Origin of the sequence: Kushneria aurantia DSM 21353 (assembly GCF_000382245.1) — a bacterium.
GTDB lineage: Bacteria > Pseudomonadota > Gammaproteobacteria > Pseudomonadales > Halomonadaceae > Kushneria > Kushneria aurantia.
Genome location: NZ_KB907872.1, coordinates 56,354 through 113,709, shown reverse-complemented (window position 1 = coordinate 113,709; position 57,356 = coordinate 56,354). Strand labels below are relative to the sequence as shown.

Annotated in this window: 51 protein-coding genes and 3 pseudogenes (1 of these 54 cut by a window edge); 16 read left to right on the top strand and 38 right to left on the bottom strand. The window is 64.4% G+C overall.

What is annotated here, in order from left to right:
- A pseudogene (locus tag H146_RS22145) lies at window positions 1–280 on the top strand (hypothetical protein); the annotation flags it as partial.
- On the opposite strand, the pseudogene miaE reads toward H146_RS22145, so the two are convergent.
- Window positions 267–677 (bottom strand): annotated as a pseudogene (gene miaE / locus H146_RS19015) (tRNA isopentenyl-2-thiomethyl-A-37 hydroxylase MiaE); the annotation flags it as partial. The pseudogenes H146_RS22145 and miaE sit on opposite strands and share 14 nt — an antisense overlap.
- A gap of 281 nt (window positions 678–958) precedes the next feature.
- Here miaE and H146_RS0109725 point away from each other — a divergent pair.
- Complete coding sequence (locus H146_RS0109725; protein ID WP_019951690.1) at window positions 959–1,537, top strand: outer membrane beta-barrel protein; 579 nt, start codon at window positions 959–961, stop codon at window positions 1,535–1,537.
- Window positions 1,538–1,836: 299 nt separating this feature from the next.
- On the opposite strand, the gene H146_RS0109720 is transcribed toward H146_RS0109725, so the two are convergent.
- A complete protein-coding gene (locus H146_RS0109720) occupies window positions 1,837–2,019 on the bottom strand; it encodes a hypothetical protein (RefSeq protein ID WP_019951689.1) in 183 nt (60 codons plus the stop codon).
- Between the two features lie 174 nt (window positions 2,020–2,193).
- On the opposite strand from H146_RS0109720, the gene H146_RS0109715 reads away from it, so the two are divergent.
- Together H146_RS0109715 and H146_RS0109710 are read left to right on the top strand one after the other, a co-directional pair.
- Entirely contained in the window at window positions 2,194–3,900 is a 1,707-nt protein-coding gene (locus H146_RS0109715) for a proline--tRNA ligase (RefSeq protein WP_019951688.1), read from the top strand.
- On the top strand, window positions 3,872–4,474 hold the full coding sequence (locus H146_RS0109710; protein ID WP_019951687.1) for a lytic transglycosylase domain-containing protein: 603 nt from the start codon (window positions 3,872–3,874) through the stop codon (window positions 4,472–4,474). The genes H146_RS0109715 and H146_RS0109710 overlap by 29 nt, the downstream gene beginning before the upstream one ends.
- 5 nt (window positions 4,475–4,479) lie before the next feature.
- Here the strand turns inward: H146_RS0109710 and rfaH are convergent, their stop codons facing one another.
- A complete protein-coding gene (gene rfaH / locus H146_RS0109705; RefSeq protein ID WP_019951686.1) occupies window positions 4,480–4,998 on the bottom strand; it encodes a transcription/translation regulatory transformer protein RfaH in 519 nt (172 codons plus the stop codon).
- 121 nt (window positions 4,999–5,119) lie between these two features.
- Between rfaH and H146_RS0109700 the strand changes: the two genes are divergently transcribed.
- Together H146_RS0109700 and mltA are read left to right on the top strand one after the other, a co-directional pair.
- The gene (locus H146_RS0109700; protein WP_019951685.1) at window positions 5,120–6,358 is read left to right on the top strand and encodes an AmpG family muropeptide MFS transporter; all 1,239 of its coding nucleotides are present in this window, start codon (window positions 5,120–5,122) and stop codon (window positions 6,356–6,358) included.
- A 65-nt stretch (window positions 6,359–6,423) separates the two neighbouring features.
- Complete coding sequence (gene mltA / locus H146_RS0109695) at window positions 6,424–7,539, top strand: murein transglycosylase A (protein ID WP_019951684.1); 1,116 nt, start codon at window positions 6,424–6,426, stop codon at window positions 7,537–7,539.
- Window positions 7,540–7,546: 7 nt separating this feature from the next.
- Here mltA and H146_RS0109690 read toward each other — a convergent pair whose 3' ends face one another.
- Entirely contained in the window at window positions 7,547–9,382 is a 1,836-nt protein-coding gene (locus H146_RS0109690; protein ID WP_019951683.1) for an SEC-C domain-containing protein, read from the bottom strand.
- Between the two features lie 228 nt (window positions 9,383–9,610).
- Between H146_RS0109690 and H146_RS0109685 the strand changes: the two genes are divergently transcribed.
- The 3 genes from H146_RS0109685 (at window position 9,611) to H146_RS0109675 (ending at window position 13,993) form a co-directional block, all read left to right on the top strand.
- Window positions 9,611–11,503 carry a hypothetical protein gene (locus H146_RS0109685; protein ID WP_019951682.1) on the top strand — a complete coding sequence of 631 codons (1,893 nt, stop codon included), beginning with the start codon at window positions 9,611–9,613 and terminating at the stop codon, window positions 11,501–11,503.
- Window positions 11,504–11,613: 110 nt separating this feature from the next.
- Window positions 11,614–12,042, top strand: coding sequence for a DUF2951 family protein (locus H146_RS0109680; RefSeq protein ID WP_019951681.1), 429 nt, complete (start codon window positions 11,614–11,616; stop codon window positions 12,040–12,042).
- A gap of 22 nt (window positions 12,043–12,064) precedes the next feature.
- Complete coding sequence (locus H146_RS0109675; RefSeq protein ID WP_019951680.1) at window positions 12,065–13,993, top strand: DNA topoisomerase III; 1,929 nt, start codon at window positions 12,065–12,067, stop codon at window positions 13,991–13,993.
- Window positions 13,994–14,055: 62 nt separating this feature from the next.
- On the opposite strand, the gene H146_RS0109670 is transcribed toward H146_RS0109675, so the two are convergent.
- The 17 genes from H146_RS0109670 to H146_RS21355 all read right to left on the bottom strand — a co-directional run bounded on the left by H146_RS0109670 (window position 14,056) and on the right by H146_RS21355 (window position 33,970).
- A complete protein-coding gene (locus H146_RS0109670) occupies window positions 14,056–14,688 on the bottom strand; it encodes a superoxide dismutase (RefSeq protein ID WP_019951679.1) in 633 nt (210 codons plus the stop codon).
- Between the two features lie 227 nt (window positions 14,689–14,915).
- Window positions 14,916–17,618, bottom strand: coding sequence for a phosphoenolpyruvate carboxylase (gene ppc / locus H146_RS0109665; RefSeq protein WP_019951678.1), 2,703 nt, complete (start codon window positions 17,616–17,618; stop codon window positions 14,916–14,918).
- Window positions 17,619–17,726: 108 nt separating this feature from the next.
- Window positions 17,727–18,560 carry a nucleoside triphosphate pyrophosphohydrolase gene (gene mazG, locus H146_RS0109660; RefSeq protein WP_019951677.1) on the bottom strand — a complete coding sequence of 278 codons (834 nt, stop codon included), beginning with the start codon at window positions 18,558–18,560 and terminating at the stop codon, window positions 17,727–17,729.
- Window positions 18,561–18,575: 15 nt separating this feature from the next.
- A complete protein-coding gene (relA, locus tag H146_RS0109655; protein ID WP_019951676.1) occupies window positions 18,576–20,831 on the bottom strand; it encodes a GTP diphosphokinase in 2,256 nt (751 codons plus the stop codon).
- 216 nt (window positions 20,832–21,047) lie between these two features.
- A complete protein-coding gene (locus H146_RS0109650; protein WP_019951675.1) occupies window positions 21,048–22,496 on the bottom strand; it encodes a TRAM domain-containing protein in 1,449 nt (482 codons plus the stop codon).
- 1 nt (window position 22,497) lies between these two features.
- Window positions 22,498–23,394 (bottom strand): cysteine synthase CysM, encoded by an 897-nt coding sequence (gene cysM / locus H146_RS0109645; protein WP_019951674.1) that lies wholly within the window; start codon window positions 23,392–23,394, stop codon window positions 22,498–22,500.
- A 65-nt stretch (window positions 23,395–23,459) separates the two neighbouring features.
- Window positions 23,460–24,332 carry a pyridoxine 5'-phosphate synthase gene (pdxJ, locus tag H146_RS19010; RefSeq protein ID WP_019951673.1) on the bottom strand — a complete coding sequence of 291 codons (873 nt, stop codon included), beginning with the start codon at window positions 24,330–24,332 and terminating at the stop codon, window positions 23,460–23,462.
- Window positions 24,333–24,371: 39 nt separating this feature from the next.
- Complete coding sequence (gene recO / locus H146_RS0109635; RefSeq protein WP_026351885.1) at window positions 24,372–25,085, bottom strand: DNA repair protein RecO; 714 nt, start codon at window positions 25,083–25,085, stop codon at window positions 24,372–24,374.
- A gap of 57 nt (window positions 25,086–25,142) precedes the next feature.
- The gene (era, locus tag H146_RS0109630; RefSeq protein ID WP_019951671.1) at window positions 25,143–26,075 is read right to left on the bottom strand and encodes a GTPase Era; all 933 of its coding nucleotides are present in this window, start codon (window positions 26,073–26,075) and stop codon (window positions 25,143–25,145) included.
- A gap of 30 nt (window positions 26,076–26,105) precedes the next feature.
- Entirely contained in the window at window positions 26,106–26,789 is a 684-nt protein-coding gene (gene rnc, locus H146_RS0109625; RefSeq protein WP_019951670.1) for a ribonuclease III, read from the bottom strand.
- 73 nt (window positions 26,790–26,862) lie between these two features.
- Window positions 26,863–27,657, bottom strand: a complete 795-nt coding sequence (lepB, locus tag H146_RS0109620; protein ID WP_019951669.1) for a signal peptidase I — start codon at window positions 27,655–27,657, stop codon at window positions 26,863–26,865.
- 39 nt (window positions 27,658–27,696) lie between these two features.
- A complete protein-coding gene (gene lepA, locus H146_RS0109615) occupies window positions 27,697–29,517 on the bottom strand; it encodes a translation elongation factor 4 (protein WP_019951668.1) in 1,821 nt (606 codons plus the stop codon).
- Between the two features lie 174 nt (window positions 29,518–29,691).
- The gene (locus H146_RS0109610; RefSeq protein ID WP_019951667.1) at window positions 29,692–31,176 is read right to left on the bottom strand and encodes a DegQ family serine endoprotease; all 1,485 of its coding nucleotides are present in this window, start codon (window positions 31,174–31,176) and stop codon (window positions 29,692–29,694) included.
- 167 nt (window positions 31,177–31,343) lie between these two features.
- Complete coding sequence (locus H146_RS0109605) at window positions 31,344–32,330, bottom strand: MucB/RseB C-terminal domain-containing protein (RefSeq protein ID WP_026351883.1); 987 nt, start codon at window positions 32,328–32,330, stop codon at window positions 31,344–31,346.
- The gene (locus H146_RS19005; RefSeq protein ID WP_083920832.1) at window positions 32,330–33,022 is read right to left on the bottom strand and encodes a sigma-E factor negative regulatory protein; all 693 of its coding nucleotides are present in this window, start codon (window positions 33,020–33,022) and stop codon (window positions 32,330–32,332) included. The genes H146_RS0109605 and H146_RS19005 overlap by 1 nt, the downstream gene beginning before the upstream one ends.
- A 108-nt stretch (window positions 33,023–33,130) precedes the next feature.
- Window positions 33,131–33,739, bottom strand: a complete 609-nt coding sequence (gene rpoE / locus H146_RS0109595) for an RNA polymerase sigma factor RpoE (RefSeq protein WP_019951665.1) — start codon at window positions 33,737–33,739, stop codon at window positions 33,131–33,133.
- Window positions 33,740–33,970, bottom strand: coding sequence for a hypothetical protein (locus H146_RS21355; protein WP_156826766.1), 231 nt, complete (start codon window positions 33,968–33,970; stop codon window positions 33,740–33,742).
- 80 nt (window positions 33,971–34,050) lie between these two features.
- Here H146_RS21355 and H146_RS0109590 point away from each other — a divergent pair, with 80 nt between their 5' ends.
- Window positions 34,051–35,130: a 3-deoxy-7-phosphoheptulonate synthase gene (locus H146_RS0109590; protein ID WP_019951664.1), complete on the top strand. Its 1,080-nt coding sequence runs from the start codon at window positions 34,051–34,053 to the stop codon at window positions 35,128–35,130.
- Window positions 35,131–35,246: 116 nt separating this feature from the next.
- On the opposite strand, the gene dinG is transcribed toward H146_RS0109590, so the two are convergent.
- The gene (gene dinG, locus H146_RS0109585) at window positions 35,247–37,385 is read right to left on the bottom strand and encodes an ATP-dependent DNA helicase DinG (RefSeq protein ID WP_019951663.1); all 2,139 of its coding nucleotides are present in this window, start codon (window positions 37,383–37,385) and stop codon (window positions 35,247–35,249) included.
- A 49-nt stretch (window positions 37,386–37,434) separates the two neighbouring features.
- Window positions 37,435–38,751, bottom strand: coding sequence for a DEAD/DEAH box helicase (locus H146_RS0109580; RefSeq protein ID WP_026351882.1), 1,317 nt, complete (start codon window positions 38,749–38,751; stop codon window positions 37,435–37,437).
- Between the two features lie 259 nt (window positions 38,752–39,010).
- Between H146_RS0109580 and H146_RS0109575 the strand changes: the two genes are divergently transcribed.
- Together H146_RS0109575 and xthA are read left to right on the top strand one after the other, a co-directional pair.
- Complete coding sequence (locus H146_RS0109575; protein ID WP_019951661.1) at window positions 39,011–39,244, top strand: hypothetical protein; 234 nt, start codon at window positions 39,011–39,013, stop codon at window positions 39,242–39,244.
- An 18-nt stretch (window positions 39,245–39,262) separates the two neighbouring features.
- On the top strand, window positions 39,263–40,078 hold the full coding sequence (gene xthA / locus H146_RS0109570) for an exodeoxyribonuclease III (RefSeq protein ID WP_019951660.1): 816 nt from the start codon (window positions 39,263–39,265) through the stop codon (window positions 40,076–40,078).
- 36 nt (window positions 40,079–40,114) lie between these two features.
- Here the strand turns inward: xthA and H146_RS0109565 are convergent, their stop codons facing one another.
- From H146_RS0109565 to H146_RS18995, 6 genes are read right to left on the bottom strand one after another with little or no spacing between them, the layout of a single operon-like run.
- Window positions 40,115–41,371 (bottom strand): hypothetical protein, encoded by a 1,257-nt coding sequence (locus tag H146_RS0109565; RefSeq protein ID WP_169433471.1) that lies wholly within the window; start codon window positions 41,369–41,371, stop codon window positions 40,115–40,117.
- Window positions 41,372–41,391: 20 nt separating this feature from the next.
- Entirely contained in the window at window positions 41,392–42,198 is an 807-nt protein-coding gene (locus H146_RS0109560) for an energy transducer TonB (protein WP_026351880.1), read from the bottom strand.
- Window positions 42,195–42,602, bottom strand: coding sequence for an ExbD/TolR family protein (locus H146_RS0109555; RefSeq protein ID WP_026351879.1), 408 nt, complete (start codon window positions 42,600–42,602; stop codon window positions 42,195–42,197). Before H146_RS0109555 ends, H146_RS0109560 begins: the two co-directional genes overlap by 4 nt.
- Complete coding sequence (locus H146_RS0109550) at window positions 42,595–43,131, bottom strand: MotA/TolQ/ExbB proton channel family protein (protein WP_019951656.1); 537 nt, start codon at window positions 43,129–43,131, stop codon at window positions 42,595–42,597. Before H146_RS0109550 ends, H146_RS0109555 begins: the two co-directional genes overlap by 8 nt.
- A complete protein-coding gene (locus H146_RS19000) occupies window positions 43,128–44,519 on the bottom strand; it encodes a MotA/TolQ/ExbB proton channel family protein (protein WP_019951655.1) in 1,392 nt (463 codons plus the stop codon). The genes H146_RS0109550 and H146_RS19000 overlap by 4 nt, the downstream gene beginning before the upstream one ends.
- Complete coding sequence (locus H146_RS18995) at window positions 44,516–45,283, bottom strand: DUF3450 domain-containing protein (RefSeq protein WP_019951654.1); 768 nt, start codon at window positions 45,281–45,283, stop codon at window positions 44,516–44,518. Before H146_RS18995 ends, H146_RS19000 begins: the two co-directional genes overlap by 4 nt.
- 187 nt (window positions 45,284–45,470) lie before the next feature.
- Between H146_RS18995 and H146_RS22445 the strand changes: the two are divergent.
- Both H146_RS22445 and brnA read left to right on the top strand, forming a co-directional pair.
- Window positions 45,471–45,605: pseudogene (locus H146_RS22445) on the top strand (BrnT family toxin); the annotation flags it as partial.
- The gene (gene brnA / locus H146_RS0109535) at window positions 45,592–45,807 is read left to right on the top strand and encodes a type II toxin-antitoxin system BrnA family antitoxin (RefSeq protein WP_019951653.1); all 216 of its coding nucleotides are present in this window, start codon (window positions 45,592–45,594) and stop codon (window positions 45,805–45,807) included. The pseudogene H146_RS22445 and the gene brnA, both read left to right, overlap by 14 nt.
- Before the next feature lie 90 nt (window positions 45,808–45,897).
- On the opposite strand, the gene H146_RS0109530 is transcribed toward brnA, so the two are convergent.
- Window positions 45,898–46,833 (bottom strand): electron transfer flavoprotein subunit alpha/FixB family protein, encoded by a 936-nt coding sequence (locus H146_RS0109530; protein ID WP_019951652.1) that lies wholly within the window; start codon window positions 46,831–46,833, stop codon window positions 45,898–45,900.
- A complete protein-coding gene (locus tag H146_RS0109525; RefSeq protein WP_019951651.1) occupies window positions 46,830–47,582 on the bottom strand; it encodes an electron transfer flavoprotein subunit beta/FixA family protein in 753 nt (250 codons plus the stop codon). Before H146_RS0109525 ends, H146_RS0109530 begins: the two co-directional genes overlap by 4 nt.
- A gap of 234 nt (window positions 47,583–47,816) precedes the next feature.
- On the opposite strand from H146_RS0109525, the gene H146_RS0109520 reads away from it, so the two are divergent.
- Entirely contained in the window at window positions 47,817–49,460 is a 1,644-nt protein-coding gene (locus H146_RS0109520) for an electron transfer flavoprotein-ubiquinone oxidoreductase (RefSeq protein WP_026351878.1), read from the top strand.
- Between the two features lie 57 nt (window positions 49,461–49,517).
- Here the strand turns inward: H146_RS0109520 and H146_RS0109515 are convergent, their stop codons facing one another.
- From H146_RS0109515 to H146_RS0109500, 4 genes are all read right to left on the bottom strand, one after another.
- On the bottom strand, window positions 49,518–50,348 hold the full coding sequence (locus H146_RS0109515; protein WP_019951649.1) for a sulfurtransferase: 831 nt from the start codon (window positions 50,346–50,348) through the stop codon (window positions 49,518–49,520).
- A gap of 15 nt (window positions 50,349–50,363) precedes the next feature.
- Complete coding sequence (locus tag H146_RS0109510; protein WP_019951648.1) at window positions 50,364–52,544, bottom strand: ATP-dependent helicase; 2,181 nt, start codon at window positions 52,542–52,544, stop codon at window positions 50,364–50,366.
- 53 nt (window positions 52,545–52,597) lie between these two features.
- Entirely contained in the window at window positions 52,598–53,446 is an 849-nt protein-coding gene (locus H146_RS0109505; RefSeq protein WP_019951647.1) for a TatD family hydrolase, read from the bottom strand.
- Window positions 53,447–53,631: 185 nt separating this feature from the next.
- Entirely contained in the window at window positions 53,632–53,964 is a 333-nt protein-coding gene (locus H146_RS0109500; RefSeq protein ID WP_019951646.1) for a PilZ domain-containing protein, read from the bottom strand.
- 318 nt (window positions 53,965–54,282) lie between these two features.
- On the opposite strand from H146_RS0109500, the gene H146_RS0109495 reads away from it, so the two are divergent.
- Complete coding sequence (locus H146_RS0109495; protein WP_019951645.1) at window positions 54,283–55,329, top strand: GGDEF domain-containing protein; 1,047 nt, start codon at window positions 54,283–54,285, stop codon at window positions 55,327–55,329.
- Window positions 55,330–55,365: 36 nt separating this feature from the next.
- Here H146_RS0109495 and H146_RS0109490 read toward each other — a convergent pair whose 3' ends face one another.
- The 3 genes in view from H146_RS0109490 to mltG are tightly spaced (at most 1 nt apart) and all read right to left on the bottom strand, a layout consistent with a single transcriptional unit that may run on beyond the window.
- Window positions 55,366–56,349, bottom strand: coding sequence for a DNA polymerase III subunit delta' (locus H146_RS0109490; RefSeq protein ID WP_019951644.1), 984 nt, complete (start codon window positions 56,347–56,349; stop codon window positions 55,366–55,368).
- Window position 56,350: 1 nt separating this feature from the next.
- Window positions 56,351–56,995: a dTMP kinase gene (gene tmk, locus H146_RS0109485; protein ID WP_019951643.1), complete on the bottom strand. Its 645-nt coding sequence runs from the start codon at window positions 56,993–56,995 to the stop codon at window positions 56,351–56,353.
- Window positions 56,992–57,356, bottom strand: partial view of an endolytic transglycosylase MltG gene (gene mltG / locus H146_RS0109480; RefSeq protein WP_019951642.1) — the final stretch only. The gene runs 649 nt beyond the window's last position; the window shows 365 of its 1,014 coding nt (coding positions 650–1,014); the start codon falls outside the window, past its right edge; the stop codon is at window positions 56,992–56,994. The genes tmk and mltG overlap by 4 nt, the downstream gene beginning before the upstream one ends.

Genomic DNA, 57,356 nt, shown 5'->3' with positions numbered 1-57,356 from the left:
TATAGAACCCATCATCGGTCACATGAAAAGCGAAGGATTGCTGTCACGCTGTTATCTGAAAGGGCGCAAGGGCGATCGGATTCATGCGCTGCTGTGTGGTGTCGGCATGAATTTGAGGAAAGTCATGAAGAAGCTCAGGGAGCTTCTTTTTGTCTGTTACTTTTTCCGCTTTTCAGGTCTATTTTGGCGTTATGTCCGGTCAATGATCTTCAATTTTTTGTGCTCATTGGCCAGTATAAGGAGAGCCGAATTCGACTCCCCGGAAAAAATCGGGGTTTAGCAGGGGCGACGATATAGGCACCGATGATGAGCACATCGATCAGCCGACCCGGCTCCTGCTCACGGACGTGCTCGCGTAGCCCACCGGCATAGCGTGAAGCGCTCAGATGCTGGTAGTCGATGCCCCTTTCACGCATCAGGTTGACCACCTGCTCGAAATGCAAAAGCTCCTCCCGTGCCAGCTGCGACATTTTGGTCAGCAGCTCGCTGTGCCCGGTGTAGCGATACATCAGGCTCATGGCGGTGGAAGCGGCCTTCTTTTCGCACTGGGCGTGGTCAATCATCAGCAGGCGCTCGTTGCCCAGCGCCGCATCGATCCACGCCTGCGGCGTGCGACAGGGAAGAAAGGCGAGCAGTTCGTCGGGCATGAGGGTGTCAAACGACTGGGTAGCAGACATGTCGGTACTCACGGTTGGGCAAATCACGGGCACGGATTGTAGCGCTGCCACTACCGTCACCCCAGTCCCCACCTGCCATTAACCCGGTGACGTCATCCAACTGTAAAATTTTGCAATCGCAGTCGATAGAAAATGCAATCTGCGCCATGATTTACGGGACGCAAAAGGCGTGCTAAAAGTTGTTCAGAAACACCGTTCCGTAACCGGGATATCGATCCCGACTTTGCTTGACCGGGAGCAGGAAGCTCCCGCCAATGCAGGACTCATGCAAGGAGATCATGATGAAAGGATTTACTCTGGTTGTTGCACCGCTGTTCGCCTCTGCCGTGGCCATGGCACCGCTGGCGATGGCTGATACCTCCAACGGCATCTACTCCGGCGTCGGCGTGGGTAACACCATCGTTCACGACGCCAACGTTTCAGGTTTCAGCGACAACGCTACCCTGACCAACAGCCGCGTCAGCGACAACAACGATACCGCCCAGAGCGCCTTCGTGGGCTACAAGTTCAACGACTGGTTCTCCACCGAGATCAACTACGCCGATCTGGGCGAGATCGACTACACCAGTGACCAGGGCAGCGGTAACTACAAGACCAAAACCTACAGCCTCAGCGCCATCGGCGAACTGCCGCTGTTCTACGGCGTCTCCGGCTACGCTCGCGTGGGTGCCGCCTACTGGGATGCCGATGCCGAAGGTCCGGCCAGCAACCAGTACGGCACCGATCCGGTTTACGGTCTGGGCCTCAAGTACCAGTTCGAGACCGTGCCGGTCTTCGCCCGCGCCGAATACCGTCGCTACGACATGGACAGCGACTACCGGCTCGACGCCACCATGGCATCGGTCGGCGTCCAGTTCTGATCAGCGCTTATCCCTCCGCTACTGTCAACGGCACCCTTGGGGGTGCCGTTGAGCCTGCTGACAAAGTTGCTGTCGGATCGGAAAAGCCTTTCACGAGGGCGCTATAAATCCTTCCATGGACGCTAAATTCGCCATCCCTGGCGAATAACCCTCGTTGCAGGCTGTTTCCGACCCTCTCCGCAAGGTCTTCACAAGGCTTTTACGGGCTTTGTCATCAATCCGAACGGCCCCTTCGGGGTGCCGTTTTGCTTCCAGCAGCATGACGCTGCTGCAAGGGGCATTTATCTCTCGACTGACGCTCAGTAGTTGCAGCTACTGGGACCATCCGGGTCGGGCATGCAGGCGCGCTGCCCCGAACTGGTGCCCTGATCGTTGACCGTTGGCGACTCGAAAACGAACTCGGTATCGTCACGGCTGGCACAGCCACCCAGCACTGCCAGCGCCATCAAAATCGTCATTGCCGCTGCGGTCAGCCTCATCATAAGCGCTCCTCTCTTTTTACATACCGGTTCGCAAGAGTATAGGCCGCTCAACCCGATAACGGTATATCGTCGACCGCAAGCGCCACGCTCGCCGCGGCGGCGTTTTGCCGACGCCTGCCACTTGACCGTACAATTGCCCTCACTTTCACCTGTACCGAGGGACAACCGGGACTCATGCGCGCCAGTCAACTGCTACTCTCGACACTCAAGGAAACGCCCGCCGACGCTGATATCGTCAGCCATCAGCTGATGCTGCGCGCCGGCATGATTCGCAAGCTGGGTGCAGGGCTCTACACCTGGTTGCCACTGGGGCTGCGTACCCTGCGCAAGGTAGAGCGGGTGGTGCGCGAGGAGATGGACCGCGCCGGCGCCCAGGAGGTGCTGATGCCGGCCGTGCAGCCTGCCGAACTGTGGCAGGAGTCGGGCCGCTGGGATCAGTACGGCAACCTGCTGCTGCGCATTCGCGACCGTCACCAACGCGACTACTGTTACGGCCCCACTCATGAGGAAGTGATCACCGATCTGGTGCGCAACGAAATTCGTTCGTGGCGCCAGCTGCCCAGCAATTTCTATCAGATCCAGACCAAGTTTCGTGACGAAATTCGCCCGCGCTTCGGTGTCATGCGCGCGCGTGAATTCATCATGAAAGACGCCTACTCCTTCGACCTCGACACAGCATCGATGGCGCAGTCCTATCAGCGCATGTTCGATGCCTATGTACGTATCTTCACCCGCCTGAGGCTCGATTTTCGCGCCGTTCAGGCCGATAACGGCGAGATCGGTGGCAGCGGCTCGCATGAGTTTCACGTGCTGGCCGATTCCGGCGAGGACGCCGTTATCTTCTCCAGCGAATCGGACTACGCCGCCAACATCGAAAAGGCCGAGGCGGTACCCGAGCGCCGCGAGCGCCCGGCGCCGAGCGAAGCGCTGCGCCGTGTCGACACGCCCGGCGTGCGCACCATCGCCGCACTGGTGAAAGAGCACGGGCTGAACATCGAACAGACCGTCAAGACGCTGATGGTGCACGGCAGCAAAGGCGGCCTGGTGGCGCTGATGGTACGCGGCGACCACCAGCTCAACGAGATCAAGGCGGAGAAACTCGAAGCGGTCGCTACCCCCCTGAGCATGGCAAGCGAAGCGGAGATTCGCACTGCGGTGGGCGCCGGGCCGGGCTCGCTGGGGCCGATCGGCCTCGACATGCCGCTGGTGATCGACCGCAGCGTGGCGATGATGAGCGACTTCGGCGCCGGCGCCAACAGCGACGACGAGCACTTTTTCGGCATCAACTGGGAGCGCGACCTGCCGCTGCCGCTCGTTGCCGATCTGCGCAACGTCGAAGCCGGCGATCTCTCGCCAGACGGCCGAGGCACGCTCTCCATCGCCCGCGGTATCGAGGTGGGCCACGTCTTCCAGCTGGGCAGCAAATACTCCGAGGCGCTGGGCGCCACGGTGCTCGACAGCAGCGGACAGGCCGTACCGCTCCAGATGGGCTGTTACGGCATTGGCGTCTCCCGCGTGGTGGCGGCCGCCATCGAACAGCATCACGACGAGCGCGGTATGACCCTGCCGGCGACGCTGGCGCCCTATCAGCTGGCGCTGGTGCCGATGAACATGCACAAGTCGCAGGCCGTGCGTGACGCGGCCGAAAACCTCTACCGTGCATTCAGCGACGCCGGCATCGAGGTGCTGCTCGACGACCGCGACGAACGCCCGGGAGTCAAGTTTGCCGATCTCGAACTGATCGGCATTCCCCATCGGCTGGTGATCGGCGATCGCGGCCTCGACAAGGGCGAGCTGGAGTACAAGGGACGCCGTGACGCGGATATCACCATGGTGGCGCAGGACGAAGCGCTTGACTTCATTCGCCGGCAACTGGCCTGAGCGGACCGCTGTGGCGCTGTTTTGCGCCACACTGTTGTTCTCCGCAGGTGTAAACGGCGCGGCACAGTCGCAACCGGTCGCCCCGGCGCTGATTCAGCGCCTCGCCGGTGCGCTCGCCACCACCACGGCCCATGAGGGCGACCGCTTCGATACCACGGTGTGGCTGACCGACATGAGCGCCCGCCTGCGCCCCTGGCTTGAAAGCCGTGATGAGCGGCTGGCGCTGCTGGAGAAGATTCACCGCGAAGCGGCGCGGGCCGGTCTCGACCGCCAGCTGGTGCTGGCGGTGATCGATGTCGAAAGCCGTTTCGATCGCGAGGCCCTGTCTTCAGCCGGGGCGCGCGGTCTGATGCAGGTCATGCCGTTCTGGAAGACGGAAATAGGCCGCCGTGAAGACAATCTTTTCGATCCCGCCACCAATCTACGTTATGGCTGCACCATCCTCGCCTTCTACCTCGAACGCGAGGATGGCGATATCACCCGAGCGCTGGCGCGCTACAACGGCAGCCTCGGCGAGAGCTGGTATCCCGAGCGCGTTATGGCGCGCCTTGATCATCACTGGTGGGTGGAGTAGCGAGCTCAGACGCCGGCAGGTCGCACCTGATGTCGGCCCAGTGAAACACGGTGCTCACGCTGCAAAAGCTCAAGCAGCACGATGACGCGCTCCTCGCCACGGCACTGCATCAGCCTGCCCTGCAGCTCGCGAAACGGGCCTTCGGTAATCTCGATCGCCTGCCCGGGCTGCAAAAGTGGTCGGGTGCCGGATTCGGCCAACGAACCTTCCCGCGCCATCAGCGTCTCGATCAGCCCCTCCGGCAGAGCGATCGGCTCACCCCCGAAAGCCACCAGGCTCACCACACCGCGCGTCGAACGTATCGGGGCGCGATTGGCTTGCGGCGACAGCGCGATAAAAAGATAAGCGGGAAAAAGCGGCTCTGCGACGGCCACATCACGGCCGCGCCGGCGTTTCTCGACGCTGATCTGCGGATGATAGATATCATAACCCTGTCGCTGGAGGTTTTCGCTGGCGCGAAAGGACTCCCCGCCCTTGCACTGTACGGCGTACCAGCGCACGCCGTCGTCTTCTGATGTCGGCATCAAGGCGTCTCCCGGTTGTGGCCGCAACCCTGGCGTTCTGAGAGAATCAGCGCGCTGAAAGGCGTTGACGTGCGAGCGCCTTGCTTTTTAAACACTCTCCAGCTCAACTGGATGGCACCTATTGAAGTCGATCGCTACAGTCACAGCCGCGCTGACGCGCCATGGTATCACCTTCCTGATGGGGCTGGCCGCAGGGTTGCCGCTATTGCTTACGGTCAGCCTGCTGCAGGCGTGGATGGTCGATGCCGGTATCTCGCTGGAAGCAGTGGGCATGCTGGCGCTGCTGGGCGTGCCCTATACGCTCAAGTTTCTCTGGGCACCGCTGCTGGATCGCTATGAACTGCCGATACTGGGGCGTCGACGCGGCTGGCTGGCGCTGGTACAGATCCTGCTGATCGCTCTGATCGTGGCACTGGCGCTGAGCGACCCGGCGCTGGCGCCGGGCTGGGTGGCGCTGCTGGCGCTGGGCATCAGCTTCCTGAGCGCCAGTCAGGATATCGTCATCGACGCCTACCGCCGCGAACATCTGCCCGAGCGCGAGCTGGGCGTCGGTTCGAGTTTCTACACCTACGGCTACCGTATCGGCATGCTGCTGGTTTCCGGCGGCGGCATGCTGATGGCCGATGCTATCGGCTTCGGCAATACCTATCTGGTCATGGCCGCGATCATGGCCGGCTGTTTGGTCGTCACTCTGCTGGCCCCCGAGCCGCACAGCCATCGACCTGCCGAGCGCGGCCGGCTGCGTGACACCTTCATTCAGCCCATCAGCAATTTTTTGCAACGCCCCGGCGCCTGGTGGCTTTTGCTGTTCATTCTGCTCTACAAGCTGGGCGACTCGGTGGCCTCCAATCTGACCATCCCCTTCTACAAGGCGATCGGCTTCAGCAACGCCGAGATCGGCGCTACCGCCAAGATATTCGGCTTCTGGCCGCTGCTGGGCGGCATCTTCATTGGCGGGCTGATCATTTTGCGGCTGGGTATCTACCGCTCGCTATGGTGGTTCGGCCTTTTGCAAATGGTCTCGACGGCCGGTTTCATCTGGCTCAACCATGTCGGCCACTCCATTCCCGCCCTGGCGGCGGTGGTCAGCTTCGAAAATGCCGCCGCCGGCATGGGCACCGCCGCCTTTCTCGCCTTTATGGCGGCGCTCACCGACAAGCGCTTCACCGCCGCCCAGTACGCCCTGCTCTCCTCCATCATGGGGCTGCCGCGCGCCGTGATCTCGGCGCCCGGCGGAATTCTTGCCGAGGCGGTAGGCTGGGATCTGTTTTTTCTGATCTGCACCCTGGTCGCCATTCCGGGGCTGGCGATCCTCTGGTATTTTCGCCAGTGGCGCGACATCACCGACGGTGCCCGATAGCCGTCGAAGGCGGGCGCCCCTGTTCCACCCTCGCGCGCTGCCCGGCAGCGCGCGGATCGAGACGCATGACCATGGCCCTGTTGTCCTTCTCCCTTTCGCGTCAGCACGGTCGTACTCTGCGCCTGCTGGTAGCGACACTGCTGGTCGCGCTGCTCTACGGCTGCGCCAGTGAACGAGGCTTTCAGCCCACCCCGGTAGCCCCCGGCGACAGCGGCCAATCACCGCTGCGCGCCACCAGTTGGCAGGCCCTGCCCGGCTGGCAGGCGGACAACCTGCTGAGCGCCTGGAGCGCTTTTCTGATCAGCTGTCGCACGCTGGCGCAAAAGCCCGACTGGGCAACGGCGTGCAACGACGCACGCCACGTCGATCCCCTCGACAGCCACGCCATTCGACGCTATTTCGAGCATCACTTCACGCCCTGGCGGCTGGCCAACCGCGACGGCACCACGGTAGGCACCATCACCGGTTACTATGAGCCGGTGCTCAACGGCTCAAGGTATCGCCACGGCCGCTATCAGACAGCGCTCTATCGCAATCCCGATGACAGTTCACTGCTCGCCTCATCGCGCGCCGAGTTGATCCGCAGTGGCGTGCTGCGCGGCAGCGAGCTGGTATGGGTCGACGACCCGGTCGAAGCCGCCTTCCTGCAGATCCAGGGGTCCGGGCGCATTCGGCTCGAAGAGGGCGGCGTCATGCGCGTTGCCTTCGCCGGTGCTACCCGGCATCCGTTTCAGTCGTTTGCGCGCGAGCTGCTTGACAACGGCGAGATCACACCCGCCCAGGCGACGCTAGCGGGTATCAAGGCATGGGCACAGCGCCATCCACAGCGGGTTCAGCAGATGCTCAACGTCAACCCGCGCTTCGTCTTCTTCCGCGAACTCGATGACCGCCATGGCGACAGCGACGGGCCGGTCGGCGCTCAGGGCGTACCGCTGACCGCACAGCGCAGCATTGCCGTCGACCCCAACGAGATTCCCCTCGGCGCGCCGGTATTTCTCTCCACCACACAGCCGCTGTCCAACCGGCATCTGCAACGCCTGATGATGGCGCAGGATACCGGTAACGCGATTCGCGGTCGGGTACGCGCCGACTACTTCTGGGGGCATGGCGACGAGGCGGGTGCCAACGCCGCGCGCATGAAGCAGCCGGGGCAGATGTGGGTGCTGCTACCGCAGCGTTAAACGGCGCTCAATTTTCAACCGAGTCACGCAACCAGTTGCTCACCCAATCCAGCGCCCCCGGAGTGGCACGCCACTGCGCCCGCATCAGCACGCGGTACTGCCAGGCCTCGGCGCGCGAACCGGGCGGTGGCGTCTCGCTGTCGAGCGGTTCGCGACGCGGATTGGCGCGGGTCAGCAGATCGAGCACCCAGGGGTTGGCGCGGGCAATCAGTGACAGCGTCTCTTCGGCTTCTTCCTGCCGCGCCAGGCGGTAAAGCGCCAGCGAGCGGCCCAGCAGCAGCCCCAGCCAGCGCGGCTCGTCGCTGTCGATCTGCTCGATCTCGTCGATCAGTGCCAGCGCCTGCTGGTTCTGGCCGTCGCCGAGCAGCTGCTCGAGCAGCAGCTCGCCAAAACCGAGGCTGTCCTCGCGATCCAGCCGCAGCAGCCGCTCGGAGAGCGAACGGGCGCGGCTGCGCGCGCCTCGCTCGATACCGATCACCAGTCCCAGCCCGAGGCGAAACAGAATACGGTTGTCGCCGTCGTCGCGCACAAAGGGACGCTGGAACTGCTCGATACCGTCAAGCCACTGCTCGAAGCGTGCCACCAGCGGCTCGAAGACGGGATCGAACATCCACGGCAGGTTGCCAAAGCGCCCGGTCAGTGCCATGACCAGCTCCTGCAGTATCGCCGGCGTCGACAGCCACTCGGGGTGCAGACAGAGCGCATCGAGCCATTCACGGGCGTCCAGCCAGGGGTCGCCCACCAGCCCCTCCCAGGGCTCCTCGGCACACTGGCTGCCGAACCAGCGCCGCCACTGCTGATAGCGCGCACGATCGAGATCGCCCTGCTGATATTCGACCCGCCCGGCGCTATTGAGGGCGAGCGACAGCCGGGCGCCGGTGCCGCGCTCGACCAGCAGCCGGGTCAGCGCCTCCAGCGGTTCGGCAAGCTCCTCCTCGGCGTAGAGCATCTGCTCGGCGAGGGTGCCGCCCGGGTCGCGCGCCAGCTGTTCGAGAAAGACCTGCTGATCCTCATCGATAGCGCCATGCTGGGTCAGCCGTCGGCGCCAGAAATCGGCGCGCTCACGGGCCTGCTGCGGCTGCCCTTCATGCAGCAGCAGCATGCTTTCGAGATAGGCCAGCGCCGGCTCGTCGGGCATTGCCTTGAGCGTGCGCACGAAAGTTTCGCGAGCGCTCGGCAGGTCATCACTGTCGAGATAGATGAGACAAAGCCGCTTCAGCGCCGCACCGCGCAGGAAATCGGGGCCGCGATCCACCGCACTGTCGAGCAGTGCCGCCTTTTTGCGGGTAAAGCCGCGCTCCTGATAGACATCGCTGAGCAGCTCGAAGGCCGGCTCGCTCTCGCGGGGCAGTGCATACCAGTCCGGGGTGGCAAACAGCGCTTCCAGAATGGTCTGGGCACGCCCCAGCTGGCCGCTTTCGGCGCTGATGACGCCCGCCTCCAGCAGCGCCTGAGCAGGCGCCCGCCCGCTCCCCAGCGCGCGGCGCAGCGTAGCGCCGCGAAAGCGCTGCAGCGACAGCATCCACATCAGTTGTGGCGGAATCGGCCCGGGCAGTACGACACGGGCGCAGCACTGCTCGAAGCGGCGCCCCGAGTCGCACCAGCACGGCTCCCCCGGCTCCGGGTGAGCCAGTGTTTCGATATCGAAATCGAGCCGCTCCAGCGGCGTCTGGTTCCACAGCAGCGGAGCCAGCGCCTGGGCCAGCGCAATGTCGCCCCCCAGCAGCTCGGCGCCCTCATCATGCGCCCACTGGATCAGCGTCGGGTAGCGCTCCTCGCGACGCAGCACTTCGAGCATTCCCCCGGCGAACCCCAGAAGCTGATCAATCCAGGCTGCCAGCATAAAACATCTCCACCGGGTGTATTCTCTGCGCGGTCTGCGCTGGCCGACGCTCGCCATCACCGTCGATGCCGGCCCTTTTTACTGCACGATAGCACGTCCTGCGCGCGCAGCGTGATGCCCATCAATCCATGGGACTGGCCGACCGACGGCGGGAGTGATAACCTGGCAGCCGCCGCCAACGACCCGTCCCCCATGCTGGCGGTGTCACCAGGATTCGGAAATTCCCGCTTGTTTTCAGCTCTTCGCCGCCGCTCCCGCAATGACGCGCCCAGCGTTCGCCTCGAACGCGAAGGGCGCGATCGTATTCGCCGCATCACCCAGGCCGTCGACAAGGTCGCCTGGACCAGCAGTACCATGCAGATCCTGTGGATCAGCGGACCGGTCACCCTGCTGGGTGCCTTCGTCGGTTATCTGCTCGGTTACGGCCGCGGACCGACGATGGAAAACTACATTTTTTTCATCTCCTACGCGCTGATTACCGGCGTCGCCGGTATTGTCGCCAACTTTGCCCACCATCTGACCCGGGGACGCAAACAGGAGCGCTCCGCTGCCCGGGTGTCGCAGGTGATCGACACCCTGCCGGAGATGGTACTGATCACCCGCGATCTGATCGTCGAGAGCCTGGAGGGCGATGCGCGCCGTCGTGAAGCCGCCGCCATGCTGCTGCGCAAGCACGATCTCTCCCCTGAAGGGGTCGAGCTTGCCGCACTGGAGCTGCTCGACGACCCCGAAAGTGCCCGCCTGATCAGCCAGATCGATATCTATCGGCGCCTCGGCCTGCAGGCACGTATCCGTGATCTGGTGGCCCATAGCCGCGACAGCGTCGATCCACGCCTCAATGAACTGGCCGATCTGGCGCCGGAAGCGATCTCGCTGCTGCGCGATCGCCTGGTCGGCCGCGCTCCCGATCTGCACTGCGGCGTGCCCCGCGACGAAAACTTCATCGAGCGTGTGCTGGCCGCCATCGAGGAGGATAACGAGCTGCTGATGACCCTGCAGGATGTCGAGGAGATGATCATTCTCGGCTTCGAGCTGATCTGCGGCCGTCGCATTCCCATGCTCACCTTCCAGTACAGCGGCCGCTGGCTACTGGCGCGTACCCTCGATGACCTCGAACAGGCGCGCTCGCGCTACCGTATTCAGCAGGCCACCGGACTTTCGCGTCTCAGGGCGCTGACCGTCTATCTGGCGGAGTCGCATACGTCGGTGGAAGACGCCGCCGCCGGTCTGCGCGCCGAGACCCTCGCCAGCCGCTGCCGTGACGCCATGGACAGGCTGGCCGAACAGATTCAGCAACTGGCCGTCGAGGTCGCGGCCGGACACAGCGAGCAGCGCCGCGAACTCAGAAACCGCGCCGATACGCTGACCAACGCGCTCAAACTGTTTCGCACCGTGGAGGAGAGCTATGACCGCATTGGCCGCAGCCACGCCTCGCTGATTCGCCACTCCCAGCGCTGGGAAGCGATGACCGAGCAGATGAGCGACAATGCCACCCGTCTGCAGGTGGGGCCCGGTCAGCGCGGTCTGCGCATTCACGAAAACCATATCGAATTGACCGACAGCGAGAAGGGGCGCGTGTGTCGCCACCTGTCGCGCTACCTCAAGGAGACTCGCGCCGAGCGCGAGCGCCCGCGCGACGGCGATACCCGCATCAGTCCCGAACGCCACGAAGCGGACGTCGAGATGGCCAAGCGCATGGCGATCGAGATCGCGCTGGCGCTCGATCCGCATATCGGCCTGTCGCGCCCGGAGGTGCAGCGCGCCATCAATGCCACCAACGCCGCCTACTTCGGTCATCTCGAACCCGATCTCTCTGCCGCCGCCAAGGCGGCGCTGGGCGCCGCGATGGTCAACGAGATCAACGACGACCTGTCGCGCAGCGCCGAGTCGCTGGCCATCGCGCTGGTGCGCCACTACCACGTGGCACTGGAGCCGGAGGCGGTAAAATTTCTGCATCGCCAGTACGGCGCGCGCGAAAGCACCCTCAACATGCTCTCCAACATCGACCAGCACGCCATGCACCGTAACGTCAGCATGCTCAGCCAGCGACCGCCCAGCGTCGGCAACGTGCCGCGACGCTGGTACCGGGCGCTGGTCAGGGCGCGCCGCGCGCTGGGATAGCAGTCGGCAAGCGGCCACGCTCACACTCTTGAAGCGACGCCCGGCCACCATGCCGTGCCTCAACGGCCGTGGTATATTGCGCGGGTAATGTTCACTCATTCGGAGTTCCCATGACGCTGACGGAAGAGGATATCGCCTATCTCAAGGCGCACCTCGGCGAGTGGCTGGCCGAGCAGAGCCTGGGCAAGCCGCCGGCGGTCTACGAGGTCGAGCTGCGCGAGCGCATGGTGCGTGTCGAGGAGGAGCTCAAGCATCAGCGTGAGCTGATGCGCGAAGGCTTTGCCCAAACTGACAGGCGCTTCGAAGAGCAGCGTCAGGAGATGCTGGCCCGCTTCGAACAGGTCGACAAACGCTTCGAACAGGTCGACAAACGCTTCGAACAGATCGACAAACGCTTCGAACAGATCGACAAACGCTTCAAACAGGTCGACGATCGTTTTGATACCATGATGAAACGCCATGACCGCCAGTTCATGTGGCTGATCGGTTTCATTGCCACCGTCGGCGGTCTGGTCGTGGCACTGGTCAAACTGCTCTGACAACACCGCCAACGATTCCTGCATGCAGCTGATCATTGCCGAAAAACCCTCGCTGGGACGCGCCATAGCCGCCGCCCTGCCGGACAGCTTCCGCCGCGAAGAGGGTGCCATGGTGGGTGACACGATCACCGTCAGCTGGTGCTTCGGTCATCTGCTCGAGCAGGCCGCGCCAGAGGAGTACGAAGCACGCTTTAAACAGTGGCGCCTCGATCATCTGCCCATTCTGCCCACCCGCTGGCAGCTCACCCCGCGGGCGCAGGCAAAACAGCAGCTCGCCCTGCTCAAAAAGCTGATCCGCCGTGCCGAGGCGGTGATTCATGCCGGCGACCCGGACCGCGAGGGCCAGTTGCTGGTGCAGGAGACGATCGAATACCTGGGCTGGCAGGGGCCGGTCAAACGGCTGCTGATCAGCGACATGAATCCGCCGGCGGTGCGCCGCGCCTGGCAGTCGCTACAGGACAACGCCCGCTTTCAGCGTCTTTATCAGGCGGCCCTGGCACGCGCCCGCGCCGACTGGCTGTTTGGCATCAACCTGACCCGCGCCTGGACGCTGACCGGCCAGCAGGCCGGCGTCGACGGCGTGCTCTCCATCGGCCGCGTGCAGACGCCGCTGCTGGGGTTGATCGTGCGCCGTGACCGGCTGATCGAGAACTTCGAGCCGGTCGACTTCTACCCGCTGTGGGCCGATTTCAATCTACCCGGCGGCGCCCTGCGCGGCTGGTGGCAGCCCGGCGAGCAGCATCGCCTCGACGACCAGCGGCGGCTGCTCGACCCGGCAGCGGCACACGCGCTGGCCGAGCAACTGCCCGGCAGCCGCGCCGAGGTCAGCGAGGTGGAAGAGAAAGCGCAGCGCCAGGGGCCGCCGCTGCCCTATTCGCTCTCCACTCTGCAGATCGACGCCGCACGGCGCTTCAAAATGCCTGCTCAGCGGGTGCTGGATACCGCCCAGCGCCTCTACGAACGCCACCGCCTCATCACCTATCCGCGCTCCGACTGCCGCTATCTGCCGCGCGACTATCTCAAGGGGGTTGCCGAAACGCTTACCGGCGCCTGTCGCGGCAGCGAACGGTTGTCGAGCTGGCTGTCGGGGGCCGACACCAGCCGCCGTTCGCGCGCCTTCAACGACGAGCGCGTCGGTGCCCACCACGCTATCGCCCCCACCGGCCGCACAGCGGGCGCGCTGTCGCAGGACGAACAGCAGGTGTTCGAACTGGTCACGCGCAACGTGCTGGCGCAGTTCTATCCCCCCTTCGAGTACCGTGACAGCCGTGTCACCCTGAGTGCCTGCAGCGAGCGCTTTATCGCAAAGGGGAGGCGTATTGCCGCGCCGGGCTGGCGGGTACTGTTCAACACGCCGGAAGAGAACCCGCTGCCGGCCGTCACGAAGGGCGAGACCGGGGAAGTCGTCGACTGCGCGGTGGAAAATCGCCAGACCCGGCCACCGGAGGCCTTCAACGACGCCAGTCTGATCAACGCCATGACCCATGTGGCACGCTACGTGGAAGACGCCCGGGTGCGCGCCACGCTGCGCGAAACCGACGGCCTGGGCACCGAGGCGACCCGTGCCGGCATGATCGAAACACTGCTGAGCCGCCACTACATTGTGCGCCGCAGCGGCTCGATTCACGCCACAAGGCGCGGCCGTGGACTGATCGATGCGCTGCCCGAAGGTCTCTCCGGGCCTGAACGTACCGCCCTGTGGGAGCAGCGACTGGCCGCGGTGCGCGACAGCGACGCCTCGATGGAAGACTTCGTGCGCGACATGACCACTGAGCTCAAACGGCTGATACCGACGGCCGATGTGGAGCGTCTGAAGGCGGCCATGCGCGACGCCGGCGGCGAACAAGCGCCGCCCTCCGAGCGTGATCAAAAGGGACGTCGCGGCAGCGCCGGCAGGCCGCGCAGACGCTCGGGCAGCACCAGTGGCTCACGGCGGAAGAAGTCGAAATAGTGCCCGACACAACAACGCCGGCCCCGAGGCCGGCGTTGTGGCGAAAGCGCTGACGCTGCGTGTTATTTGGCAGCGTTGTAGCGCTTCTCGACCTCTTCCCAGTTGACCACGTTCCAGAATGCCTTGAGGTAGTCCGGACGACGGTTCTGGTAGTTGAGGTAATAGGCGTGCTCCCAGACGTCAACGCCCAGGATCGGCGTGGCGTCACAGCCGCCGTAGGCCGCCGAGGAGACCGGGCTGTCCTGATTGGCAGTGGAGACGACGTCCAGCTTGCCATTCTTGACCACCAGCCACGCCCAGCCGGAGCCGAAACGGCCCTTGGCAGCGTTTTCGAACTTCTCGGCAAAGGCTTCGACGCTGCCGAAAGTGCTCTCGATCTCGCCCATCAGGGTGGGGAAATCCTTCAGACCGCGAGCGTTGGGCGTCATCACCTGCCAGAACAGACGGTGGTTGGCGTGACCGCCGGCGTTGTTGCGAAGTGCGGTACGCTGCTCTTCCGGCACGCGGTCGAGCTGCTTGAGCAGATCTTCCGGCTCCAGCGTTGCCAGCTCCTGGGGGATCTTCTCGAGAGCGGCGTTGGCGTTGTTCACATAGGTGTTGTGATGCTTGCCGTGGTGGAGTTCCATCGTCTGCGCATCGATGTGCGGCTCCAGCGCATCAAAGGCATAGGGCAGTTCGGGAAGCTTGTAAGCCATGGTCCAACTCCTTGTTTGCTCTGAAAAGCGGATTGCGTCCGGCGATCGAGCGTTGCATTCGACCGCCACTTCGTTCAAAAGGGTCAACGCAGCACGCCGCAGCGAACCAACGCGATAACCTGTAAAGTTAGGTCTCTTCAGACACTTTTCAAGACGCGCGGGGCAATATTGCTGATTGCATTCGCCTATGACCCGCTCGCCCCTGCTCATCGGCCCGCCGGGACAACTCAACCGGTATTGCGCAGCCCCGCCGAGATGCCCGCCATGGTCACCATCAGTGCCCGCTGCAGGTCCGGCGACAGCTGGTTGTCCTGCTCGCGACTGCGATACAGAAGCTCCGCCTGCAGGCCGTGCAGCGGGTCGATATAGGGGTTGCGCACGTCCACCGCCTGACGAATCAGCGGTGCGTGCTCCAGCAGATGCTGCTGGTCGCGAATGGCAAGAAGCGTCTTCTCGAGCCCCACCAGCCGCTCGCGCAGCGATCTGCCCAGCGCCCTGGAGGCCTCGTCGCCGACCAGTCGCTGCTCGTACCAGGCGTTGATATCGACATCCGCCTTGGCCAGCAGCATCTCCAGCATATCGAGGAAGGTGCCGAAAAAGGGCCAGTTCGTCATCATCTCGCGCAGCTGTGCCAACCCTGCGTCGCTTTCGATGCGCTCGCCGAAGGCGGCGTCGCTGCCCAGCCAGGCGGGCAGCATCAGGCGTGTCTGGGTCCAGGCAAAGATCCACGGAATGGCGCGCAGCGTTTCGACCCCGCCGGTGGGGCGGCGCTTGGCGGGCCGCGAGCCGAGCGGCAGGCCGGAAAGCGCCGTCTCCGGCGTGACGGTACGGAAGTAGGGCACGAAGGCCGGATCTTCACGCACAATCCCCGAATAAACCTCGTGGGCGCGGGCGGCAAGGCGATCCATTTCATCGCGCCACTCGGGCAGCGGCTCGACCGGCGGCAGCAGCGTCGCCTCCAGCACCGCGCTCAGATAGATCTCCATCGAGCGCACCGCGATGCGCGGCTGGCCGAACTTGAAGCGAATCATCTCGCCCTGCTCGGTCACCCGCAGGCTGCCCTGCACCGAGCCCGGCGGCTGGGACAGAATTGCCGCATGAGCCGGGCCGCCGCCGCGCCCTACCGCCCCGCCGCGGCCGTGGAACAGGGTCAGCGTCACCCCGTGGCCATCGCAGATCGCCACCAGCCGCTCCTGGGCGCGATACTGCGCCCACGCCGCCGCCAGCTGGCCGGCGTCCTTGGCGGAGTCGGAGTAGCCGATCATCACCTCCTGGCGATTACCGATCAGTTCACGATAGGCGGGCATCGCCAGTAGTTCGTCGATCACGCTACCGGCGCGATCAAGGTCGTCGAGGGTTTCGAACAGCGGCGAGACAGGCAGAAAGATACCGCCCCCCGCCGTTTTCATCAGCAGCGCCACCGCCAGCACATCGCTCGCCTGACCGGCCATCGAGATGACATAGGAGCCCAGCGCCTCGCTGTACTCCGAACCGATCACGGCGAAGGTGTCGAGCACTTCGCGCACCTCGTCGGAACAGGGCCAGTCAGCGGGAATCAGCGGCCGGTTGGAGGCCAGTTCAGTGAGCAGAAAATCGCGCCGTTCGGCCTCGCTCCATTGGGCATAATCGCCGATTCCCAGATAGCGGGTCAGCTCGCTGAGGACGTCGCTGTGTCGGGTCGACTCCTGGCGGATGTCGAGCCGCGTCATGGTGGTACCAAAGCAGGCCACGCGGCGCAGGGTATCGAGCAGTGCGCCATTGGCGATCGCCTCCAGCCCGCAGGCCATCAGCGAGCGATAGCAGGCTTCCAATGGCGCCAGCAGCGCCTGCTGTGTCTCCACCGTTGGGCGCTCACCGCTCCAGCCACTGCCCTCCCAGATCATCTGTGCCTTGTCGCGGGTCGCCGCCAGACGCTGCTCGAGGTCGCTCAGTACACGTCGATAGGGCTCCGGGCAGGGACCACCGGCCAGCTCGACCAGCTCATCGGTGGCCTTCCACATCGACAGTTCGAGGCGCAGCTGCTCGACGTCACGGCGAAAGCTCTCGGCGGCGCGGTGACGCTCCAGCAGCAGCACCTCGCGGGTTACCTCGGAGGTGACGTTGGGATTGCCGTCGCGGTCGCCGCCCATCCAGGAAGCAAAGCGGATCGGCGAGGCGTCCAGCGGCAGACGCCGGCCGGCGCGGGCCAGCAGCAACTGGTCGAGCTCGCGATAGAAGGTCGGCACCGCCTGCCACAGCGACTGCTCGATCACTGCCAGCCCCCAGCGCGCCTCATCGACCGGCGTCGGCCGCTCGGCGCGGATCTCGCTGGTATGCCAGGCCTGGCTGACCAGCTCGGCCAGGCGCGACTGCAGCTGCTCGAGACGCTCGGGGTACTCGTCGGCACCGCCCAGCGCGGTCAGACACTCGTTGATGGCGTCGTACTTGCGAATCAGGGTGCGCCGTACCACCTCGGTGGGATGCGCGGTGAGCACCAGCTCGACGCGCATCGAAGCGATCCGCTCGAGCAGCGCTTCGCCGTCGTGACCGGCCTCGTCAAGACGTTCGAGCAGCTCGTCGAGACGCGGCTGGGTGCCGGGGCGATAGTCCTCGACGCGGCGAAAGCGGCCGCGATAGTGCTGCTCGGCGAGGTTGGCAAGGTTGAGAAACTGGTTGAAGGCGCGACACACCGGCAGCATGCTCTCTTCCGGCAGGCTGCGCAGATAGTCGATCAGTTCGGCGCGCCCCTGGGGGTCCTGACGGCCGCGCTTGGCCAGCGCGCGAATCGTTTCGATACGTTCGACGAAGGGCGCGCCGAGATCATCGGCAATGGTGCGACCGAGATTGTCACCCAGCAGCCGCACGTGCTCGCGCAGTGACGCATGTAGAACGTTGTCCGCCAGCGTGCCGTCATCGGCGGGGCTGGAGACGTCGGGTGAGTGCTGAGACATGAAAGGCTCCGTACCGGGCTGGTGGACAAGGCCTTGAGCCTGGCGCGAGCCAGCCACAACCACAACACTACACTGCCCGCCTGCGACCAAAGTCGCAGGGCGGCATAATCACTCGCGCCGTTTGGCGGCCTGCCAGTAGCCCTCAAGCGTCGCCAGGTCGCAAACGCCGATGTCGTCGCCGGCCTCGCGTGCGCACTGCTCGACGAAGCGAAAGCGCGACTCGAAGCGCGCGCCGGTGCCGCGCAGCGCCTGCTCCGGGTCGACGCCCAGATGACGCGCCAGATTGACCACCGCGAACAGCAGATCGCCCAGTTCGGCCTGCATGCGCTCGCTGTCGTCGGCACCAATCTCTGCTTCCAGCTCGCCCAGTTCTTCGTAAATCTTGTCCAGCGCGCCACGATGGTCGGGCCAGTCGAAGCCGGCGCGAGCGGCACGTTTCGACAGTTTGTGGGCGCGCGACAGCGCCGGCAGCGCGCGGGGAATGTCATCCAGCAGCGAGGTCGTGGCGGCCCGGGTGCTGCGCGCCTCGCGCTCGTCGGCCTTGAGCGCCTCCCAGCGCTGTCCTACCCGAGCGCTATCCACCTCGGCCGCCGGAACGCCCTCACGGCGTGAGTCGAGCCGCCCGGCGGGAAAGACATGGGGATGGCGCTCGATCATTTTGGTGGTGAGGGTATGCACCACGTCGTGGAAGTCGAAACGCCCCTCCTCGGCGCCGAACTGCGCGTAATAGACCACCTGAAACAGCAGATCGCCCAGCTCGCCGGGCAGTTCATCGAAGGCGCGCCGCTCGATGGCATCGGCGACCTCATGAGCCTCTTCCAGCGTATGCGGGACGATCGAATCCCATTTCTGGTGCACATCCCAGGGACAGCCCTGCTGCGGGTCGCGCAGCACCGCCATCAGGGTCAGAAGGTCATTGAGGTCGTAGCGCCCATCGGTCATCGCTGTGTCCCGCCGTCAGGTGCCACCGCCGCCCTGGCGCAGGCGGCGAATATCGGTCACGTTGGTCAGTTGGCTGATACGGTTGATCAGTCGCGACAGCACGTCCAGCCCCGAAACTTCAAGGGTAATTTTCAGCGTCGCGAGATGATCGTCGCGATCGGTAGCCGTGTTGACACCCAGCACATTGACCTTCTCGTTGGAGAGAATACCGGTCACGTCGCGCAGCAGGTTGGAGCGGTCCCAAGCGCGAATCTCGATGTCCACCGGATACTGGATCGGCTGCTGGCGCCCCCAGTCCACCTGTACGATGCGCGCCGGTTCCTCGCTTTTGAGCTGCAAAATGTTGGGGCACTCCTGGCGGTGCACGGTCACTCCGCGCCCCTGGGTGATGAAACCGACAATCTCGTCACCCGGCACCGGATGGCAGCAGTTGGCCATCTGCGTCTTGAGATTGCCCACCCCCAGCACGGTGATGCTGTCGCTGGACTCCCTGGCCCCGTGGCGCCGCGGCCGGGTCAGCAGCCGGTCAAGCTCCTCGTCGTCGTCGCTGTCGCCGAACAGCTGCTGTGCCTGGTTGAGCACCTGGCCGATGCGCAGATCACCGGCGCCGATGGCGGCGTACATATCCTCGATGCCGGTGTAGTTGACCGCTCGCGCCAGCCGCTCACGGTCGAGTTTTTCCAGATCGAGGCGGCGGAACTCACGCTCCAGCAGCGCCCGCCCCTCGTCGATATTCTGCTCGCGCGCCTGCAGCTTGAACCACGACTGAATCCTGGCCTTTGCCCGTGAGGTGCGCACATAGCCCAGCGCGGGGCTCAGCCAATCGCGGCTGGGGCCACCGCTGGTGGCGGTCAGAATCTCCACCTGCTGGCCGGTACGCAGGCGATAGGTGAGCGGTACGATGCGACCGTCGACCTTGGCGCCGCGACAGCGATGGCCCACCTCGGTATGTACCCGGTAGGCGAAATCGATCGGCGTGGCGACACGCGGCAGATCGATGACGTGGCCGTCGGGAGTGAACACATAGATGCGATCCGGGGCGATATCGGAGCTGAAGCCCTCGCTGAGATCGGTAATTTCGCCGACCTCCTCCTGCCACTCCAGCACCTGGCGCAGCCAGGCGATCTTCTCTTCGTAGCCGCGGCTGCGATTGTCGACGTCGTGACCCTTGTAGCGCCAGTGGGCACAGACTCCCAGCTCTGCTTCTTCGTGCATCGCAAAGGTGCGAATCTGAATCTCCAGCACCTTGTTCTCGGGGCCAAAGACGGCAGTATGCAGCGACTGATAGCCGTTTTTCTTGGGGTTGGCGATATAGTCGTCGAACTCGTTGGGCACGTGGTGCCACAGCGAATGGACGATGCCCAGCACCGTATAGCAGTCGGTCACCTCGGGCACCAGCACCCGCACCGCACGCACGTCGTGGACCTGCGAAAAGTCGATGCGCTTGCGCTTCATCTTGCGCCAGATCGAATAGATATGCTTGGCGCGCCCGGAGATGTCATGGCGGGTGATGTTGTGCGCTTCCAGCAGATGTCTGAGACGCTGTACCACATCGCTGATGTAGCGATCGCGGTCGAGGCGCTTCTCCGCCAGCTGCAGGGCGATGGCCTTGTATTCGCTCTCGTGCAGATAGCGAAAGGAGAGATCCTCCAGCTCCCACTTGAGCTGGCCGACGCCGAGACGATGCGCCAGCGGCGCATAGATGTCGAATACCTCACGGGCCACCCGCTCGGCGCGCTCACGGGAGCCGTCACGCACGTGACGCAGCATGCAGGTACGCTCGGCGATCTTGATCAGCGCCACCCGCACGTCATCGATCATGGTCACCAGCATCTTGCGCAGGTTCTCCTGCTGATTGTGCTGGCTCATGCCGCTGTCCGGCGCCTGCAGCTGAGAGATCGCCGCCATGCGCAGCACGCCGTCGACCAGACCGGCCACCTCGTGGCCGAATTCACGCTCCACCGCGGCCACGGTGACCAGCTTTTCGCGCACGCTGCGATACAGCACGGCGGCGGTAATCGCCTGCTGGTCGAGCTTGAGTTCGCCGAGAATGTCGGCCATTTCAAGGCCGATGCGAAAGGCGGAGTAGATATCACGCCAGGCCGGCTGCGCACTTGCGGCTTTATCATTGACGCCGGCGGCATAGCGACAGGCGTGCTCCAGCGCCGCCGGATCGCGCAGACTGATCTCGTGTTGCAGGCGCGCGACCCAACTGGAAATATCGACGCGCCCTGTGCTGTCGAGCGGCTGATCTTCGCGAACCTTGACCATATCGCAGCTGTCCCGTTGTTATTGCAGACCCTTATGGCGGCGTCCCACCCGGAAGGTATTGCTGAATCACGTCTCTCCGGGAGAAAGTTTCCACAAGGGCGCTATGAACCCCTTCATGGGCGCTACTTTCGACATCCATGTCGAAAGACCCTTGCGGCAACTTTTTCCCGGCGCCAGGCGCATGGCACTGTTTTAAAATGCGCTCTTTGGGCGGTATCAGACCCGATAGCGATCAAGCACCAGCAGCGCTTCGAGATGCGCGGTCTGGGGAAACATGTCCGCCACCAGTGCCTCGCTGATGCGGTAGCCACCCCGCACCAGAAGATCGATGTCACGTGCCAGGGTCGCCGGCTCGCAGGAGACGTAGAGAATGCGCGCCGGGCCGCGCTCGGCCAGCGCTTCGCACAGCGCCATGGCACCACCGCGCGGCGGATCGAGCAGTGCCACGGCGCAGTGCGACGGCCACTGCGGTGCACTGGCAAGATCGACACAGTGCGCCGTGAGTCGCTCCCCCTGACCGGCCCGGCGCGCATTGTGCTGCAGCCTGCGCACCATCGTCTCGCGCCCTTCATAGGCGATCACTTCGGCGCCCGCGGCGGCCAGCGGCAGTGAGAAGTTGCCCACGCCGGCAAACAGATCGACGATCGTCGTCCCCTCGGCGGGTGTCGCATGGGCCAGCACCTGTGCCACCAGCTGTCGATTGACCGCCGCGTTGGCCTGCAGAAAATCGCCGCTCTCCACCTCGACCGGCGGCCCATCGTCCAGCGGCCGGTAGGTCAGGCAGCGCTGTGGCTCGCCGTCGAGTCGCTCGAGACGCCGCGGCGCGCGCTCGCTATTGTGCTCGGCGTCGGCATCGCGCCGCTCTTCGTCTTTAGGCGCATCCCGGCTTTCGCTGCCGTCGGCCCCGAAGTCGAAGGTCAACAACACGCCCCGCTCGGCGGCAAAGGCCTGCCAAAGGGCGATATCGCCGGACACCCGGCGCAGCTGACGCAGCTGACGCAGCGTCAGCATGATCGCGTCATCCCCGGCCATCAGCTCGATATGGCCCAGCCGACGCGGCGCCTCGAGGCTATCGACCACCTCGCGCAGGGGCGACAGCAGCGCTTCCAGGCGCGGTTCCAGAATCGGACACCGGGTAACGTCGAAAAGTCGATCCTGACCGCGTAGGCGGTAGCCGAGATGGCGCTGGCCATCGCGGCCGACACGTACCCCGAGCCGCGCCCGGCGGCGATAGCCCAGCGCCTCGCCGCAGAGCAGCGCAATCTCCGGCAGTTCGATAGCGTGGCGCTGGAAATGCTCGCGCAGTACCCGGCGACGGTGTTCCTGCTGGCCGGCGCTGCTCAGATGCTGCAGATCACAGCCGCCGCAGCGACCAAAGTGCGAGCAGGGGGGCTCGACGCGCTCGGGCGAGGCCGTCAGCACACGCCTGACGTGGGCCTCGTCAAAGCGCCCGCGCTGGGTATGTACCGCCACTTCGACACGCTCGCCGGGCAGCGCGCGATCGACGAACAGCGTCTTGCCGTCGGCATCGCGAGCCACGCCGCGGCCGTCGTGCGCCAGCCGCTCGATGATGACCGAAGCGCCGTCGTTGCCGTCACCGGTGGCGGACTCGCGTCGCTTGCGCTGTGCCCGGCGCGGCGTGCGCTGCTGCCCCAGCATGGCCATATCAGCTCTGCTCCGGCGCGTAGAGTCCGGTGGAGAGATAGCGGTCACCGCGATCGCAGACGATAAAGACGATCACGGCGTTGTCCAGCGTCTCGGCGAGACGCAGCGCGCCGGCCAGCGCACCGCCGGAGGAGACACCGGCGAAGATGCCCTCCTCGCGCGCCAGCCGGCGCATATGTTCTTCCGCCTCCTGCTGGCCAATATCGACGACGCGATCGACCCGGCTCTGCTCGAAGATACTCGGCCGATAGGCTTCCGGCCAGCGGCGAATGCCGGGAATGCTGGCGCCATCCTCGGGCTGCAGGCCGATGATCTGCACTGCGGGGTTCTGCGCCTTGAGATAGCGCGAGGTGCCCATGATGGTGCCGGTGGTCCCCATCGAACTGATGAAGTGGGTAATCTCGCCGCCGGTCTGGCGCCACAGCTCGGGACCGGTGGTCTCGTAGTGCGCCAGCGGGTTGTCATGGTTGGCGAACTGATTGAGTGGCCGGCCCTCGCCGCGCGCGATCATCTGCTCGGCGAGATCGCGGGCGCCCTCCATGCCCTCTTCCCGGCTTACCTCGATCAGTTCAGCGCCGTAGGCGGCCATTGCCTGCTTGCGCTCGCTACTGGCATTGGCCGGCATGATCAACTTCATGCGATAGCCGCGAATGGCGGCGGCCATGGCCAGCGCAATGCCGGTATTACCGGAAGTCGCCTCGATCAGAGTATCACCCGGGCTGATCTCGCCGCGCGCCTCGGCGTGGGTCAACATCGACAGCGCCGGACGGTCCTTGACCGAACCCGCCGGATTGTTGCCCTCCAGCTTGGCCAGCAGCGTATTGCTGCCGGCGCTGATGCGCTTGAGCTGCACCAGCGGCGTGTTGCCGACGGTGGATTCAATGGTGGGGTACTGCATGGCTGGGCTCCCTGGGGCGACAGGCGACCGCCGAGGCCGCGCCGCCGCACAATAAGATACTCGTATTATAAAGGCTGGCCGTGGGTGTCGTCAGTTGTGACATCCGCGGTACCGCGACTGTCACCACCGGCCAGGCGTGCGGCGCGCTGGAGTCTGGCGCTGTCGCGGGCGCCGACCATCAGCCGCTTCATCTCCGCAACCGCCTCGGCAAGCCCGCTGAAGGCGGCGCGCGCGACAATGGCATGGCCGATGTTGAGTTCGTTGCACCAGGCCAATGCCGCGACCGCCTCGACGTTGTGGTAATGCAGGCCATGACCGGCATTCACCACCAGGCCCATTTCAAAGGCCATCTCCCCCGCCGCGGCGATACGCTCGAACGCCACCGGCGCGTGCTCACGCGATGCTTCGACCCAGGCCCCGGTGTGCAGCTCGACCACGGGGGCGCCGACCTCGAGAGCGGCGCGAATCTGATCGGGATCGGGATCGATGAACAGCGATACCTCACAGCCCGCCGCCTTCAGCCGCCGACACGCCGCCGCGATGCGGTCGCGATTGGCGACCACGTCGAGACCGCCTTCGGTGGTCAGCTCGGCGCGCTTTTCCGGTACCAGGCAGACATTGGCGGGCCTGATCCGCTCGGCCAGCGCGATCATCTCCTCGACCACCGCCATTTCGAGATTGAGACGGGTATTGAGCATGTCGGCCGCCCGCTCGATATCGCGATCCTGAATGTGGCGGCGATCTTCACGCAGGTGCATGGTAATACCGTCGGCGCCGGCCTGTTCGGCCAGCAGCGCAGCCTGAACAGGATCGGGAAAGCGGGTGCCGCGCGCCTGACGCAGGGTGGCAATGTGATCGACGTTGACGCCCAGCAGAGGGCGCGACGGCCAGCCGCCGGTGCGCGCCTTTGACGGGGAGGCCCCGATAAGTTCGGCCATGATGAGGCTCCTTGCGATGTCAAAGTGAGAGAGGGGCTGTCAGGCGCCGCTATCGCCACGCCGACGGCGCACCAATTGGCGCATCAGCTGCCGTGAATGCAGCTCGCGCTCGCCCAACAACGGCGCCAGCGCCTGGCGCACCAGTGCCCGCGCGCTACCCGCCACACCGGCGGACTCCCAGTCGCCTCGCGCCAGCCACTGAAGCGTCCGCGCATCGAAGGCGGGTCGGCCCTCCTCGGCCGGACGAAAACGGCGCAGTGCCGGGTCATAAAGGTAGTGCTGCTCGTCGTCCAGCGCGCGATCAAGCGGATCGAGAAACACCGGCTCGGCGTCCAGCACTTCCAGCAGGGTGATCTCGAAGCGGCGCAGCGCGGCGGCGCGACGATCGGGAAAGGGCAGCGCCTCGAGCAGCGCCGCATAGAAGGCGAACAGGGTTTCCACCGGCAGCGAGAGCGGCAGCAGGCGAGTCATCAGCTCGTTGGCATAGAGACCGCAGATCAGCCCCTCGCCGGCCAGCAGCGCCCCGGGGCCACGCGACTCGATATCGCGCAGCGTCTTGAGATCGCCATCGCCGCGCCAGCTGACGTGCAGCGGCGCGAAGGACTGCAAGCGATGACGGGTACGGCTGCCGGGACGCATGACACCGCGCGCTACGCCGCGGATACGGCCGTCATACAGGGTCAACAGATCGACCAGCGCACTGGTTTCGCGCCACGCCCGGCGGTGCAGCAGCCAGGCCGGCTGCAGCGACATGCTCATGCGACACGGTCACTCAATGTCATGACTGTCACCCAACGTCATGGCCACGACTCATTCGAGATCGTAGCCGAGACTTTTCAGTGCCCGGGCGTCGTCCGACCAGCCGCGCTTCACCTTGACCCACAGCTTGAGCATCACCTTGCAGTCGAACTGACGCTCCATATCGAGGCGCGCGTCCTGGCCGATTTTCTTGATCCGCTCGCCCTTCTCGCCGATCAGAATTTTCTTCTGGCCATCGCGCTCGACCAGCATCAGCGCATCGATGTGGATGATGTGACCTTCGTCGCGGAAGGATTCGATCTCCACCGTCATCTGATAGGGCAGCTCGTCACCGAGCTGGCGGGTGACCTTTTCACGCACCAGTTCGGCGGCCAGAAAACGCTGACTGCGATCGGTGATCTGATCCTCGGGAAAGAAGTGAATACCTTCCGGCAGGTGGCGCGTTACTTCTTCTTCCAGTGCCGCCACATTGGTGCCGTGGCGCGCCGAAAGCGGCACGATGGCGGCAAAGCTGCGGCGCTTTTCCAGTTCGGCCAGCCACGGCAGCAGCGTCGAGCGATCCTCGATGCGATCGACCTTGTTGACCGCCAGAATCACCGGCGCGCTGACGTTTTCCAGCTTTGCCAGTACGGCGTCGTCCTCGCTGGTCCAGCGGCTGCGGTCAATGATAAAGACCACACAGTCGACATCGCGCAGCGCCTGGCTGGCCGCCTGGTTCATGAAGGCGTTGATGGCGCGATTGCGGTCACGCTGCATATGGTGAATGCCGGGCGTATCGACGTAGATGGCCTGGCTATCGCCTTCGGTCTTGACCCCCATCACCTGATGGCGAGTCGTCTGCGGCCGACGCGAGGTGATCGAGATCTTCTGCCCCAGAATGCGGTTCAAAAGGGTCGACTTGCCGACGTTGGGGCGGCCGACGATCGCCACGAAACCGCAGCGCACCCTGCCCTCGGCGGTACTGTCGGAGCCGGTATCGCTCATGATGCGCTTTCCTCTATTGGATGATGGCCATCAGCGGCCGCCGGGCTCGATCAGCGCCAGCGCGCGCTCGGCGGCCTGCTGCTCGGCGTAGCGGCGGCTGGTACCGACACCAAGGGTGGGCTCGTCGAGCAGCTCGACATGGCAGCTGACGGTGAACTGCTGGGCATGCGCCTCACCCTCGATATCGAGCACGTCATAGCGCGGCAACGCTATCTGGCGCGACTGCAAAAACTCCTGCAGGCGCGTCTTGGGGTCTTTCTGGGTGTCCTCGAGGTTGAGCGCCGTCAGCCGTTGGCTGTACCAGTGGCGCACACAGCGGCGAACGGTCTCCATGTCGCTGTCGAGATAGATCGCGCCGATGATCGCCTCCATGGCGTCGGCAAGAATCGAGTCGCGGCGATGACCGCCGCTTTTCATCTCACCCGAGCCCAGACGCAGATACTGGCCCAGTTCGAATTCGCGCCCCAGCTCGGCCAGCGTCTCACCCTTGACCAGTCGCGCCCGCAGCCTCGAAAGCTGGCCTTCCCGCGCCTGGGGAAAGCGCTCGTAGAGTGCCTCGCCAACCACGAAGTTGACGATCGAGTCGCCCAGGAACTCGAGTCGCTCGTTGTTGGCACCGCCATAGCTGCGGTGCGTCAGGGCCAGTTCGAGGCGCGCCCGATCATGAAATCGATGGCCGATGCGGCCGCTCAGGTTATCAGGGGAACTGCTCACGACATTTTCGCTTTTATTGGATTGGTGTTGAATCGATCATGATGGCAACGACAAAGGCTCTGCGGCAACGGCTTCAATGCAGCAGACGCGCCTGGGTGAAGTCCGGCAGTCCGCCATCCCAGTGCATCCAGACGGCAAAGGCACGGCCGACGATATCGTGCTCGGGCACGAAGCCCCAGTAACGGCTGTCGTTGGAGTCATCGCGGTTGTCGCCCATCATGAAATAATGGCCCGGTGGCACGGTGACCTGATCCATCTGCGGGCCGGGATAGCCGGGATTGTTGAAAATCATGTGCTCGACACCGTCGAGATTTTCACGATACAGATCACGCGCCTGCTGTTCGCCAACGCCGGACTCGATGAGCACCTTCTGCACCGGTTCGCCGTTGATATAAAGCTGCTTGTTCTGATAGCGCACGCTGTCGCCGGGCAGCCCGATCACTCGCTTGATGAAGTTGACCGATTCATCGCCGGGAAAACGAAACACCATGATGTCGCCGCGCTCGGGTTCGCCGGTGTCGACGATTTTGGTATCGAGCACCGGCAGTCTGAGTCCGTAGGCAAATTTGCTGACCACGATGAAATCGCCCACATCCAGCGTCGGCTCCATGGAGCTTGACGGTATCTGAAACGGCTCGACCACGAAGGAGCGCAGCAGCAGTACGATCAGCAGCACCGGGAAGAAGGAACGCGAATAGTCAACGTACCAGGGCTCTTTCACGCCACTGCTGTCGCCGTGGGTCGTCTCGCCAGGCGGCCGACTGCCCGCCTCGGGTGCGCCGCGCCGGCGTCGCAGCACGGCAATATCGAGTAGCCAGATAACACCCGTGACCAACACGGCCACTACCAGCAGAAGCGAAAAATCCATGGTTTGCCTTGTATTCGTCTCGACCGCGCGAGGCCGCGTTCAGTCGCTGTTGACCTTGAGTACGGCGAGGAAGGCATCCTGCGGAATCTCCACCTTGCCGACCTGTTTCATGCGTTTCTTGCCCTGCTTCTGCTTGTCGAGAAGCTTGCGCTTGCGCGACACGTCACCGCCGTAGCACTTGGCGGTAACGTTCTTGCGCAGCGCCTTGACTGTCGAGCGTGCCACCACGTGACCACCCAACGCCGCCTGCACGGCGACATCGAACATTTGCCGCGGAATCATCTCCTGCATCCGCTCCACCAGTGCGCGGCCGCGCTGATGTGCCTGCTCGCGATGCACGATCGTCGCCAGCGCATCGACCCTGTCGCCGTTGATCAGCACATCGAGACGCGCCAGTCGCGCCGCTTCGAAACGCTCGAAGCCATAGTCGAGCGAGGCATACCCCTTTGAGATCGACTTGAGGCGGTCGAAGAAGTCCATCACCACCTCACTCATCGGCAGCTCGTAGATGAGCTGCATCTGGCTGCCCAGCACCTGCATGTCGAGCTGTACGCCACGACGCACCACGCATTCGCTGATCACGTTGCCGACATACTCCTGCGGCACCAGAATACTGGCGCGCACGATCGGCTCGCGAATCTCGTTGACCCGCCCCATATCAGGCAGCTTGGAGGGGTTGGAGACGTAGCTGATCTCGCCGTCGTCCATCTCCAGTTCATAGATGACGGTGGGCGCGGTGGTCAGCAGATCCAGACCGTATTCGCGCTCCAGTCGCTCCTGGATGATCTCCATGTGAAGCGTACCGAGAAAGCCGACCCGAAAGCCAAAGCCCAGCGCATCGGAGTTCTCGGGAATATAGTCCAGCGAGGCGTCGTTGAGCGCCAGCTTTTCAAGGGCGTCGCGGAAGTCCTCATAGTCATCCGAACTGATCGGGAACATGCCGGCGTAGACCTGCGGCTTGACCTTCTGAAAGCCGGGTAGCCGCTCGACTTCGGGCGTTTTGGCATGGGTGATGGTATCACCCACCGGCGCACCGTGAATGTCCTTGATGCCGGCGATCACGAACCCCACCTCGCCGGCACGCAGCACGCCGGTACTCTTCTGGCGCGGCGTAAAGATACCGATGTCGCTGATCTCCCACTCGCGACCGGTGGACTTCATCAGGATTTTATCGCCCTTTTTGAGCGTGCCGTCAAAAAGGCGCACCAGCGATACCACCCCCTGGTAGTTATCGAACCAGGAGTCGATGATCAGCGCCTGCACCGGCTTCTCCACGTCCCCTTTGGGGGGAGGGATGAAGGTGACCAGCTGCTCCAGAAGCCCTTCCATGCCCAACCCGGTCTTGGCCGATACGCGCGGCGCCATGTCAGCCTCGAGGCCGATAATCTCCTCGATTTCGTGGATTACCTTGTCCGGGTCGGCCTGCGGCAGGTCCATCTTGTTGAGCACCGGCAGCACTTCCAGCCCCTGCTCGACGGCGGTATAGCAGTTGGCCACCGACTGTGCCTCGACGCCCTGTCCGGCATCGACTACCAGTAGTGCGCCCTCGCAGGCGTAAAGCGAGCGCGACACCTCGTAGGAGAAGTCGACGTGGCCGGGCGTATCGATGAAGTTGAGCTGATAGAGGGTGTCATCCGGCGCACGGTAATCAAGCGTTACCGACTGCGCCTTGATAGTGATACCTCGCTCACGCTCGAGATCCATGGAGTCGAGCACCTGCTCCTTGAGCTCGCGCTCGCTCAGTCCACCACAGATCTGAATGATGCGATCGGCCAGTGTCGACTTGCCGTGATCAATGTGAGCGATGATCGAGAAATTCCGTATATGCTTGATCTCGCCTCTATTTTCAGTTTCCGGCATTCAGGAAATTCCGCTCCATGGACGCAGACCATACGGGCTTTTGCCGCTGGCCGTGGGGCATGCGTTAAAAAAAGATGGCGGCATTGTAGCGTTTTGGCCGTAGTAGGGATAGGCAGGCATCCGTCCACAAAAATGGGGCCCCACAGGGCCCCATCCATGCTATCGACGCAGGGCTCACTTGCCGGCGTCGCCCAGCCGCAGGGCGACGAACAGGGTGGTCCCATCGCGGTTGACGCGCATCGGTACCGGGTGGTCGCTCTCCAGCCCCTCGACCACCTTGTGCAGGGTCGCGGCGGAATCGATGCTCTGCCCGGCCAGTGTCACGATCACGTCGCCGGGCTGCAGACCGGCACGCTCGGCGGCACTGTCGGGCGCGACCTGGCGTACCAGTACGCCACTGTCGATCTCCAGCTGCTGACGCTGATCGGCAGTCAGTTCGGAAACTGCCACGCCAAGGCGACCGCTTTCGTTGCCGACCGAGCTACCGGCATCGCCGGGCTGTTCGCTTTCGGGCCACTGCCCTACTTCAAGACTGATGGTACGCTCGCTGCCATCGCGCTGAACCCGCAGATCGATGCTGTCACCCGGTGAAAGACGACCGATCACGCGCGGCAGCATCTCGGAAGAGTCGATATCGGTATCACCGGCACGCAGGATAATATCACCGGCCTGCAGGCCGGCCTGTGCCGCCGGGCTGTCGGGCGCCACCTCGGCGATAAGGGCACCGCGGGCGCGATCGAGACCGAAGGAGTCGGCCAGATCGTCGGAGACCGGCTGAATCACTACGCCCAGCCAGCCACGCTGTACCTGACCGTTATCGCGCAGCTGATCGGCGATATCCATCGCCACGTTGATCGGAATAGCGAAAGAGACGCCCATGAAACCGCCACTGCGGGTAAAGATCTGCGAGTTGATGCCCACCACCTGGCCATCCAGATTGAACAGCGGGCCGCCCGAATTACCCGGGTTGATCGCTACATCGGTCTGAATGAAGGGCACATAGGTGTCGGTCGGCAGGGTGCGGTTGATGGCGCTGACGATACCGGCGGTCACCGAGTGATCGAAGCCAAACGGCGAGCCGATGGCGGCAACCCATTCGCCCACCTCGAGATTATCGGAGTTACCGATATCAAGCGTGGGCAGATCGTTGGCGTCGACCTTGATCAGCGCCACATCGGTCTTGCGGTCGGTACCGACTACTTCGGCATCGAGCTCGCGCCGGTCGTTGAGACGCACGGTAACGTTATCGGCGCCGTCCACGACATGGGCGTTGGTGAGGATGTAGCCATCGGGGCTGATAATGAACCCCGAACCCAGCGAACTCAGAGTGCGACCGCCGGGACGCTGCGGACCGCGCGGGCCGAATCCGGGGGGCATCTGATCGCCGAAGAAATGACGAAAGATCTCCGGTATCTGCTGCTGGTTCATGCCGGGGCCGGCACTCTCCTCGCGCGTGGTGGAAATATTGACCACCGCCGGAGCAGCGCTTTTCACCAGCGCCGTAAAGTCGGGCAGATTGCCACGCTGCTCATCCGCGCGGACGGGTAGCGCGAAACTGCTCAGCAGTACGGCAAGGGCAATAAGCAGGGCAAAAAATCGGAATTGGTCGGGCGACAGCGGACCTGCGAACCGTCGCGACGCCAGAGCGGGATATGCCATATGGAGCTCCGAACACGCTGGATTGAAAACGGGACTTCTTCAGGATGTTGCGATGTGTCATGCGGCTTCGCAACGCCTGACTCGCACGACACTATCTTCATTGACCCACGGTGCAGGCGCCGGGTTCCGGTCTTCAGTTAAAAAAAAGTTTTTGGATCGACCGGCTGCTAGCGCCAGTCGACGCCGGCAACCACACGGCTCAGCACACCGGCGGGAATCGCTCCCACCGCAATGATCTGATGTTCGCCGCCGCCATGCTCTGCACGCCGCGCGGCGGCACGAAAGTTGCCCAGCCTGTGAACACCTTCGCGCAGCGCAACAGACTCACTGACAGGTGCAATAAAAATACTCAGGGTCGCCAGACCATCACTGTAGAGTTGGCGCTCGACTTCGACACCACCGAGTTCGACACTGCTCTGCGCCGGCTGGCGATAAAATCCCTGCGGCAGCCACTGCGGTTGCCACCCCATCGACGTCATAGCGGCCTGATCGGCACTGCTGCCGATATCCACGCTGCCCTCGATGCGTACCAGTGAATCGAGACGCACGATCTGTACGGTATCCATCGCCTGACCGTTACCGTCAAGCAACTGCTGGCGCAGCGGCAGCCCACTGGCCAGATCAACCCACAGGCGATGAGGAAAACGCTGATCGTCGCGCGGCTGGATGTCGAGCACCAGCGCCTGACGACCCGCCACCACATCCCGGGCAACCATCTGAAAATCGTAAAGTTCGGCCAGCCGGTCGACGGTGGCGTTTATTGAAGCGGGGTGGTGGTCACCGGCACCGCCGATCCACCATGGCGCAGACTGCCCGCCGTGCTCATCGATGCTTTCGGCGCGACCGTCGAGATACTGTATGTGCTGCTTTTCGTGACCGTCGGCATCGACACGCTGTTCGACAAGAAAGGTGCGCAACGAGCCCATCCCCAGACGTAGCCCGACGGCCTGAAAACCATAGCAGTGCTGCGCGACCAGACTGCGCCGAAACCATGCTTTGGCACTGTCTTCGGGCTGCTGATCCAGCTGCTGACAGTCGATACTGGTGTCGGCTTCACCCTCTCCGACGGAAGCCTCTTCCTGTGACGCAGAGACCGGCGGCACCGACGCCAGCAACGCGACGCTCACCAGCGAAATGCAAAACCACTGCCGCATTACCTGGCAGCTCTCTGCGCATCGCCACCAAAGTCGCCCGGCACCTGAATACCGGACATCCAGGCGTTGCTGCGCTGGCCGGCCTGTTCGACATGGCGATCAAGATAGCTCTCCAGCACCTGCGCCTGCTGACGATCATTGCGAGAAGAGTCCTGAGCGCCCGGGGCAGTAAACCACGATGTGCGCGCACCGATCGGCATCACGGCGCCGCTGTCACCGCCGCGAAAGGCAGCCAGTGACGCCATCGAGCCGTCGCTGCCGACCATGCCGACACCTTCACGCGATGGCAGGGTGCCCGAAGCCAGTTCGCCGCCGGCAGCAGGTACGCTTTCAACACCGCTATTGGCACGATAGACCTGAACGCCGGTCATCACCATCAGGCTGACCGCTGCCGCAATGGCGGCGTTGCCCATGAAGGAAAAGGGAGAAGATCGTCGTGTCTCCGACTGCTGGGCAACTTCGGGGACCAGCGACTCCGTTTCGATACGCTCACGAACGGCCGCCGAGATATCGACGCCGACATCAATGGCACGCTCACCGCGTATCAGACTGCTCGCGACGTGGTAGCGCCGCCAGCTATCAGCCTCGTCGGGAGCCTCTTCAGTCAGCGATTTCAAAAGCCTGCGAGTCTCGAATTCGCTGCTTTCTCCATCCATCAATGCACAAAGGGATTCCCGTACTCTCTGATTCATAGCCTGACATCCTCAAACCGGTCGTGACGCACTGTCACCCTGTCGTAGACAACGCGACATCGCACAAGTTTACTCACCGCGCTTCATCTTTCGGCGAACCGACCTTAACTACTGCTGCTCACGCACCAGATCTTCTTCCTGCTCCGGATACATCAGCGGTCGAATACGATTGTCGACCGCTTCCCGGGCACGAAAAATGCGCGAACGCACCGTTCCTACCGGGCACTGCATGATGCCGGCGATCTCCTCATAGGAGAGACCGTCGAACTCACGCAGGGTGATCGCTGTACGCAGATCCTCGGGGAGGTTTTCGATGGTTTCGAATACCACGCGCTCGAGCTGATCGCGGGCGATCGCCGACTCCGGCGTCTCGATATCCGCCAGCCGGCCGCTCTGATCAAGCACCTCGGCATCACTGATATCCATGTCGCTGCCCGGTGGTCGACGCCCCTTCGATACCAGATAGTTTTTGGCCGTATTGATCGCGATACGATACATCCAGGTATAAAAGGCGCTTTCGTTGCGAAAACGGCCCAGTGCCCGGTAAGCCTTGATGAAGGCTTCCTGGGCAACGTCCTGTGCCTCTGAATGATCCTGAACGTAACGGCCAACCAGTCCCAGCACCTTGTGCTGATATTTGCGCACCAGCAGATCAAAGGCACGGCTATCGCCCTTCTGCGCTCGTTCAACCAACTGGTGGTCGGTTTCCTTCCCCATTCACAATCCCCCGCAACAGCAGGGAACACGCCCCGGCAGCCGTTTCTTCAGATCACATAAAAAATAACCAAAACACGATACTGTCATCATGATCTGACATTTCCGGTTCCGGATGCCGACAATGTGCTGTTCCCGTTTATCCATGTTCCATTCCGCACCGTCGTCACGGCCGGCGGAAATCTCCGGAGCCTGTTTGCCCCTTTTGACCACAACATGCATCCCGAGTTCCATGATAGTATCAACTTCCCTTCAGGGGCCGATTCAAAGCGGCCCAACACTGCTTTATCAAGGTCTGCCCGGATAGCGCGCTCATGTCACAGCAACAGGTCAATAATCTCAACGTCCTGTCCCAGGATGTGCTGATCACTCCCGAAGCCCTCAAGGGAGAAATTCCACTTTCACAGCAAGCCGAACAGACGGTGATCGACAGTCGTCGCACCATCGAGCGCATTCTATGCGGCGAGGATCCGCGGCTGCTGGTCGTCATCGGCCCCTGCTCGATCCATGATACCGAAGCGGCGCGCGACTATGCGCGTCGACTGCGCGAACTGGCCGAACGGGTCAGCGATTCGCTGTTCATCGTCATGCGGGTCTACTTCGAAAAGCCACGCACCACCACCGGCTGGAAGGGGCTGATCAACGATCCTCACCTCAATGACTCCTTCGATATCGAATACGGCCTGCGTGTCGCCCGCGGACTGCTGACGGAGCTGTGTGAGATGGGCCTACCGCTGGCCACCGAGGCGCTCGACCCCATTTCACCGCAGTACCTGCAGGACTGCATCAGCTGGTCGGCAATCGGCGCCCGCACCACCGAGTCGCAGACTCACCGCGAAATGGCCTCCGGTCTCTCCGGGCCGGTCGGTTTCAAGAACGGTACCGATGGCAGTCTCGACGTGGCGATCAATGCCCTGCGCTCGGTGGCCTCGGGACACAACTTCCTGGGTATCGATCAACAGGGCCAGGTGGCAGTGATCCGTACGCGCGGTAACGCCAACGCCCACGTGGTACTACGCGGCGGTAACGGCAAGCCCAACTACGACAGCGTCAGTGTGGCACTGGCCGAACAGGAGCTCTCCGGCGCCGGTCTGCGTGCCAACATCATGGTCGACTGCTCCCACGCCAACTCCAACAAGGACCCGGCGCTGCAGCCGCTGGTGGTCGACAACATCATGCAGCAGATCCTGGAGGGCAACGCCTCCATCATGGGTCTGATGATCGAGTCGCACCTGCACTGGGGCGCGCAGAAGCTCACCGACGATCCGAGCCGGCTGGAGTACGGTGTCTCCATCACCGACGCCTGCATCGACTGGGAAACCACCGAGCGGGTGCTGCTGGAAGCCAACGACAAGCTGCGCGACACCCTCGCCTCGCGTCAGCGCCACGCCTGAGGCATTCGGGCAGCCAGCCTGGCAACGCCGGAGGGCCCGATCCGATGATCGGGCCCTCCGGCGTTATTACGACTGTCGCGGCCAGTAGCGGCAACCGGTACGACGCATGTCGGGGGTCACGACGCCAGCGATTCGACGCCCTCGATTTCACGCCGAAACGGCGGCAGCGCATCCAGCAGCGCGCGTCCGTAGCGGCGCGTCAGCACGCGGCGGTCAAGCAGCGTGATGCGGCCGCTGTCGACCTCCTTGCGAATCAGCCGACCACAGGCCTGCACCAGCCGAATCGAGGCGTCCGGCACTGAAATGCGCATGAAAGGATTGCCGCCGCAGGACTCGATCCACTCCGCCAGCGTCGCCCCCACCGGGTCGTCCGGCACCGAAAACGGCAGCCGGGTGATCACCACATGGGTCAGATAGTCACCGGGTAGATCGATACCCTCGGCGAAGCTCGCCAGCCCCAGAATAATGCTGCCCTCGCCGTCGTCGATACGCTGACGGTGGCGCTCGATCAGTTCACTGCGGGGCATCTCCTCCTGTGACAGCACCCGTTCGGCGCAGTCGTCATCCAGCCGTGCCGCCACCGCGCGCAACTGCTTGCGCGAGGAGAACAGCACCAGTGCCGCTTCGCGCTCATCCAGCCCCTCGATGAAATCGACGATCGCCCGCTCGTGACTGTCGCGATCGCCCGGGTCGACCGCCTCGCGCGGCACCGACAGCACCGCGCGGGAGTAGTCGAACGGGCTCGGCAGCACCTGATAGCGATAGCGATTGGCCAGCCCGGCGCGCTCCTGCAGACGATCGAAGCGGCCCAGCGCGGTCAGCGTTGCAGAGGTCAGCACGGCGCCGAAACAGCTGCCCCACAGCGTTTGCGCCAGGGTTGCGGCGGCGCTCACCGGGCTGGCCGAGAAGATGACTTCGGCTTCACCGCCGCGCTGCTCGAAGGTCAGCCAGCGCGCCTGGGGTGCCTCGCCGGCGGGGTCCTCGGCGGCAAACGCCTGCCATAGCGCGTGCGCCTCCAGCGCGCGACCGTGCAGCAGCGCCACCAGCGGCAGCCAGGCCTCCGCCTGCTCACGCGCCAGCCCGGTCGCCTTGTCCGGGTCGAGGCTCTCGCGCAGGATATCGCTGATGCTTTCAAGGTGACGTGACAGCTCGGCGAAGGGCGTGGTCAGCGCCGTCGCCACCTCGCGCAGCGGCTCGGGTGGCCGGCCCGCGGCAAAACGGTGGTTGAGGCTGTCGTGCTCCTCGGGACGCTGATCGACGCAGGACTGCGCCATGCGAAAGGCCTCGCCAAGGCGCGGCTCGATCGCCGCCAGCAGCTCGGGAAACTGCCCCAGCAGCCGCGCCACCGTAGGCTGTACGCCCAGCGCGGTGTTGAGCTCAGTGAGGGATTTCTTCAGCTGACCCAGCCAGCGCATCGCGGCGTTGACGCCCTGGCGATGATAGAAGTGCTCCAGCGCCTTGTCGGGCAGGTGATGCGCCTCGTCGAAGACATAGATGCTCTCCTTCGGCGCCGGCAGTACCACGCCGCCGCCCAGCGACAGATCGGCCAGCACCAGATCGTGGTTGGCGACGATGACATCGGCCTCGTCCATGCCGCGCCGGGCGCGGAAAAAGGCGCAGGCGCCGAAGTGGCCGCAGCGACGGTTGGTACACTGGCGGTGATCGACCGTCAATTGCCGCCACTGGCGGTCGGGAATCGCCCGCGGCCAGCTATCGCGGTCACCCTGCCAGCGGCCGCTGCCGTAGGCCTCGGCCAGTTCACGGGCCAGCTCGCCGATCTCCTCGCCGCTGGAGGCCAGATGCTGCTCGAACATCGACATCGTGGGGTTCTGCTCGGCGCCGTCCATCAGTTGATCGAGCTTCGCCACACAGACGTAGCGCCCGCGCCCCTTGGCCAGCGCATAGTCGAAGTCGAGGCCGCTGTGGCGTTTGAGCATCGGCAGATCCTGATTGAGCACCTGCTCCTGCAAGGCCACCGTGGCGGTAGAGACGATCAGCCGCTTGCCGCGCGCGCGGGCAATGGGCAGCGCAGCGAGCAGATAGGCCAGCGTCTTGCCGGTACCGGTGCCGGCTTCCAGCACGCAGACATGCTCACGACTCTGCCGCCGCCCCTGCTCGTCGGCCTCGATATCGCCCAGCGTGCGGGCGATCTCGGCCATCATCAGACGCTGACCGTAGCGCGGCTTGAGCGAGCGTGCCTCGATCACGCTGCGGTAGGCGCTCTGGATCTCGTTTTTCAGCGTCTCGTCGAGCAAGGCCGTTCACCTGCGAGGCCGCACTGCGGCCGATGAAATTGCATACCGCTCAGTCGTCGCCGAGCAGATGCGCCGGTGGCTGCTGGCAGGGCAGGCTGTCCTTGATGAAGCCTTCGATCTCGGGCAGCGCATAGGCGTCCTCCTCGCCCACGAAGCTGATCGAAGTGCCCCGGGCGCCAGCGCGTCCGGTACGCCCGATACGGTGGACGTAGTCCTCCGGGTCCTCCGGCAGGGTGTAGTTGATGACGTGGCTGACGTCGCTGATATGAATGCCGCGGCCGGCCACGTCGGTTGCCACCAGCACTGCGACTTCGCCGTCGCGGAACTGCTCGAGGGTTTTCAGGCGCAGGCGCTGCGGCACATCGCCGGACAGCATCGCCACGTTGATACCGGCACTGCGCAGCCGCTCGTCGAGGCTCTTGACCAGATCGCGACGGTTGGCGAACACCATCACCCGCTCGAGCCGTTCGCGCTCGATCAGCCGGCGCAGAATGGTGAACTTCTCGGCGTCGCTCACCAGGTAGACGCGCTGATCGATATTGGGCGCGGTCGAGGTGTCGGTCTCGATCTCGACATGGGCCGGCTGGTGGGTCCACTGGGCGGCAAGGTTGAGAATGTCCTGCGTGAAAGTCGCCGAGAACAGGAAGGTCTGGCGCTCGGCGCTTTTCGGCGTAGCACCGATGATCCGCTTGACGTCGGGAATAAAGCCCATCGACAGCATGCGATCGGCTTCATCGAGCACCAGCACTTCGACCTGGCTCAGATCGACATCGCGCTTCTGATGAAAATCGAGCAGCCGGCCCGGCGTGGCCACCAGCATGTCGATCTTCTTCTCGAGCTTCGAACGCTGCTTCTGATAGTCCATGCCACCGACCGCACTCGCCACCTTCAGCGGGGTATAGCGCATCAGCGCTTTGGCATCCTTTTCGATCTGCAGGGCCAGTTCACGGGTCGGCGCGATGATCAGCGCTCGCGGCGCACCTGGCTTTTGACCGTCGGGCGCCTCCTCTTCCAGAAAGTAGGCCAGAATCGAAATCAGAAAGGCGGCTGTCTTGCCGGTGCCGGTCTGCGCCTTGCCGACCACATCGCCGCCCAGCAGCGCATGTTTGAGGGATTCGGCCTGAATCGGCGTGCAGTAATGAAATTCCTGCTCGGCAATCGCCTGCATCAGCGTGCGAGGCAGCTCAAAATCCTGAAATCGCCACTTGCCCGCCACCGGCGCTACTTCCGGCAGCGCCTTCTGGTGGGCAGCCTGCTGAGTGCGATTGCTGCGCCCTGGCTTGCGCCGACGCCGCTTGGGTCGGCGGTTGTGCTCACTGTTATCTGCCGACGGCTGGGTCGGCTGCGAGTTTTCCGACTCACTCATGAAATGCGATCGCTCCGGGTTGAAGTGGATAGCGCCGAGGCTGGGGCCGGAACGCGCGTTGCGCGGCATCGGCGGTGGCAAGGTGGGCAGCCACATCGCCCCGGTCGAAGTGATTGTATCATTTACGACTGCCGGGGTCCGCCCTCGCCAGCGGCACTCATCCTCGGCACTGACTGTCGGCAACGGCGGGCCAATAGCGCCGCAAATTGTTAACATGGCGTCATTCATCGATATCGGGCAAGCCCCGTCAGGAGCCGACATGACCCGCAGGAAAAAGACCCGCTCGCTGGCCGACAGGGTGACCCTGCGCACCGGCAAGCGCAAGGACTACCGCCGCTGGCGCCACGACAACCCGGATGAGGTGCAGTCATCGCCGCGCTACGTCAGCAAAAAGCGCAACCAGCGCAAGGCGCAGGCGGCGCGCAAGCAGTCGCGCCACGATGACGCCCCCGTTCTACCGCTGCACGGCGAACACCATAACAACGACCACTGACCCCCGATAGGGATAGACATGCGTCTGGTTTCATTCAACATCAACGGTATACGCGCCCGCCAGCATCAACTCGAGGCACTGGTTGAAGCCCACGCCCCCGATGTCATCGGCCTGCAGGAGACCAAGGTACAGGACAGCGAGTTTCCGCTGGAGGCGATCAGCGGCCTTGGCTACCACGTCCACTACTACGGCCAGAAAGGACACTACGGCGTGGCACTGCTGACCCGCGAGGCGCCGCTTGCCGTGCATTACGGCCTGCCCGGCGACAGCGACGACGCCCAGCGGCGCATGATCGCGGTCAGGCTGGCGACCCCGGCCGGCGAGTTGACCGTGTTCAATGGCTACTTTCCACAGGGCGAGAACATCGCGCACGCCACCAAGTTTCCCTACAAACGCGACTTCTACGAGCAACTCTCACGCCACCTGGAGCAGGATTACAGCAGCGATCAGCTGGTCGCGGTGATGGGTGACTTCAACATCTCACCGCGTGATATTGACATCGGTATCGGCGAGTCGGCGCGCAAGCGCTGGCTGCGCGAGGGCAAGACCAGCTTCCAGCCCGAGGAGCGCGAGTGGCTGGCGCGGCTGGAAAACTGGGGGCTGGAAGACAGCTACAGACACTGTCACCCCGCTGTCGACGACTATTTCAGCTGGTTCGATTACCGCTCAAAGGGCTTCGAGCGCGACCCCAAACGGGGACTGCGTATCGACTACATCCTCGCCAGCCGGGCGCTGGCCGGATATGTCAGCGATGCCGGTATCGACTACCCGCTGCGCGCCATGGAAAAACCCTCCGACCACGCCCCGGTGTGGACACAGCTGTCACTGGGGTAAACGGGCGCTACCCTTGCGGCGTGGCGAAAGCTGGCGTCACGACGCCCTTTCCGGCGAGGCGGATGGCGATCCGCTCGCCTCTGTTGCCAGCAGCGCCAGCCACTGCTGCGCCCGCACGGCGCTGTCGTCGTAGCTACTGGCGCTTGTGAAAGCCTGTCGGGCGTCGCTGATCTGTCCCATCTCATAGGCCGCAACGCCCTCCATCAGGGCCAACTGACCGGGGGTGTCACTACCCAGTTGGCGAGCGCGTGCCAGACCCTGCCGGGCACGCTCCCAGGCTCCCCAGCCGTAGGCCAGCTCGCCCAGTTGCTGCCAGTCGCCGGGGGCGTTGCTGCGTTCGGCGAGCTGACGCCAGGCGTCGAGCGCCTTTTCGCGTTCGCGCGCCTTTGCCCAGGCGCGTGCCAGCAAACGCCGATTGTCGAGGCTGTCTTCGATCTGCCCGGTCTCCAGCGCCTGCGCCAGAATCTCACCGGCGCGCGCCGGGGTGCCGCCGTCGAGATGCAGCCTGGCGCGCGTCAGCAGCGCCTCCGGCCCGCTCAACACACCGCGCTGCCAGCCCGCCTCCCACAGCGCGGCGGCCCGCCCGTTGGCCCCCAGCCGCTGGTAGAGCGCCACGGTCTGGCGCCAGCGCTCGGGATCATCGCGATGCCCCGTCAGCTGCGCCTCGGCGATGGGCCCGGCCCTGTCCAGCTGACCGCTTTGCTGATAGACGGTTGCCGCCAGCGACAGGTGATCATCACTCGGCGAGGAGTCACGCCCGCGCGCCGCCTCGACCCAGTCGAGTGCCTGTGACCACTGTTCCAGGCGGGCGTGCAGCTGTGCCCCCAACCACAGGTCCTCGATCGGCAGCTGCGCCTGGCCACGCCAGCGGTCGAACAACTCGGCAGCGCGGGAGAGCTCTCCGGCCTGTAGCCGCAGCCGCGCCTCGCGGGTCAGCCACTCCAGCCGGTTGGCGTAGGGTGCGGCAGCGACGCCGCGCGCCCGGCCCAACAGATCCGCCGCTTCACCGGGGTTGCCCAGGTGGCGTGCCGCGCTGGCAGCCAGCTGCAGATAGAGCGCCCGCGACCACTGTTCGGCGCCACTGCTGCCGGCGTCGGCCGCGCGCGAACGGGCACTCTCCAGCACCCGGGCATAGTCGCCGCTTTCAAGCTGGCGCTCGAGCGTACGCAGGCGGTCGACGCTGCTCTGCGACAGCGCCGGCCCTTGCGCCAGCACCGGAGTCGCCAGCGTCAACGCCAACCCGATGGCCAGGGCCTTGAGCAGCCGCCTTGCGGTAGCTGACGGTGTCCGCAACGCTATCCATCCCATGCGCTTCACCTCAATTGGAAAACAACGCGCTGACGGGTACGCGCCGGCGCATCACGGGGTTGAAAGCGCCACTGCTGCGCCGCCTCGCGCGCCGAGCGCTCAAAAACGCCCTGCGGCTCGGCGTCGATAACACGAATCGAGTCGGCGGCCACGCTGCCGTCACGGCGAATGGTGAACTCCATCTCGACAAAACCCTGCTGGCCACGCCGCCGCGCGCGCATCGGGTAGCTGGGCTGCACACGGTTGGTAGGGCGGGCGTCGACCATACCACCACCCTGTGACCGGGTCGCTCCCTGCGGCGTACCACCGCTGCGCTCTCCCGGCTGGCGACTCTGCTGATTGCCCTGGGTCGAAGGGGTCGGCGTCGTTTGTGGCTGCGGCGACGGACTCGGTTGCGGATCGGGCCGGGGCGTCGGTTGCGGTTCGGGTTGCGGTTCGGGTTGCGGTTCGGGTTCGGGCTGTTCAACCTCCAGCTCCGGAAGCGCATCGTCCATCGCCGTCTCGGTCACCTGTGGCTCGGCCACCTCGCGCTGCGCAAGCTGTATCGCGCTCTGTGCACGCTCTGCAGGCTGTGGCGCCGGGGTCGGTCGCGCCGGAGCTGCCGGCGGCGGCGGTGGTGGAGCTGCAGCGCTCATCGCCGGACTGTTCTGCTGCGCCTCGGCGGGGACGGCGACATCATCGACCATCGCCATGGTCATCCGCTCCTGCTGCTCGATCTGCCGCTCAGGCGGCGCCACCAGCAGCGCCAGTCCCCAGAACAGCAGCAGGGCAAGCACCAGTGCGCCGACCAGCGCCAGCGCCCTGCCCATCATTCGCCCCCCGGCGATGCCGCCACCGCCACGTTATCGACGCCCGCCTGGCGGATGCGATCCAGCGTCTGAATCAACAGGCCGGTCTGCGAGGCGCGGTCAGCCTGGATCACCACACTGCCCTCGCCGTCGGGCAGCGCCGCACGCACCCGCTCGCCGACGCTATCACTGTCGACCGCCTGGCCATCGACCCACACCGCCCCTTCCGGCGTGATCGCCACCAGAACTTGGGTATCGGGGCGCTCGCTCGCCTGGCTCGCCTCGGGGCGCTCGATTTCGACGCCACTTTCACGCACAAAGCTGGTAGTGACGATGAAAAAAATCAGCATGATGAAGACCACATCCAGCATCGGCGTCAGATCGACGCCGGTCGTCTCCTCCTGCATTTGGCTGCGGCGTCTACGCATTGTCGGCCTCCGTGGCGCGCGTCAGGCGGTCGTGAAGGCGCTGATCCTCGCGCCTGACAACCTGTTCAAAACGGCTGGTGAACAGAATACCGACCACCGCCACCGCCATGCCGGCAAGCGTCGGCAGCGTGGCGCGAGCGACACCGTCGGAGAGGCTGCGTGCCTGAGCAACACCGGTGACGGTGAGACTGTCGAAGACCTGGATCATGCCGGTCACCGTGCCCACCAGCCCCAGCAGCGGGCAGAGCGCAACCAGCAGCTTGAGCCACGGCAGCGACACGCGCAGCGCTTCGATCAGCTCGCCACACCAGCATTCGCGCAGCGTGCGTGCACTCCAGCTGACATGCTCGGAACGCGCCTGCCAGCGCCGAATAAGCGCACGGCGCTGGCGTCGATAGCGCAGTCGCCAATAGATCAGCCGCTCCAGCGCCAGCGCGAACAGCAGTACCGCAGTGGCGGCGATCACCACCAGCACCGGCCCGCCGGCATACACCAGCCGGGTAATGGGCTGCGACACCATCTCGATCATGACGGGCTACCGTGGCGCCGAGCCTCTTTTTCGTACTCGTGATGCTGGGCATCGAGGCGGTCGGCAAGCCGGGCACTGGCGTGGCGCTCGAGCAGATTCATCAGGCGCCGGCTGCGACTGGTCAGCGCGGTATTGGCAAACAGCAGCGGGATCGCCGCCACCAGCCCCAGCACGGTGGTCACCAGTGCCTGACTGATGCCGCCGGCCATCATCTGCGGGTCGCCGCTGCCGAAAATGGTGATCGCCTGAAACGTGCCGATCATGCCGCTGACGGTACCCAGAAGCCCCATCAGGGGCGCAATGGCGGCGATCACTCGCACCACGGCCTGACCACGCTCGAGCGCCGGCTGCTCGGCCAGCAGGGTTTCATCAAGGCGCGCCTCCAGCACCTCCGGTTCATGGTAGCGCTCACCGCTGAAGCGCTTGAGTACGCGACCCAGCGGATTGTCATCGCGTAGATGGTCAAGGTCGCGCAGCTGATGGCGGGTGCGCGCCCCGACCAGCAGCAGCCAGATGAACTGCGCCAGCGCCATCAGCAGCCCCAGCGCTCCCAGCGCGAGGGTGATATAGCCGATCACGCCGCCCTGAGCGATACGCTCACGAAGGCTCGGCTGCTGCGCCAGGGCTCTCAACACCTCACCGTCGGTGGGATCGAACACCATGGTGTGGCCATCGCCACTGGCCAGTGCCGCCAGCTCGGAAGCGGCGCTCGAAGGCGTGTTTTCGGCGACCGCCAGCGGCTCATCAGCACGGGGTAGGCGCAGCAGACTGTTACCGCTGAAAGCGCTGACGCCCCCCAGTCGCACCACCGGTCGCGGTGCGATATCGCCATCGCTGCCGGCTACCGGCAGCTCGTTGCGCTCGGCATCGGCGCTGCGCGCGATCAGCCGCGACATGGCATCGCTGAAGCGGCTCAGATCGCTACTAGCGGGAATCGCATTCTCTTCCAGCTGCGGCAGGCCGCTGGCGTTGCGGCCGATCATCAGCCAACTGCCGCTCAGGTCATTGTCGATGGCGTTGACGCTGTTACGCAGCGTCTCGACCATCGGCTGTAGATCCTCACCCTCGTCGCCGCTGCGACGCTGATTGATGTCGTCGATCGCCTGCTGCTGCGACTGCTGACGCTGCTCCAGCGTTTCACGGCGCTGCTCGGCGGCCTGCTGGCGCGCCTGCGCCTGTTCGACCGCCTGCTCCAGCTGCCGGCGGTCATCCAGCAGGCTCTCCAGCCGTGCCATATCGCGCTGGCGAGCCTGCTCGGCGGCCTGTTCGAAATCGGCAATCACCCGGTCGAGGTTATTGGCGCTATTCTGCGACGCTGCCAGCGCCGGCTGCAGCGATGGCAGCAGCGCGGCCGTCACAAGGGCTGTACGCAGTGCGGCACGGATCATGACGACGACTCCTGCTGCGGCGCGCTCGGCTGCCGCTGGCGGCCGTCACGGATCTCCACCGACAGCGGCAGCGACAGCAGTTCGGGGCTGCGCTGTTCGTTGGCAATGCGAATCCCCTGCCCGACCGCGCTGCGCTGGCTGCTGTCAAGTGGCTGCCACTGTCCTTCCGCGCTTTGCCAGACGCCCCCCTGCTGACCGTTGGGGCTCAGGTAGTAAAAGCCCACGCGCCCCACGCGTAGATACTGCACCTCGCGGTCACTGTCAGTGCCGACCAGCCGGCCGCGCCAGCTGTCCATTTCACGGCCGTAGTTCAACTCGGTGCGCCACACCGACAGCAGCTGCTCGAGACGATCGGCGGCGGGTATCGAGGTGTCGGTTACGGTCTGTTCGAGGCTGTCGAGTCGCGCAAGGCGCTCGTCGCGGCGAAACGGCATATCCGCCTCGACCAGCGCCCGCAGCCGCGACACCATCTGCGTCAGTTGGTCGGGCAGCGCCGCTCGGGTCTCGTCCAGTGAATCGAGCGCCTGCTGCTGGCGCTCGATGCGCGCCTGCTGCTCATTGAGCGTCGTGGCAAGCTGCTGGTTATAGCGTTCGAGACGCTGTGCCGAGTCGCGTGCGCTGCGCAGTTGCTCAATGAGCGCCTGCGTCTCGTCGTCGGCGCTGTCGATGCGGCGCTGAATCTCGCTCTGCTGCTGCTGAGCATCGATGCTCTCGTCAACCAGACTGTCGCTGGCGTTCTCACTGGCATGGGCGGGTAACGCCAAAGCACATAACAGAGAGGCAACGAAGCCCTGTAAGCGGTGTAAATAGCGGTGGGTCCTCACATGAGTCTCCGGCAAGGGTCACGAATAGCAGCAGGCCACCCGAACGGGCGCCCGGATGAGGTGCCACGAAGTTAATACAAACAGGAATGGTTATCAATGACATTGATATAACCGCTCGAAGCGGGAGACAAAAATCCAGCAATTCGGCATGATCGACGCTAGACACTGGGCCGCGGTTTGCACCTACAGAGATTCGGGAATACGCCTCATCTCGGTACGTCGCGCCCGACAAAAGGAGATCGAACACTATGAAAGCGACTGAATTCGAACGCCGCTTCGATGACGGCGAGGATATGACCGGGGCACTCGATTGGGAACACGCCCGGCGGCCCAATATCGAGAGCAAAAGAGTGAATGTCGACTTCCCTGCCTGGGTCGTCACCGGACTGGATCAACAGGCTCGTCGACTTGGCATCAGCCGTCAGGCGCTTATCAAGATATGGATTGCCGAACGCTTGACATAGACGTCATCCTTCGACACCGCAGCACAGAACAGGGCCTCACTTGCGTTCAAGCCCTGTATCGCGCTTCGTGATTCTGCAACCCGGCTGTTTCTACAGCTTGCGCTCGAGCTCCGGCAGCGCCTCGAAAAGATCCGCCACCAGACCGTAGTCGGCAACCTGAAAAATGGGCGCCTCTTCATCACTGTTGATGGCCACGATCACCTTCGAGTCCTTCATGCCGGCCAGATGCTGAACGGCACCGGAGATACCGGCAGCAATATAGAGCTCCGGTGCCACCATCCTGCCGGTCTGCCCTACCTGCAGGTCGTTGGGCACGTAGCCGGCATCGACCGCTGCACGCGAGGCCCCCACCGCCGCGTCCAGACGATCGGCCAGGGCTTCGATCAATCGAAAGTTCTCGGCACTGCCCAGCCCGCGACCGCCGGAGACGATAACCCGCGCGCCACCCAGCTCGGGGCGCTCACCCTCGGCCAGCTGCTCACTGACAAAGCGCGCCAGCCGCTGGTCACCGGTGCTGGCTGCGTTTGCCACATCTACCCCATCCTGCTCACCGACCGGCTCGAAGGCGGTGGGACGCACGGTAACGACTTTCCTGTCGTCGAGACTGCGCACAGTGGCCACCACACTGCCGGCGTAAATGGGCCGCACGAAGGTGTCCGGCGACTCGACGGCGATAATGTCCGAGACCTGACCGACGCCCAGCAGCGCCGCCACACGCGGCATCAGGCTGCGCCCGCCGGTAGTCGAAGCGCTCAGCAGATGGCTGTAGGGCCCGGCCAGCGACTGGATCAGCGCCGCGGTGTTTTCCGCCAGCAGATGATCAAAGGCGCTGTCCTCGACACAGATCACAGCGGCCACGCCTTCCAGCCGGGCGGCCTGCTGCGCCGCCTGCGAGGCCTGACTGCCAACCACCAGCAGGTCGATCGGCGCGCCGATCCCGGCTGCCGCCGCCACCACACGTGCCACGGCGGCGGAGAGCCGGCCATCGATCTGTTCGGCGACAACCAGTGTCCTTGCTTCGCTCATGGAATCACCTTCGCTTCATTTCTGAGCCTGTCGATCAGTTCATCCACCGAATGAACGCGCACCCCGGCCTGACGCTCGGCCGGCAACTCGACTTTCACAAGTTCCTGCCGAGGCGTGACGTCGACGCCCAGTTCGGCGGCATCGAGCGCTTCGATGGGACGCTTTTTGGCCTTCATGATGGCAGGCAGACGCGCATAGCGCGGCTCGTTGAGACGCAGATCGGCGGTGACCACCGCCGGCAGCGACATCGCCAGCGTTTCCAGACCGGCATCGATCTCGCGGGTAACGCTGAGGGTATCGCCGTCTATCTTGATGCTGGAAGCAAAGGTCGCCTGCGCCATGCCGACCAGCGCCGCCAGCATGGGGCCGGTCTGGCTGCTGTCACTGTCGATCGACTGTTTGCCCAGCAGCACCAGCCGCGGCGCTTCGCGCTCGACCACCGCAGCCAGCGTCTTTGCCGCGGCAAAGGAGTCGATGCGCCCTTCGGCGCTGACATGAATGGCGCGGTCGGCACCCAGCGCCATGGCGGTGCGCAGCTGCTCCTGCACCGCCTTGTCACCGATCGATACCACTATGACCTCACTGGCGATGCCCTGCTCTTTCAGCCGGATGGCTTCCTCGAGGGCGATCTCGCAGAAGGGATTCATGGCCATTTTGGCGTGGGTGAGATCCACATCGCTGTGGTCTTCGCGCACCCGGACGCGAACGTTGTAGTCGATAACGCGCTTGATAGCGACGAGTACTTTCATTGCTTCCTCATGGTGTCCTGCGACGCCGCCGACTTGAAGGCGGCGGGATTGGGCCCGAGGCGCGACAGTGCGATAATAGCGGGTTATTGGCGCGCAGCCGGGCACCGTTGCGATCTATTCTCATCAGTGTAACACGCCCACCGCCGGACAGCATGACATGCCGAGGTTGCGCGTACCCGGAACCACTGCCGGGTCGCTACAGGAGTGCTTTTTTGATGGACGGAGTCTTTTTCAATGGATAGAGAGTCCATGTCGTTCGACGTGGTGATCGTGGGTGCCGGCGTGGCCGGTCTGTCGGCGGCCTGTCGGCTGATGCAGTACGCCGCCGAACAGCAGCGTGAACTCAGCGTCTGTGTGCTGGAGAAAGGTGCCGAGGTCGGGGCCCATATCCTCTCCGGCGCCGCTTTCGATCCCTCGGCGCTGAACCGACTGTTCCCCGACTGGCATCAGCGCGGCGCGCCGCTGCACGTTGCCGCCAGTCAGGATGAAATCCTCTATCTGCGCGACAGCCGGCGTGCGCTGCGCTTTCCCGAGGCGCTGGTACCGCCCTCGATGCTCAATCGGGGCAGCTATCTGATCAGCGCCGCCGACCTGTGCCGCTGGCTGGCCGAACAGGCCGAAGCGCTGGGCGTGGATATCTTCCCCGGCTTTCCCGCCCAGCAGCTGATGTTTGGCGAGCAGGGCCAAGTGACCGGCGTGATTACCGGCGATATGGGCCTTGACCGCGCCGGCAACGAAAAGGCCGGCTTCGAGCCCGGCATCGAACTCCACGGCCGCTACACGCTCTTTGCCGAGGGCTCGCGGGGGCATCTCGGCAAGCAGCTGATCGAACGCTTCGACCTTGCCGCCGGCAGAGACCCACAGCACTACGCCATCGGCCTCAAGGAGCTGTGGCAGGTGCCCGAGGAGAACCATCAGCCGGGGCTGGTCATCCACTCTGCCGGCTGGCCGCTGGGTCGCAATACCCAGGGTGGCAGCTTTCTTTATCACGGCGCCGAGCGCCAGGTGATGGTAGGCCTGATCGTCGACCTGGCCTACGACAACCCCTGGCTGTCGCCTTTCGACGAGTTTCAGCGCCTCAAGCACCATCCGACACTCGCGCAGCATCTCGCCGGCGGTGAGCGTCTCGCTTTCGGCGCCCGCTCGATCACCAAGGGCGGGCTCAACAGCCTGCCGGAGATGGTCTTTCCCGGCGGCCTGCTGATCGGCTGCGACGCCGGCACCCTCGATTTTTCCCGTATCAAGGGGCTGCATAGCGCCATGGGCTCCGCCATGGACGCCGCCGAAACGGTCGCCGAGGCGCTGACCGCCGGCGACGCGGGCGGCCAGCGGCTGACCGCCTTCAACGAGCGCTTCAGGGCCGGCGAGACATACGCCGAACTGGCTCGCCAGCGTAATTTCGGCCCTGCCATGCACCGTTTCGGGATGCTCGGCGGTGGCGCCTGGAGCTGGCTGGACCAGAAGCTGGGCGGGCGTCTGCCGCGGCTGCGCGACCCGCAACCGGACCATCAGCGGCTGCGCCCCGCCAGCGACATGCCGAAGATCGACTATCCGCATCCGGATGGCGTGCTCTCCTTCGACAAACCCTCGTCGGTCTATCTCTCCAATACGAATCACGAGGAGAATCAGCCCTGCCATCTACGCCTGGAGAACGAACGGGTACCGATCGAGGTCAACCTGCCCCGCTACGCCGAGCCGGCGCAGCGCTACTGCCCGGTGAGTGTCTACGAAATAGAGGAGCACAGCGACGGGCCGGTGTTTCGCATCAACTTCCAGAACTGCATTCACTGCAAGACATGCGATATCAAGGACCCGTCGCAGAACATCCGCTGGGTACCGCCGGAGGGCGGCGGCGGACCGGGCTACCCGAACATGTAGCAGCGCAGGTGGCGACTTCGAACGCGCCGCCACACGCCCGCCCGACGTGGCCGAAGCTCAGTGGCCGGTGGCCAGCGGTCTCTCGGGATCGCTGCTCCATTCGCTCCACGAACCGGGATAGAGCCGCGGCAGCGGCCGTCCCAGCGCCGCATGGGCAAGAATGATCATGCAGGCGGAGACGCCTGAGCCGCAGTAGGCGATGCTCGACTGCCCGGTGGCAGGAATCAGCTGCGCCAGCGCATCGCTGGCGGCAACACAGTTGCGTTCGTCGAGCAGTGACGACGCCGGCAGGTTGGCCGCACCGGGAATGTGGCCGGCACGGCTGTCGACCGGCTCCTCCTCGCCGGCAAAGCGTGCCGCACCGCGAGCATCGAGCAGCAGCGCCTCGCCCTCGGCAACCTCCTCGGCGGTGGCGATCATCTGCGCTTGAAAATCACACTGCCAGTCGCTGACCTCATGGACACGCGGCTCGCGACTCTCCAGCGGGCCGCCCTCGGCCTGCCATACCTGAATGCCGCCGTTGAGCACATAAACATCGTCGTGACCGGCCCACTTGAGCATCCACCAGGCGCGCGCTGCCGCCAGCTGGCCGCCGAGATCGTCATAGACCACCACCCGCGTCTGTGGGGTAATGCCCCACTGCTGCAACTGGCGCTGCCACTGCTGCGGTGCGGGTAGCGGATGGCGACCGCCGTTGGCGCCCGCCGGCGGCGCCGACAGATGGTGGTCAACGCTTGCGTGGAAGGCACCGGGAATATGGCCTTCGTTATAAAAGCGTCGGCCGGCGTCGGGGTCGGCAAGCCTTGCCCGACAGTCCAGGATCACCAGCGGCGTATCGCCGCGCTGCCACATCAACAGGTTGGTGACATCGGTAAGGGCTGTGGTCATGGCAACTCCTTGTCTTCAATCCACGCGCTCGATCGGTGCGCGGGATGCAATCAGCCGGCGTCGACCGGCTGCGTTGAACTGCACGTCGAGGACGCAGCGTTCGCGCTCGCCCTCGACGCCCTCGATGGTGCCTTCACCGAATACCGCATGGCGAAGGTGTTCACCCGGCTGCCAGTGGGCGCCGGCGTTCAGCGCCATCGCCTCACGGGTGGCAGCGCAGGCGTTCAGCCACTGGTCGGCGCCGATCTGGCGCAGATAGCGATTGACCAGCGCCGGCTCGCCGACCTCGACCGTCCCCTGCGTTCGCTCATCGAGCGCACGGCCGAGGCGATCGCACTGCTGCCAGGCGCTCTCCTCGACAAAACGGCTGGGCCGGCGGCCGGCACGATCGGAGAGCAGCAGCAGGTGCTCGCGGGCGCGGGTAATGGCAACATAGTAAAGGCGCCGCTCCTCCTCCAGACTGGCGGACGTCAGCGGATTATCCCGCGAATAGAGGGGAAAATCTTCCTCGTTGAGGCCGGAAACCGCCACCAGCGGCCACTCCAGCCCCTTGGCGCCATGCACGGTGGAGAGCAGTACGCCGGGGCCGCGGTCGATCACCGGGTCGCGCAGCAGGGCGATGAAAGCGTCCGGGTCATCGGCCAGTTCACCGGCCTGCTCGATCAGTACGTCGAGCAGACGCACATCCTCCTCGCCCTTCTCACGGCGGGCCGCGGCACGGCGCAGCAGCTTCTCGGCATCGAGCGTCTCGACCACGTGGGCAAGAATCTCCGCCGGTGGCCTGTCGCCCATCTGTGTCAGCTCACGCAGCAGTGCCCAGCGTTTTTTGAGATTGCGTTTCTGAAACGGCTTGAGGCCACTCAGCGCGGTGTGCTGATCGGGCCAGCGGCCGCGTCGCGCCAGCTCGTCGGTCAGCGGCGCCAGCAACTCACGGCTGACAAAGGTGCCCGGTTGGGTGTAGAGCAGCAGCAGATGTTCAGCGTCGCCAAGCAGCCCGGGGCGCCGCGCCAGCTCAAGATAGCCGGCCAGCGCGCGCACCAGCGGCAGTCGAAAGACAAAACGCTCCTCGCGGCCCAGCTGAAAGGGAATGTCCTCGCGCAGCAGGCGCAGCTGAATGGGCACGCTGAGCGCCCAGCTGCGCACCAGCACGGCGCACTCCGACAGCGCCCGGCCGCCGTGCTGCCACTGCCGCAGCAGTGCCACCAGCCGTTCGACACCGCTGTCGCGCTCGATACGGGTCAGCGGGTTATCCGGCGCCGAGAGGGTCAGTTGATCGCCGCCGTCGGGGTTGGCGCGAATGGCGTGGTTGGCCATCAGCGATAGCCCATGACCGTGGCGAAAGGTCCAACTGAGCGGATAGTCGACCGGCGCGCCGAACAGTCGCTCGAAGCGCGCCTTCATGGCGTCGGGGCGCGCACCGCGCCACTCGTAGATGCACTGGCGAGCGTCGCCCACCGCCATCACGCTGGCGCTCTGCCCCGCCAGCATGGCCAACAGCCGCAGCTGCACCTCGTTGATGTCCTGATACTCGTCGACGATGATGTGATCAAGCCGCCCCTGCAGGCGCTCACGCGCCTGTTCATCGCGATGCAGGGCGCGCAGCGGGCGAAACAGCAGATCGGCCCAGCTCATCACCCCACGGTCGTGCATCTGGCGCTCGATCGCCATGAAGGCGTCGGGGAAATGGCGCGTCTCGCTACCGAAATCGCCGCGCTCATAAAGCTGCTGCGGCGACACACACTCCGCCTTGACCAGATCGCAGAACTGTAAAAGCGCTTCGATGCGCTCCTCCTCGAGCGCCATGGCGAGCTGCTCGGGCTCGTCGGCCAGATGATGCTGCAGCACCTGGCGCGCCAGTCGCTCACGCTGCCACTCACCCTCCAGCAACTGACGCGGCGGTAGCGCGCCCCAGCGGGTCAGGGTGCGCCCCAGCCGCAGGCCGATCGAGTGAAAGGTGCGCACCTGCGGCAGCGCACCGCCGTCGGGCGCCAACGTCGACAGCCGCGCGGCGAAATCCTCCCGTGCGGCACGGTTGAACATCAGCACCAGGATGCGTGACGGCTCGACGCCGCGTTCGAGCAGGCGAGCGACCCGCGCCACCATGGTGGCGGTCTTGCCGGCGCCGGCAACGGCGAACACCCTGGCGTGGCCGTCGCCGTGCTCCACTACGGCGCGCTGCTGATCGGTGAGCTGCATTTACTGCCCCTCGTCGGCGTCGAAGGGCACCGAGCGCTGCAACGGCGTGTCACTCATGCGCCCAACGGCTCGCGTAGCGCCGGATCCTGCGGCACCGCGCGGGAAAAAAGGCGATAAAAGTTGGCGGTGGTCTGCATCGCTACTTCATCGAGACTGATGCCGCGTTCGGCGGCGATGGTGCGCGCCACTTCGATGACATGTGCCGGCTCGTTGGCCCTGCCGCGATACGGCACCGGCGCCAGCCAGGGGGAGTCGGTCTCGATCAGCAGACGGTCGAGCGGCACCAGACGCGCCAGCTCGCGCACGCCTTCGGCACTGGCGAAGGTGACGATGCCGGACAGCGAGATCATCAGGCCCATGCCCACGGCACGCCGCGCCATGTCGAGATCCTCGGTGAAACAGTGCAATACACCGCCCACTGCGGGATCGAGATGGCGGGCGATCATGTCGAGCGTTTCTTCTTTAGCCTCGCGGGTGTGGACGCTGACCGGCAGTTCGGCCTCGCGGGCGGCGCGCAGGTGGTTGTCGAAACGCGCCAGCTGCACGTCGCGCGGGATACGCGGCTGGCCCTCGGCGTCGAGGCAGAAGTCGAGACCGATCTCACCGACCACCACCGGCTCGAAACGCGCGATGGCGCTGCGAATATCATCAAGCGACGGCTCGATTGCGGGAGTATGCAGCGGGTGCGTACCAACGCCGAAGCAAACGTCGTCGTGGCGGCGCGCCAACGCTACCAGGCCGGGCACGCCGTCGAGATCGGTGGCCACGGCCAGAAAGGCGCCCACACCGCTTGCGCGAGCACGGACCAGTATGTCGTCGACCTCGCCGCTGGCGGGGTCAAGGCGATCAAGGTGACAGTGGGAATCCACCAGCCGGGAAGTCGGGGAGAGCTGCTGCGCCATTAAATGTCGTCTCCGGCAAACGCCCTTCGGGCGCCGCATGGGGGATGGGCGGTTCAATGGCGAGGCATTATCGCAGATTGCCCACTGGGACGCCCAGCACTGGCGTTGTATGGCAGGGATTTATCGGCCTAACAATCAAGATAACGGTATAAATAACCTCTGAATACTGCCTACAAGCGCTGCGTTCAGAGTGTATAGCTGCGCATCGTATCCGGCGGCGCCTCGGTCAGCAGCGCTTCGATGCGCACGCGCAGCGGCTGTTCCTCGGCATCCAGATGTATGCCGATCCCCGGCGTGCGGCGGCCGGTCATACCCACCGGGGAGACCCAGGCGACCACGCCGGAAACCGGGCGACGCTCCTGCTCGCCGGGCAGACTCAGCAGCAGATAGACCCGCTGACCAAGGTGAAAGGCATCACGCGTCGGCATGAAAAGCCCCCCGTTTTCCAACTGCGGCATCCAGCTCGCGCCAAGGGTTTCAATATCGTCCAGGGCGAGCGAGAGGGCACGAGTGGTCATGGGTGGCTCCAGAGCGAAATAGCGTGACACCACCATTATCGGCGATGAGGGGCGAAAATGGAGGGCAGTACACCAACGCGGCCGGATAGCGTCGGAGCATGCGGTTGAGGCACATTGTCGCATTGCCGTCGGCACCGGAAGTGCACAGGATAGAGGCGAAATTTCCCGGTGATGGTTCTGGAGAAACTTTTGACTCCCCACCAGCGACGGCGTTCTCCGGCTCCCGAGTTCCTGTCACAGTTTACAGGCAATCGCTTGCGACTACTCTCGGTGATACAGGATACGTTAACCAGCCGAAACCATTCGCGGGATTTCAGGGTGACCCGCGGCGACTATCTGCGCAATCGCGTCCTGCTGGTTGCCGTCGTCTTCACGCTGTTGACGCCGCTATGGGGCGTCGTTGATCTGCTGATTACACCGGCCTCGATCCACACTTCTCTCCTGCTGGCGCGCCTCGCCATGATCGGTGCCTTCATACTGGTGATCGTACGCGGCCGGCGCAGTGCCACCGGTCTGAATGGCATACGTCATCTGCTCGCCACACTGATCCTGACGCCGGCACTGTTCTATCTGCTGGTGCTACTGATACTGGGGGATCACGTCAACAAGCAGCTGTTCGGCTACAGTTTTACCCCCTTCCTGCTGATCGCCTTTCTCAGCGTCTTTCCGTTGACGCTGATAGAGAGTCTGGGACTGGGGCTGATTCTGATTGCACTGGAAGTTTTTTCCCAGTACATCAATGGTCTGATTTTCACCGGCGAAGGCTGGCAGGATCTGTGGCTGATGTGTCTACTGTTGATCATCTCGCTATGGGCCAACTTTTCGGCCATCACTTCTCTGCTGCGGCTGTATCGTCAGGCCAGTCAGGATCCACTGACAGGACTCCTGAATCGCGGCGTGCTGATGGTCGACCTCGCCAGGCTGATCGATAGACTGCACTCGGATCACAGGGGAAGGTGCGTCACGCACTCCCTGACGCTGTTGATGCTGGATCTGGACCGCTTCAAAAGAATCAATGACCTCCATGGTCACTCTACCGGCGATCAGGTACTGAAGCGTTTTGCCAACATTCTGCGCGAGGAGTCGCGCAAAACGGATATCCTGGCACGCTATGGCGGCGAGGAGTTCATCGTCGCCCTGCCGGGCACCGTGCGCAAGAACGCCATACAGGTGGCGGAACGCATTCGAAAGCGCTGCGAAAACTGCAGCGTGCGCAGCCTGAACGGTCAGGATGTGAACTTCACCACCAGTATCGGGGTGGCCGAACTGCGCCGGGAGGAGAATATCGAAACGCTGCTGGAGCGTGTCGACGCTCGCCTCTATGCGGCCAAGGCGCAGGGCCGCAACCTTGTGGTAACAACCTGATGCCGACCCTCGATGGGCGCGCGCCGCTCGTCACGCTCAGGAGCGCAGCAGGGTCGCCCAGCGTATCAGCCACGACTCCAGCGCCAGCTGAGCATTGGGATTGCCGCCGCTGCTCAGCAGGCGACGCTGTTCATGGGCATAGTCGAGCAGGCGAAACCAGTCGCGCACTCGGCCATTCTTGATCGCCTGGCGATAGAGCGGCATCAGGTCGCTGTTGCGCACCCGCTCGCTCTGCGCCGTGGTGCCCAGTCGGATCAGATCCTCAAGCCATGAAATGCCGTGCCACAGGATTTCGCTCAGCGCACGGCTGTCCATGCGCGCCGCTTCGGCCACCGGATCGCCGCCGCGCATCATGGACTCGAACTGTTCACGCAGCTGCTGGCGCAGTTTGCGCGCCTCCGGAGCGGCCAGCTGGCGGGCCAGCAGCGGCCGGTTGCCGGCCACCCGCAGCCAGAAATGCGCCTGTTCGCTGTCTTCCAACTCACCGGCCAGCCAGTCGAGCGCCACGCTTTCGTCGGGCAGCGGGTGACGCCACTGCTGGCAGCGGCTGCGAATGGTGGGCAGGGTGCGCGACGGCAGGTCGCTGTGCACAATGAACAGGGTATTGGCGCCGGGCTCCTCGAGGCTCTTGAGCAGGGCGTTGGCGGCCGCCGTGGTCATCGCCTCGGCGGGGCCCAGGTTGATCAGACGGTAGCCGCCCTGCTGCGCGGTCTGGGCCGCGAAGGCGTTGATCTCGCGCACCGCATCGATACCGATCTGCCTGCCCTTCTCGCGCGGCGCGATCTCCAGCAGGTCCGGGTGGTAACCGGCGCGCAGCATGCGGCAGGCGTGGCACTCACCGCAGGCGGTATCGCCCGGGCGGCTACACAGTTTGAGCGCTATCAGCGCCTGCGCCAGACGCTCCTTGCCCAGCCCCGAAGGACCACTGAGCATCAGCGCATGCGGCAGGCGATCGCGGCGCGAAATAGCGAGCAGCTGCTGCCAGATACCATGCTGCCAGGGCCAGGGGGTCAGTTCCATATCAATCGGTCATTGCCGGCAAACGACTGTCGATTATCGCGCCGATATCGGCCTGTACCGCCGCCAGCGACCGATCCGCATCGACACGTACAATGCGTTCGGGGTCACCCTCGGCGCGCTGTCGATAGCCGTCGCGCACCTTTTCGAAGAAGTCGCCGCGCTGGCGCTCAAAGCGGTCGGCGTCGCCGCCGCGCAGCGACAGCCGCGCCGAAGCCCGCCCTACCGGCATGTCGAGCCACAGGGTCAGGTCAGGTTTGAGCCCCCGCTGAGACAGCGCTTCCAGCTGCGCAATCACGTTCGGATCGAGGCCGCGGGCACTACCCTGATAGGCAAAAGTGGCGTCGGTAAAGCGGTCGCTGACCACCCAGGCGCCGCGCGCCAGCGCCGGGCGAATCAGCCGCGCCAGATGCTGGGCGCGGGCGGCGAACATCAGCAACAGCTCGGCGGTCTCGTCGAGGGGGTCGTCGTCATCGGCGCTCAGCAGTAGCTCGCGAATGCGCTCGGCACCGGGTGTACCGCCGGGCTCACGAGTGGCGACCACCTCAAGACCGCGGCGGCGCAAACGCTCGCAGACGAAATCAAGATTGGTACTCTTGCCCACCCCTTCGCTTCCTTCCAGGGTGATAAAGCGCCCGGGCAGACTCAAGGACTCTCTCCCTCGCCGAGAATATAGCGCCGCACGGCGGCGTTGTGCTCGGCCAGCGTATCGGAAAACTGATGCTCGCCGTTACCACGAGCGACGAAATAGAGGGCGCTGCCCGCGGCGGGATGCACCGCAGCCTCCAGCGCGGCGCGCCCCGGCAGAGCGATCGGCGTCGGCGGCAGACCGCTGATCACGTAAGTGTTCCAATCGGTGCGGCGCTCGAGATCGGCACGCGACAGCGAACCGTCGTAATCCTCGCCCAGGCCATAAATAACGGTGGGGTCGGTCTGCAGACGCATACCGCGCTCCAGCCGCCGCTTGAACACACCGGCAATGCGCGAGCGCTCCGCGGCAACGCCGGTCT

Bases quoted from the DNA above. Each gene is read 5' to 3' on its own strand.
- H146_RS0109725 (WP_019951690.1), top strand. From the start codon at position 959: ATGAAAGGATTTACTCTGGTTGTTGCACCGCTGTTCGCCTCTGCCGTG.
- H146_RS0109720 (WP_019951689.1), bottom strand. From the start codon at position 2,019: ATGATGAGGCTGACCGCAGCGGCAATGACGATTTTGATGGCGCTGGCA.
- H146_RS0109715 (WP_019951688.1), top strand. From the start codon at position 2,194: ATGCGCGCCAGTCAACTGCTACTCTCGACACTCAAGGAAACGCCCGCC.
- rfaH (WP_019951686.1), bottom strand. From the start codon at position 4,998: ATGCCGACATCAGAAGACGACGGCGTGCGCTGGTACGCCGTACAGTGC.
- mltA (WP_019951684.1), top strand. From the start codon at position 6,424: ATGACCATGGCCCTGTTGTCCTTCTCCCTTTCGCGTCAGCACGGTCGT.
- H146_RS0109690 (WP_019951683.1), bottom strand. From the start codon at position 9,382: ATGCTGGCAGCCTGGATTGATCAGCTTCTGGGGTTCGCCGGGGGAATG.
- H146_RS0109680 (WP_019951681.1), top strand. From the start codon at position 11,614: ATGACGCTGACGGAAGAGGATATCGCCTATCTCAAGGCGCACCTCGGC.
- H146_RS0109675 (WP_019951680.1), top strand. From the start codon at position 12,065: ATGCAGCTGATCATTGCCGAAAAACCCTCGCTGGGACGCGCCATAGCC.
- H146_RS0109670 (WP_019951679.1), bottom strand. From the start codon at position 14,688: ATGGCTTACAAGCTTCCCGAACTGCCCTATGCCTTTGATGCGCTGGAG.
- ppc (WP_019951678.1), bottom strand. From the start codon at position 17,618: ATGTCTCAGCACTCACCCGACGTCTCCAGCCCCGCCGATGACGGCACG.
- mazG (WP_019951677.1), bottom strand. From the start codon at position 18,560: ATGACCGATGGGCGCTACGACCTCAATGACCTTCTGACCCTGATGGCG.
- relA (WP_019951676.1), bottom strand. From the start codon at position 20,831: ATGGTCAAGGTTCGCGAAGATCAGCCGCTCGACAGCACAGGGCGCGTC.
- H146_RS0109650 (WP_019951675.1), bottom strand. From the start codon at position 22,496: ATGGCCATGCTGGGGCAGCAGCGCACGCCGCGCCGGGCACAGCGCAAG.
- cysM (WP_019951674.1), bottom strand. From the start codon at position 23,394: ATGCAGTACCCCACCATTGAATCCACCGTCGGCAACACGCCGCTGGTG.
- pdxJ (WP_019951673.1), bottom strand. From the start codon at position 24,332: ATGGCCGAACTTATCGGGGCCTCCCCGTCAAAGGCGCGCACCGGCGGC.
- recO (WP_026351885.1), bottom strand. From the start codon at position 25,085: ATGTCGCTGCAGCCGGCCTGGCTGCTGCACCGCCGGGCGTGGCGCGAA.
- era (WP_019951671.1), bottom strand. From the start codon at position 26,075: ATGAGCGATACCGGCTCCGACAGTACCGCCGAGGGCAGGGTGCGCTGC.
- lepB (WP_019951669.1), bottom strand. From the start codon at position 27,657: ATGGATTTTTCGCTTCTGCTGGTAGTGGCCGTGTTGGTCACGGGTGTT.
- lepA (WP_019951668.1), bottom strand. From the start codon at position 29,517: ATGCCGGAAACTGAAAATAGAGGCGAGATCAAGCATATACGGAATTTC.
- H146_RS0109610 (WP_019951667.1), bottom strand. From the start codon at position 31,176: ATGGCATATCCCGCTCTGGCGTCGCGACGGTTCGCAGGTCCGCTGTCG.
- H146_RS0109605 (WP_026351883.1), bottom strand. From the start codon at position 32,330: ATGCGGCAGTGGTTTTGCATTTCGCTGGTGAGCGTCGCGTTGCTGGCG.
- H146_RS19005 (WP_083920832.1), bottom strand. From the start codon at position 33,022: ATGAATCAGAGAGTACGGGAATCCCTTTGTGCATTGATGGATGGAGAA.
- rpoE (WP_019951665.1), bottom strand. From the start codon at position 33,739: ATGGGGAAGGAAACCGACCACCAGTTGGTTGAACGAGCGCAGAAGGGC.
- H146_RS21355 (WP_156826766.1), bottom strand. From the start codon at position 33,970: ATGGAACTCGGGATGCATGTTGTGGTCAAAAGGGGCAAACAGGCTCCG.
- H146_RS0109590 (WP_019951664.1), top strand. From the start codon at position 34,051: ATGTCACAGCAACAGGTCAATAATCTCAACGTCCTGTCCCAGGATGTG.
- H146_RS0109580 (WP_026351882.1), bottom strand. From the start codon at position 38,751: ATGAGTGAGTCGGAAAACTCGCAGCCGACCCAGCCGTCGGCAGATAAC.
- H146_RS0109575 (WP_019951661.1), top strand. From the start codon at position 39,011: ATGACCCGCAGGAAAAAGACCCGCTCGCTGGCCGACAGGGTGACCCTG.
- xthA (WP_019951660.1), top strand. From the start codon at position 39,263: ATGCGTCTGGTTTCATTCAACATCAACGGTATACGCGCCCGCCAGCAT.
- H146_RS0109560 (WP_026351880.1), bottom strand. From the start codon at position 42,198: ATGATGGGCAGGGCGCTGGCGCTGGTCGGCGCACTGGTGCTTGCCCTG.
- H146_RS0109555 (WP_026351879.1), bottom strand. From the start codon at position 42,602: ATGCGTAGACGCCGCAGCCAAATGCAGGAGGAGACGACCGGCGTCGAT.
- H146_RS0109550 (WP_019951656.1), bottom strand. From the start codon at position 43,131: ATGATCGAGATGGTGTCGCAGCCCATTACCCGGCTGGTGTATGCCGGC.
- H146_RS19000 (WP_019951655.1), bottom strand. From the start codon at position 44,519: ATGATCCGTGCCGCACTGCGTACAGCCCTTGTGACGGCCGCGCTGCTG.
- brnA (WP_019951653.1), top strand. From the start codon at position 45,592: ATGAAAGCGACTGAATTCGAACGCCGCTTCGATGACGGCGAGGATATG.
- H146_RS0109530 (WP_019951652.1), bottom strand. From the start codon at position 46,833: ATGAGCGAAGCAAGGACACTGGTTGTCGCCGAACAGATCGATGGCCGG.
- H146_RS0109525 (WP_019951651.1), bottom strand. From the start codon at position 47,582: ATGAAAGTACTCGTCGCTATCAAGCGCGTTATCGACTACAACGTTCGC.
- H146_RS0109520 (WP_026351878.1), top strand. From the start codon at position 47,817: ATGGATAGAGAGTCCATGTCGTTCGACGTGGTGATCGTGGGTGCCGGC.
- H146_RS0109515 (WP_019951649.1), bottom strand. From the start codon at position 50,348: ATGACCACAGCCCTTACCGATGTCACCAACCTGTTGATGTGGCAGCGC.
- H146_RS0109510 (WP_019951648.1), bottom strand. From the start codon at position 52,544: ATGCAGCTCACCGATCAGCAGCGCGCCGTAGTGGAGCACGGCGACGGC.
- H146_RS0109505 (WP_019951647.1), bottom strand. From the start codon at position 53,446: ATGGCGCAGCAGCTCTCCCCGACTTCCCGGCTGGTGGATTCCCACTGT.
- H146_RS0109500 (WP_019951646.1), bottom strand. From the start codon at position 53,964: ATGACCACTCGTGCCCTCTCGCTCGCCCTGGACGATATTGAAACCCTT.
- H146_RS0109490 (WP_019951644.1), bottom strand. From the start codon at position 56,349: ATGGAACTGACCCCCTGGCCCTGGCAGCATGGTATCTGGCAGCAGCTG.